General features: G+C 70.1%; 47 protein-coding genes and 4 pseudogenes (1 of these 51 running past the window's edge). 16 read left to right on the forward strand and 35 right to left on the reverse strand.

Translation table 11 applies throughout. The features are described 5' to 3' along the window. Positions 1 to 248 precede the first annotated feature (248 nt). The 8 genes and pseudogenes from BIV24_RS12950 to BIV24_RS12980 all read right to left on the reverse strand — a co-directional run. A pseudogene (locus BIV24_RS12950) lies at positions 249 to 602 on the reverse strand (3-oxoadipyl-CoA thiolase); the annotation flags it as partial. A gap of 53 nt (positions 603 to 655) precedes the next feature. Then, positions 656 to 1139 (reverse strand): annotated as a pseudogene (locus tag BIV24_RS12955) (N-acetyltransferase family protein). A gap of 54 nt (positions 1140 to 1193) precedes the next feature. Then, entirely contained in the window at positions 1194 to 1370 is a 177-nt protein-coding gene (locus tag BIV24_RS34370; RefSeq protein WP_177198705.1) for a hypothetical protein, read from the reverse strand. A gap of 590 nt (positions 1371 to 1960) precedes the next feature. Further along, positions 1961 to 2650: a nucleotidyltransferase domain-containing protein gene (locus tag BIV24_RS12960; protein ID WP_071366418.1), complete on the reverse strand. Its 690-nt coding sequence runs from the start codon at positions 2648 to 2650 to the stop codon at positions 1961 to 1963. Positions 2651 to 2972: 322 nt separating this feature from the next. Continuing rightward, the gene (locus tag BIV24_RS12965) at positions 2973 to 3206 is read right to left on the reverse strand and encodes a hypothetical protein (RefSeq protein WP_071366419.1); all 234 of its coding nucleotides are present in this window, start codon (positions 3204 to 3206) and stop codon (positions 2973 to 2975) included. A 101-nt stretch (positions 3207 to 3307) separates the two neighbouring features. Further along, the gene (locus tag BIV24_RS12970; RefSeq protein ID WP_071366420.1) at positions 3308 to 4798 is read right to left on the reverse strand and encodes an SDR family NAD(P)-dependent oxidoreductase; all 1491 of its coding nucleotides are present in this window, start codon (positions 4796 to 4798) and stop codon (positions 3308 to 3310) included. A 361-nt stretch (positions 4799 to 5159) separates the two neighbouring features. Beyond that, the gene (locus tag BIV24_RS12975; RefSeq protein ID WP_071366421.1) at positions 5160 to 6521 is read right to left on the reverse strand and encodes a wax ester/triacylglycerol synthase family O-acyltransferase; all 1362 of its coding nucleotides are present in this window, start codon (positions 6519 to 6521) and stop codon (positions 5160 to 5162) included. A gap of 145 nt (positions 6522 to 6666) precedes the next feature. Continuing rightward, complete coding sequence (locus BIV24_RS12980; RefSeq protein WP_071366422.1) at positions 6667 to 8994, reverse strand: GH92 family glycosyl hydrolase; 2328 nt, start codon at positions 8992 to 8994, stop codon at positions 6667 to 6669. Between the two features lie 447 nt (positions 8995 to 9441). Between BIV24_RS12980 and BIV24_RS12985 the strand changes: the two genes are divergently transcribed. Continuing rightward, entirely contained in the window at positions 9442 to 10569 is a 1128-nt protein-coding gene (locus BIV24_RS12985) for a DMT family transporter (protein ID WP_107459397.1), read from the forward strand. 57 nt (positions 10570 to 10626) lie between these two features. Here BIV24_RS12985 and BIV24_RS12990 read toward each other — a convergent pair whose 3' ends face one another. After that, the gene (locus BIV24_RS12990) at positions 10627 to 11790 is read right to left on the reverse strand and encodes a transglycosylase family protein (protein WP_071366423.1); all 1164 of its coding nucleotides are present in this window, start codon (positions 11788 to 11790) and stop codon (positions 10627 to 10629) included. 312 nt (positions 11791 to 12102) lie between these two features. Here BIV24_RS12990 and gndA point away from each other — a divergent pair, with 312 nt between their 5' ends. The 4 genes from gndA (at position 12103) to BIV24_RS13015 (ending at position 17020) form a co-directional block, all read left to right on the forward strand. Further along, positions 12103 to 13542: an NADP-dependent phosphogluconate dehydrogenase gene (gndA, locus tag BIV24_RS12995; protein WP_071366424.1), complete on the forward strand. Its 1440-nt coding sequence runs from the start codon at positions 12103 to 12105 to the stop codon at positions 13540 to 13542. A gap of 1031 nt (positions 13543 to 14573) precedes the next feature. Next, positions 14574 to 15803: an NAD(P)/FAD-dependent oxidoreductase gene (locus tag BIV24_RS13000; protein WP_071366425.1), complete on the forward strand. Its 1230-nt coding sequence runs from the start codon at positions 14574 to 14576 to the stop codon at positions 15801 to 15803. Positions 15804 to 16313: 510 nt separating this feature from the next. Beyond that, positions 16314 to 16625 carry a hypothetical protein gene (locus BIV24_RS13010; protein WP_071366489.1) on the forward strand — a complete coding sequence of 104 codons (312 nt, stop codon included), beginning with the start codon at positions 16314 to 16316 and terminating at the stop codon, positions 16623 to 16625. Beyond that, positions 16622 to 17020: a hypothetical protein gene (locus BIV24_RS13015; protein WP_071366427.1), complete on the forward strand. Its 399-nt coding sequence runs from the start codon at positions 16622 to 16624 to the stop codon at positions 17018 to 17020. The genes BIV24_RS13010 and BIV24_RS13015 overlap by 4 nt, the downstream gene beginning before the upstream one ends. Here the strand turns inward: BIV24_RS13015 and BIV24_RS35330 are convergent. The 3 genes and pseudogenes from BIV24_RS35330 to BIV24_RS13025 all read right to left on the reverse strand — a co-directional run. Next, a pseudogene (locus BIV24_RS35330) lies at positions 17007 to 17252 on the reverse strand (DNA/RNA helicase domain-containing protein); the annotation flags it as partial. The gene BIV24_RS13015 and the pseudogene BIV24_RS35330 sit on opposite strands and share 14 nt — an antisense overlap. Positions 17253 to 17434: 182 nt before the next feature. Beyond that, a complete protein-coding gene (locus tag BIV24_RS34375) occupies positions 17435 to 17773 on the reverse strand; it encodes a hypothetical protein (RefSeq protein ID WP_071366428.1) in 339 nt (112 codons plus the stop codon). A gap of 575 nt (positions 17774 to 18348) precedes the next feature. Continuing rightward, positions 18349 to 18615, reverse strand: a complete 267-nt coding sequence (locus tag BIV24_RS13025; RefSeq protein ID WP_245766790.1) for a hypothetical protein — start codon at positions 18613 to 18615, stop codon at positions 18349 to 18351. 344 nt (positions 18616 to 18959) lie between these two features. Here BIV24_RS13025 and BIV24_RS13030 point away from each other — a divergent pair, with 344 nt between their 5' ends. Both BIV24_RS13030 and BIV24_RS13035 read left to right on the forward strand, forming a co-directional pair. Then, a complete protein-coding gene (locus tag BIV24_RS13030; protein WP_071366429.1) occupies positions 18960 to 20039 on the forward strand; it encodes a hypothetical protein in 1080 nt (359 codons plus the stop codon). A 137-nt stretch (positions 20040 to 20176) separates the two neighbouring features. Further along, a complete protein-coding gene (locus BIV24_RS13035) occupies positions 20177 to 20560 on the forward strand; it encodes a peptidase inhibitor family I36 protein (protein ID WP_071366430.1) in 384 nt (127 codons plus the stop codon). Between the two features lie 72 nt (positions 20561 to 20632). Here BIV24_RS13035 and BIV24_RS13040 read toward each other — a convergent pair whose 3' ends face one another. Continuing rightward, on the reverse strand, positions 20633 to 21091 hold the full coding sequence (locus BIV24_RS13040) for a hypothetical protein (RefSeq protein WP_079168233.1): 459 nt from the start codon (positions 21089 to 21091) through the stop codon (positions 20633 to 20635). 1 nt (position 21092) lies between these two features. Next, entirely contained in the window at positions 21093 to 21398 is a 306-nt protein-coding gene (locus BIV24_RS36030) for an AMP-binding enzyme (RefSeq protein WP_079168239.1), read from the reverse strand. Between BIV24_RS36030 and BIV24_RS13050 the strand changes: the two genes are divergently transcribed. Then, the gene (locus BIV24_RS13050) at positions 21316 to 21858 is read left to right on the forward strand and encodes a helix-turn-helix domain-containing protein (RefSeq protein ID WP_071366432.1); all 543 of its coding nucleotides are present in this window, start codon (positions 21316 to 21318) and stop codon (positions 21856 to 21858) included. The two genes, BIV24_RS36030 and BIV24_RS13050, sit on opposite strands and share 83 nt — an antisense overlap. A gap of 28 nt (positions 21859 to 21886) precedes the next feature. Here the strand turns inward: BIV24_RS13050 and BIV24_RS13055 are convergent, their stop codons facing one another. Continuing rightward, positions 21887 to 22600, reverse strand: coding sequence for a gamma-glutamyl-gamma-aminobutyrate hydrolase family protein (locus BIV24_RS13055; RefSeq protein WP_071366433.1), 714 nt, complete (start codon positions 22598 to 22600; stop codon positions 21887 to 21889). Beyond that, entirely contained in the window at positions 22597 to 24087 is a 1491-nt protein-coding gene (locus BIV24_RS13060) for an aldehyde dehydrogenase (RefSeq protein WP_071366434.1), read from the reverse strand. The genes BIV24_RS13055 and BIV24_RS13060 overlap by 4 nt, the downstream gene beginning before the upstream one ends. A gap of 117 nt (positions 24088 to 24204) precedes the next feature. Here BIV24_RS13060 and BIV24_RS13065 point away from each other — a divergent pair, with 117 nt between their 5' ends. After that, the gene (locus BIV24_RS13065) at positions 24205 to 24915 is read left to right on the forward strand and encodes a type 1 glutamine amidotransferase (protein WP_071366435.1); all 711 of its coding nucleotides are present in this window, start codon (positions 24205 to 24207) and stop codon (positions 24913 to 24915) included. Between the two features lie 27 nt (positions 24916 to 24942). Here the strand turns inward: BIV24_RS13065 and BIV24_RS13070 are convergent, their stop codons facing one another. The 9 genes from BIV24_RS13070 to BIV24_RS13110 all read right to left on the reverse strand — a co-directional run bounded on the left by BIV24_RS13070 (position 24943) and on the right by BIV24_RS13110 (position 33447). Continuing rightward, the gene (locus BIV24_RS13070) at positions 24943 to 25212 is read right to left on the reverse strand and encodes a hypothetical protein (RefSeq protein ID WP_071366436.1); all 270 of its coding nucleotides are present in this window, start codon (positions 25210 to 25212) and stop codon (positions 24943 to 24945) included. A gap of 156 nt (positions 25213 to 25368) precedes the next feature. Further along, positions 25369 to 26826 (reverse strand): APC family permease, encoded by a 1458-nt coding sequence (locus BIV24_RS13075; protein WP_071366437.1) that lies wholly within the window; start codon positions 26824 to 26826, stop codon positions 25369 to 25371. A 249-nt stretch (positions 26827 to 27075) separates the two neighbouring features. Then, positions 27076 to 27690 (reverse strand): TetR/AcrR family transcriptional regulator, encoded by a 615-nt coding sequence (locus BIV24_RS13080; protein WP_071366438.1) that lies wholly within the window; start codon positions 27688 to 27690, stop codon positions 27076 to 27078. A gap of 273 nt (positions 27691 to 27963) precedes the next feature. Further along, on the reverse strand, positions 27964 to 28809 hold the full coding sequence (locus BIV24_RS13085; RefSeq protein ID WP_071366439.1) for a fumarylacetoacetate hydrolase family protein: 846 nt from the start codon (positions 28807 to 28809) through the stop codon (positions 27964 to 27966). A gap of 13 nt (positions 28810 to 28822) precedes the next feature. Next, the gene (locus tag BIV24_RS13090; protein ID WP_071366440.1) at positions 28823 to 29743 is read right to left on the reverse strand and encodes a 3,4-dihydroxyphenylacetate 2,3-dioxygenase; all 921 of its coding nucleotides are present in this window, start codon (positions 29741 to 29743) and stop codon (positions 28823 to 28825) included. After that, positions 29736 to 31199: an aldehyde dehydrogenase gene (locus BIV24_RS13095; protein ID WP_071366441.1), complete on the reverse strand. Its 1464-nt coding sequence runs from the start codon at positions 31197 to 31199 to the stop codon at positions 29736 to 29738. Before BIV24_RS13095 ends, BIV24_RS13090 begins: the two co-directional genes overlap by 8 nt. Before the next feature lie 31 nt (positions 31200 to 31230). Further along, complete coding sequence (locus BIV24_RS13100) at positions 31231 to 32037, reverse strand: acetoacetate decarboxylase family protein (protein ID WP_071366442.1); 807 nt, start codon at positions 32035 to 32037, stop codon at positions 31231 to 31233. Continuing rightward, a complete protein-coding gene (locus BIV24_RS13105; RefSeq protein ID WP_071366443.1) occupies positions 32034 to 33257 on the reverse strand; it encodes an NAD(P)/FAD-dependent oxidoreductase in 1224 nt (407 codons plus the stop codon). The genes BIV24_RS13100 and BIV24_RS13105 overlap by 4 nt, the downstream gene beginning before the upstream one ends. Position 33258: 1 nt before the next feature. Further along, complete coding sequence (locus tag BIV24_RS13110; RefSeq protein WP_071366444.1) at positions 33259 to 33447, reverse strand: ferredoxin; 189 nt, start codon at positions 33445 to 33447, stop codon at positions 33259 to 33261. A gap of 351 nt (positions 33448 to 33798) precedes the next feature. Between BIV24_RS13110 and BIV24_RS13115 the strand changes: the two genes are divergently transcribed. Together BIV24_RS13115 and BIV24_RS13120 are read left to right on the forward strand one after the other, a co-directional pair. Then, the gene (locus BIV24_RS13115; protein WP_071366445.1) at positions 33799 to 35163 is read left to right on the forward strand and encodes a glutamine synthetase family protein; all 1365 of its coding nucleotides are present in this window, start codon (positions 33799 to 33801) and stop codon (positions 35161 to 35163) included. A gap of 58 nt (positions 35164 to 35221) precedes the next feature. Then, positions 35222 to 36538: a cytochrome P450 gene (locus tag BIV24_RS13120; RefSeq protein WP_071366446.1), complete on the forward strand. Its 1317-nt coding sequence runs from the start codon at positions 35222 to 35224 to the stop codon at positions 36536 to 36538. A gap of 311 nt (positions 36539 to 36849) precedes the next feature. On the opposite strand, the gene BIV24_RS13125 is transcribed toward BIV24_RS13120, so the two are convergent. The 4 genes from BIV24_RS13125 to BIV24_RS13140 all read right to left on the reverse strand — a co-directional run bounded on the left by BIV24_RS13125 (position 36850) and on the right by BIV24_RS13140 (position 42169). Beyond that, on the reverse strand, positions 36850 to 37410 hold the full coding sequence (locus BIV24_RS13125) for a hypothetical protein (protein WP_107459401.1): 561 nt from the start codon (positions 37408 to 37410) through the stop codon (positions 36850 to 36852). 3 nt (positions 37411 to 37413) lie between these two features. After that, positions 37414 to 39033, reverse strand: a complete 1620-nt coding sequence (gene ctaD, locus BIV24_RS13130; protein ID WP_425442564.1) for an aa3-type cytochrome oxidase subunit I — start codon at positions 39031 to 39033, stop codon at positions 37414 to 37416. Between the two features lie 325 nt (positions 39034 to 39358). Beyond that, on the reverse strand, positions 39359 to 40027 hold the full coding sequence (locus tag BIV24_RS13135) for a vitamin K epoxide reductase family protein (protein WP_071366447.1): 669 nt from the start codon (positions 40025 to 40027) through the stop codon (positions 39359 to 39361). 249 nt (positions 40028 to 40276) lie between these two features. Further along, entirely contained in the window at positions 40277 to 42169 is a 1893-nt protein-coding gene (locus tag BIV24_RS13140) for an ABC transporter ATP-binding protein (protein ID WP_177198709.1), read from the reverse strand. A 134-nt stretch (positions 42170 to 42303) separates the two neighbouring features. Between BIV24_RS13140 and BIV24_RS31795 the strand changes: the two are divergent. The 3 genes and pseudogenes from BIV24_RS31795 to BIV24_RS13155 all read left to right on the forward strand — a co-directional run. Continuing rightward, a pseudogene (locus tag BIV24_RS31795) lies at positions 42304 to 42465 on the forward strand (crotonase/enoyl-CoA hydratase family protein); the annotation flags it as partial. A 211-nt stretch (positions 42466 to 42676) separates the two neighbouring features. Further along, positions 42677 to 44896 (forward strand): NADP-dependent isocitrate dehydrogenase, encoded by a 2220-nt coding sequence (locus BIV24_RS13150; protein WP_071366450.1) that lies wholly within the window; start codon positions 42677 to 42679, stop codon positions 44894 to 44896. A 229-nt stretch (positions 44897 to 45125) separates the two neighbouring features. Then, positions 45126 to 45662 (forward strand): NUDIX hydrolase family protein, encoded by a 537-nt coding sequence (locus BIV24_RS13155; protein ID WP_071366451.1) that lies wholly within the window; start codon positions 45126 to 45128, stop codon positions 45660 to 45662. A 27-nt stretch (positions 45663 to 45689) separates the two neighbouring features. On the opposite strand, the gene BIV24_RS13160 is transcribed toward BIV24_RS13155, so the two are convergent. The 5 genes from BIV24_RS13160 to BIV24_RS13180 all read right to left on the reverse strand — a co-directional run bounded on the left by BIV24_RS13160 (position 45690) and on the right by BIV24_RS13180 (position 51097). Next, positions 45690 to 46526 (reverse strand): DUF427 domain-containing protein, encoded by an 837-nt coding sequence (locus BIV24_RS13160; RefSeq protein ID WP_071366452.1) that lies wholly within the window; start codon positions 46524 to 46526, stop codon positions 45690 to 45692. Positions 46527 to 46614: 88 nt separating this feature from the next. Continuing rightward, complete coding sequence (locus tag BIV24_RS13165) at positions 46615 to 47055, reverse strand: 2-thiouracil desulfurase family protein (protein ID WP_071366453.1); 441 nt, start codon at positions 47053 to 47055, stop codon at positions 46615 to 46617. A 112-nt stretch (positions 47056 to 47167) separates the two neighbouring features. After that, positions 47168 to 47806 carry an SRPBCC family protein gene (locus BIV24_RS13170; protein ID WP_245766791.1) on the reverse strand — a complete coding sequence of 213 codons (639 nt, stop codon included), beginning with the start codon at positions 47804 to 47806 and terminating at the stop codon, positions 47168 to 47170. 97 nt (positions 47807 to 47903) lie between these two features. Continuing rightward, on the reverse strand, positions 47904 to 48953 hold the full coding sequence (locus BIV24_RS13175; protein WP_071366455.1) for a PLP-dependent cysteine synthase family protein: 1050 nt from the start codon (positions 48951 to 48953) through the stop codon (positions 47904 to 47906). A 485-nt stretch (positions 48954 to 49438) separates the two neighbouring features. Further along, positions 49439 to 51097 carry a TlrC/CarA/OleB/SrmB family ABC-F type ribosomal protection protein gene (locus tag BIV24_RS13180; protein WP_071366456.1) on the reverse strand — a complete coding sequence of 553 codons (1659 nt, stop codon included), beginning with the start codon at positions 51095 to 51097 and terminating at the stop codon, positions 49439 to 49441. A 1294-nt stretch (positions 51098 to 52391) separates the two neighbouring features. Between BIV24_RS13180 and BIV24_RS13185 the strand changes: the two genes are divergently transcribed. Together BIV24_RS13185 and BIV24_RS13190 are read left to right on the forward strand one after the other, a co-directional pair. Continuing rightward, on the forward strand, positions 52392 to 53681 hold the full coding sequence (locus BIV24_RS13185; protein WP_079168241.1) for a phosphatase PAP2 family protein: 1290 nt from the start codon (positions 52392 to 52394) through the stop codon (positions 53679 to 53681). Positions 53682 to 54297: 616 nt separating this feature from the next. Then, the gene (locus tag BIV24_RS13190; protein WP_071366458.1) at positions 54298 to 56610 is read left to right on the forward strand and encodes an FdhF/YdeP family oxidoreductase; all 2313 of its coding nucleotides are present in this window, start codon (positions 54298 to 54300) and stop codon (positions 56608 to 56610) included. 75 nt (positions 56611 to 56685) lie between these two features. Here BIV24_RS13190 and BIV24_RS13195 read toward each other — a convergent pair whose 3' ends face one another. After that, a protein-coding gene (locus BIV24_RS13195) for an FUSC family protein (RefSeq protein ID WP_245766792.1) crosses the window boundary here: on the reverse strand, positions 56686 to 57671 show its 3' portion. 703 nt of this gene lie beyond the right edge of the window; 986 of the gene's 1689 nt are visible here — the last part of the coding sequence; its start codon lies beyond the right edge, outside the window; it ends in the stop codon at positions 56686 to 56688.

Consider the following 57671-nt stretch of genomic DNA (forward strand, 5'->3'; position numbering starts at 1 on the left):
CGGTGCGTGCTCTCGGCGTGCCGGACGGAAGCCCTCGTACTGGACGTACTTGGGCTTTCGTCTGGCGCGGCGAGAGTGCGTGCCGGGCGTCGCGACGGGGCGAACGTTGCCTGCCACGGCACTAGGCCACGCATCTGGTGAGGTCGGAGCCGTCTCGCCAGGTGGCACACTCCGTAGGCCTCCGACAGGCCCGTGGGTCGACCGAATGTACCGGAATTCCCTTGTGTCGTATGCGTATTGACCTGGCCTCAGTGCCGCTCGACGAGCGCCGCGCTGCCCTGCCCGACGCCCACGCACATCGTCGCGAGCCCGCGGGCCGCGCCGGTGCGGCGCATGCGATGGAGCAGGGTCGTCAGGATGCGCGCTCCCGAGCAGCCGAGCGGATGGCCGAGGGCGATGGCACCGCCGGTCGGGTTGACCAGCTCCGGGTCGATGCCGAGACGGTCGACGCAGGCGAGGGCCTGTGCGGCGAACGCCTCGTTGAACTCGGCCTCCTGGATGTCGCCGATGGTCCAGCCGGTACGCGCCAGAGCCTTCTGAGTGGCGGGGACGGGGCCGATGCCCATCACGTCCGGGTGAACCCCGGCCGAGGCGCCGGCGACCGTCAGCGGTGGCGTGGGGACTCCCCCCTCCCCCGGTTCACCAACGGCCCCCCTCAGAGCGACCGGTACGTGGCATGCAGCCCGACCCTCCCGAACCGGGGGTGCTCGGACGCGTCCGGAACCGTGCCCAGGATCGCGAACCCCAGGGATGTCCTCAGCTTCACCGCAGGGTCGGTCTCGACGACCGCGTTGAAGGCCATGCCTCGGTAGCCGAGGGCCTTTGCGGCGGCCAGGGCATGCTCGGCCAGGGCTCGGCAGGCGCCGCGGCCCGCGTGGTCCGGGTCGACCATGAATCCGGCGTCGGCGATGCCCGCGGCGGGGCCACCGTAGTGCGGGGCGACATAGGCCGAGCCGACGACCGCCCCGGTGTCGTCCTCGGCGACGTACACGCGTTTGGCCGGCGCCATCCACAGCGCGCAGGCCGCCCGCTCGGTGGTGTCCGGGTCCCAGGCGTAGGTTTCGCCGGCGGCCGACGATCCGGTGCCAGAAGGGCCAGATCCGCGGCCAGTCGTCGGCCACGGCTTCCCTGATCAGCATGGACGCGAGTCCGACACGCCCATGCCGTCAGCGATCACGTCGGATCCCGCCGGTTCAGTCGACACTCGGCAGGATGTGAGGCTCGGCGAGGTCGTCCTCATAGCCGGCCAGCCGGATGGGGGCCGACCTGGCCCACACGTCCAGGCTGCCGAGCTGCTTCTCCGTCCGGCGGCCCCCGCGCTCCGCACGTTCCTTGGGGCGCTGATCGCGATTCGTCTTCTCCGGTGTCACCGCGCACTCCTTATGTGTCAGGTAACCCTCGGGACGTACCAGCCCAGTCTGCCGCTGTGCCTCGACGTCCGCTCAGGTCTGAGTCGTCAACAGGTCGGACGCGGTGGCGCCGGCAACTCTTACGAGAACAAGCCGTGGTGACTGGCATGTCCCGGGACGGACCGTGGGTGCGGGTGGCACCCCGAAGGCTGTCCGCCACAAACCAGATTAACCAAATGAGCGGAGGTCCGCTCGATGGGGCTGAAACAACCAGGCTTCTGCCTCGCGTCGCCTACACCCATTCATCCGTATTCTTAACCACTTTGACGGCCATCGTCTCGTGCGAAGTCACCCATTCGGCCCAACTGTCGAACCGTTCTCCGGGCCAGCGCCACGGGTGTGCGGATCGGCGCGCGCGGTGCTCAGTTCACGTCCCGTTGCAAGCTCGTCATGGCCTGCTTCCTGCGCGTGGCAGTACGGGCGTGCGCGCCACCGACGCGGGGACGACTCCGCTGGGGAGAGGCGGGCGCGGCGACGGTCCGGCACGACCGTGCCTCCGTCGCCGCCCCGGGCAGGTCAGGGAACCCGCTGCGGGGCACGCAGGGGCAGGCTCATTCCGGCGCGTAGTAGTGGGCACGGACGCCTCGCAGCCACGCCTCCACGGCGGTCTCGTCGAGCTCGTCCGGCAGTACACCGCGTGTCTCGTCGAAGGCGTTCTCGAAGGACTGGAGCAGCGGCCTGGCAACCGTGACGTCCGCGGCCACGCGTTCACCGAAGTCGTGGTATTCCTCCGGGTTCTCGACGCGGATCGTCAGCTTCCCGGTGGCGTACAACTCCAGCCCCTGGTGGCACAGCCGCTTCAGGTGACGTGCATGTTTGGCGATGCGCTTGCGGGTGTCCGCGGAGAAAGGTCCGTCTCCCCGGGCTTCGAGGCGCCTGAACTGCTGGGTGGCGTAGCCGAGATAGGCGTCGCGGACGCGTTCGGCGCACAGGAAGGACGTACGGATGGCTATCAGCTCGTCGCCGAGCGGGGTCCGCACCTCGTACAACTCGGCCGGAAGCCATACGAGTTCCATGACGGTCGGGTTGCCGCCGAGGGCGAGCCTGCACCACTTCGCGGCCTCGTGCAGCGTGTGGTCGGGGGCCGTGCTGACGTGGGACTCCTTGGGCCGGCGCAGGCCGTGCAGCTCCTCGGTGGGCGCGGCGAACATGCCGAGCCGGTCCACGTCGGAGCCCTCGTGGGCGAGCCCGTACGCGGTCGAGCCGACGATGCCGGAGAGCAGGACGTTGGTGACGGTCACAGTGGGCCGCCTTCCTCGGGTGAAGCGATGGGGTGAAACAGGCGCCGTGGAGCCCCATTGTCGTGTCGGACGGGGACGCGGTCACCGGGTTTTCCCGGCGGCCCGTCATGATCCCGTAGGGCGAAGAAGGGGCGAGCCGGGAGGCCTGTTCGCCGTACGGGCCCGAGGACACGCGTCGGTACGGACGTGAGCGCGACCAGGTCACCGGCGTCGGCAGGACAAGGGCCGGGGACGGCGTACGTCCCGGAGAGCTCGCTCTCCGGGACGTATGCCGTCCCCGGCCGGCTGCGGTCACACGCGCCCTGTCACCCGTAGCGATCGCTCACGGGAACAGTGCGATCCCGGCCATGATCACCACGATGATGCAGGCAATCAGCGCAACAGTGCCCCAGGTCCCACGGTGTCTCAGCGGGACCGCGGGGCCGCCGCCGCGTGGTCGGTCCTCCGGCAGTACGTGACCGGGCGGACGGTCGGCCTGGTAGAACTGATCGTCGCTCGGATAGACGTTGCGGGGATCCTCGGCTGCGCGTGGATCGATGTCATGTGGAATGGCCATGGGAACTCCTCCCGCGGTAATCACCAGGGACCGAGTTCCCGGCCGACGCCGGGCGACACGTCAGGGGCGTCGCGTCGCCGCCCTCCGGACCACTTCCGGACTCACCACTTCCCGGGCGCGTAGTCCTTCAGGAAGACGCCGTACAGGTCCTCGCCCTGCTCGCCGCGCACAATGGGATCGTATACCCGGGCCGCGCCGTCGACGAGGTCGAGCGGGGCGTGGAAGCCCGCGTCAGCGAGGCGCACCTTGTCCGGGTGCGGACGCTCGTCGGTGATCCAGCCCGTGTCGACGGCCGTCATCAGGATGCGGTCCTTCTCGAACATCTCGTCCGCACTGGTGCGCGTGAGCATGTTCAGGGCGGCCTTCGCCATGTTGGTGTGCGGATGGCCGGCGCCCTTGTACCCGCGGTTGAAGACGCCCTCCATCGCGGAGACGTTCACGATGTACGTGCGCCGGGCCGAGGAGGCGGCCATGGCGGTGCGCAGGCGGCTGATCAGGATGAAGGGCGCCGTGGAGTTGCACAGTTGGACCTCCAGCAACTCGATGGGCGTGACCTCTTCCACCGCCTGGACCCAGCTGTTGCTGTCGTGGAGGTCGGGGACGAGGCCCCCCGCGTCGATCGCCGTGCCCGCCGCGATGCGTTCCAGCGATGCCGAGCCCGAGACCAGTGCCAGGTCGGTGACGTCCTGGGCGGTGAGCGCGCCGCCCCCGGCGACCGGGAGCGCGGCCACGGCCCCGGAGCCGAACGTGCCGATCACCTCGGCGGACGGCAGCTCACCCGCCGGCAGCGGGGCGGACTCGGCGGTCACCAGCTCGCTGTAGGCCTGCGGGGAGCGGCGTACGGTCTGCGCCGCGTTGTTGATCAGGATGTCCAGCGGGCCCTCGGCGGCCACCGAGTCGGCCAGCGCCACCACCTGGGCCGGGTCGCGCAGGTCGATGCCGACGATCTTCAGCCGGTGGATCCACTCGTCGCTGTCGGGCTGGGCCTTGAAGCGGCGGATCGCGTCGTTGGGGAAGCGTGTGGTGATCGTGGTGTGGGCGCCGTCACGCAGCAGGCGCAGCGCGATGTACATGCCGATCTTGGCGCGGCCGCCGGTGAGCAGCGCCCGCTTGCCGGTGAGGTCGGCCCGGGCGTCGCGGCGGGCACGGTTCTCGACGGCGCACTTCGGGCAGAGCTGGTGGTAGAAGTAGTCGACCTCGGCGTAGCGGGTCTTGCAGACGTAGCAGGCGCGCGGGCGCTGGAGTATCCCTGCGACCCGGCCGGCCTCGGTGGTCGACGACGGCAGAATGCCCTCGGTCTCGTCGTCGATGCGCTGCGCGGAGCCGGTCGCCGTGGCCTCGGTGACCACCTTGTCGTGGGCGGTCTTGGCGGCGCGGCGCTCCGAGCGGCGGCGCTGCTTGACCACGCGGTAGATGTGCGAGGTGGCCCGGCGCACCTTGATCGCGTCGGGGTGGTCGACCTCCAGCCGGTCGAGCTCCTCGAGCACGCCGAGGCAGACGGCCAGGCGCTCCGGGTCGATACCGGGGCCGTACGACACCCCGTCCATGGCCTCCGGGCCGCCGCCCGCCAGACCGTCCTCAGTCACCGTCATCGCGCTGCCGTTCCTCGCTCACTTGCGCAGCGCTCGGACCGCGCTCGCTTTCGAACAGGGAATTTTACGGAGCGCCGGGCCGGGTCACCAAACCCGAGATGATCAAGGAAGCGCGGCGCCGGGCGACAGGAGGGCGGATGGCGGCTCGACCCTGCGCCGCCGGGCCGTCATACCTGCCCCGCGGGGCGCCACGCAGCGGCCGAAGCCGCCGTGCGCGGGGGCCCACCCGGGACCGCACACGACGGCTGTGCCGCGCGACCGCCGGTGGCAGGGCGCCGAGGCTCCGTATCACGCCCCGCGCCCCGCCCGCGCGACCGCGCACCCACGCAGACGGGATGTGCCTCGATGCGGTGGCCTCCGTTCACGCGCGGCAGGCCGCCAGCAGCGTCTCCACCTCCTCCGGCACCGCGCGCGCCAGCCGGCCGAGGTCCGGCACCGCCCGGCCGTCCGCGACCAGCCCGTAGTGGACCCGGCCGCGGTACGTCGAGATCGCTACCGCCAGGGACTGGCCGCGGGCCAGCGGAGCGAGCGGATAGACCTCGGTGAGCGGATTGCCGCCGAGCCGCAGACCGAGACTGGGCAGCGGCACGCTGGTGACCAGGATGTCGAACCAGAGCCGGGCGGCCTGGCTGACCAGCGGTCCGCCGAGCCGGTGCCCCAGCGCGGGCACGTGGTCGGCCAGCAGCGCGACGGCGCCCGCACCCCGGTTGGGCCCGGCGTCCTTGTTGCGGTCCATGGCCGTGCGCACCGTGCGCAGCCGCGTCAGCGGGTCCGGGTCGTCGACCGGGAGCCGTATCAGATAGCCGGAGAGCCGGTTGCCCTGTGGGTGGGCGGTGCGTGACCGGCGCCTGGAGACGGGGATCAGGGCGCGGGGCGCGACCCCCTCGCTGCCGTCGCCGCGTTCGTCCAGCCAGCGGCGCAGGGCGCCGGCGACGACCGCGATGAGGACGTCGTTGACGGTGCCGCCCGCCGACTTGCGTACCCGGTGCACCTCGTCGAGGTCGATGACGACGCCGGCGGTGCAGCGGGTGCCGCTGGGCTCGGAGGTGAAGGCGGACGAGGAGCGCATACCGAGGGTGGACAGGGCGACGGAGGCGCCGATGTCCAGGGCCCGGCCCACGTCCGCCAGGGTGCCGCGGAGCAGTCCCGGGAGTTTGCGGACATCGGGAAGGAGGCCACGGGTGGGTTCAGGGGGGCGCGGACGGGGCTCCGGCATGTCCATCGGGTCCATGATCGCGGCAGCGAGCGTCAGGGCGCGCAGTCCGTCGGCGAGCGCGTGATGGAACTTGAAGAGGACGGCGAACGAGGTGCCGGACTCCCCCGGCAGGACGTGCGTCTCCCACGGCGGCCGGCCGCGCTCCAGCGGGCGTTCCAGCAGCCGGCCCGCGACGGCATGGAAGTCGGCGGTGGGGGCGTGCAGCCGTACGTGGTCGAGCGGGTCGAAGTCGGGAACGGGTTCCCGGGCCGCGCCGCCCAGGGCGAGCGGGAGCCGTACGTCGGCGAGGTCGCGCGGAAGGCGTACGTCCGGCAGCCAGACGTCGCGGATCCGCATACGCAGCCCCGGTACCGCGGCGGCCCGGACCGCCAGCAGATCGGCGGCGTGGGCGCCCGCGGTCGGCGAGTGGCAGGGGAACACGCCGAGGGCACCGAGGTGCATCGGATGCCGGGCGGACTCGATGTTCCAGAATGCAAGGTCGAGTGGTGCGAGCAGGTCAGAAGTCAATGGCTTGCCTCGCGTCGACGGGGTGGGAAGCAAGAAGTCAACCTCCGACAGGCGATTACGGTCAAGTACGATCAGGCTACGTACAGTTAACGACAGGTGAAGTCTCGCCTCTCCGCAAGAGGCGGGACTCGTGAGGCGTGCGAGGTCACTTCAGTACCGGTGGCGCGGCATCCGGCGCCGTGCCCCACCCGGACGGCCGCGCGCCGACCGTGAACTCCAGCACACCCAGACGGCGTAGCGCGTCGGTCGTGACGTACGTGCGTGCGAGGGCCGATCCCCCCAGGCGCGCCCTCTGGATGTACCGGTTGTCGTCGGACGTCCCCGGCGCCGTGATGGTCAGCAGGCCGCGCGGGTAGTAGGCGCGGTCCAGGACCAGGTCGACCCGGTCGAAGACCGGTGTGGTCAGCCCCCAGGTGGGATAGCCGGGCTGTACCGGGAAGATGCCGATGGACGACAGCACGTTCCAGGCGGACATCGTGCCGAGGTCGTCGTTGCCCGTCATACCGGTGGGCCCGTCCGTGAAGAGGGTCAGCGCCGCATGCACCACGTCGGTCGTCTGCCACGGCCGGCCGGTCCACAGGTACGCGTACGGCGCGATCAGGTCGGGTTCGTTCTGCGGGTTGTACTTGTCCGCGTTGTAGTAGGCGTACGCCCTGTTCACCCACACCTCGCGCGCGGTCCTCTCGGGCTCCTTGAGCAGTCGGTCGTAGGCGAAGAAGGCGTCGAGCCGGTCGTTGGCGGCCTTCTCGCCGCCGATCAGGCCGATCATGCCGCGCAGGTCCTGCGGCACCAGCCACTGGTACTGCCAGGCCGTGCCCTCGTGGAAGCCGACGCTTCTGGCCGGGTCGGCCGGTCCGGCGAAGGCGCCGGAGGTGTCCCGGGCGCGGACGAAGCCGGTCGAGGGGTCGAGGACGTTGCGATAGCTCCGCGACCGGGCGGCATAGCGCGCCGCGTCCGCGCCGTGCCCCAGGTCCCGCGCCATCTGCGCGAGCATCGCGTCGGACAGCGCGTACTCCAGCGTCACCGAACCGCCGTGGTGGTAGTCGGAGTCGCCGGGCTTGGCGTACGGGCGGCCCTTGACGTAGGGCGCGAAGCCGTTCGCGATGTACTCGCGGTTGGACTCCCGGCCGGTGTACATGGTGTCGGCGGGCGGCACGCCGTCGGCGTTCTTCTTGAGCGCACGGTAGGTCCGCTCCTCGTACCCCTTGAGCAGCCCCTGCTGGTAGGCGTTGGTGAGGAACGGGGTGACCGGGTCGCCGCTCATGATGTTCGTCTCGACCGGACCGTAGCCCCACTTGGGCAGCCAGCCGCCCTGCTCGTCGATCTTGAGCAGGGAGATCGCCATGTCGCGCGACTCGCGCGGTGCGAGAAGGGACAGGAGCTGACACTGGGTGCGGTAGGTGTCCCACAGCGACCAGTTCTGATAGTACGTGAACCCCTGGGCGCGGTGGATCTTCTGGTCCCAGCCCTTGTAACGGCCGTCGGCGTCGCCGGCGATGTTCGGTGCGAGGAAGGACCGGTACAGGGACGAGTAGAAGGTGGTGCGCAGGGTGTCACTGCCGCCTTGGACCTTGACGCCCTCCAGACGCCTCTCCCAGGCGCGGCGGGCTGCCTCCCGGACCTGCGAGAACGAACGTCCTTTCGTGGCACCGAGGTTGACGTCCGCGCCGTGCGCGTCGACGTAGGACAGCGCGGTGGTCGCCTCGACCGTTCGGTTCTTCGTGGTGTCGAACGTGACGTAGGCGCCGTTGCGCCCGGGGCCGGACGACTTTCGCGCTCCTCGGGTGACCGAGTCCTGGTACCACGTCCCGTGGGCGGTGAACGGCCGGTTGAAGCGGGTGACCGTGTAGACCGTGTAGGGCCGGGTGGAGCGGCAGAAGCCGCTGCCCGTGATCTCGGTGCGCACGGTGCGGTCGTCGAGGATCTCGACCTTGGAGGAGACGTTCTTGTGCAGTGACTGGCCCGCGTTCAGCAGCACGTTCGCCTTGCCGGTGGCCGGGAATGTGTAGCGCTGCACGCCGGCCCGCTCGGTCGCGGTCAGTTCGGCCTCGATGCCGGTGTCGAGCCCGACCTTGTAGGAGCCGGGGCTCGCTTGTTCGCGTGCGTGGCTGAACGTGGCCGCGTACTTGGCGTAGTCGGTCTCGGTGACGTCACCGGTGGTCGGCAGCACGGGCAGGTCCCCTCCGATGGCGCAGCCGGCGCCGGAGAGATGGACCAGGGAGAAACCGCGGATCTTGTGCCGGGTGTAGTCATAGCCGGTTTTGTGCCCGGTGTCCGGCGAGAACTGCACCATGCCGAAGGGCACGGCGGCGCCCGGAAAGGTGTTGCCTTCGTCCTGGGTGCCGATGAAGGGGTTGACCAGGTCGGTCAACCTGCCGTCGGACGGCTGGGCATGGGCGGCCGGCAGCGGGAAGAGCGCCGAGGCGGTCACCGCGCCCGCTGCGGCGAGGCGCAGGCACCGGGTCCATCTCATCTCGGAAGACCTCCGGAAGATCGACATCGTTGCCCTTATGGTGCTGGCGGAATGTCAGTTTTGGCGGCAACCGAAGGAGTTGCCCGGTTACGCGTCGCGGATCGGCGCTCGGTGCGCGGCTCCTGGGCGCGCCGCGTGCCACTCGAGAACACCGCGGTCGTAGGCGAGGAGCCCGATGGGGGCGGCCGGATCCGCCTTCAGGGGCCGGGCGAAGCCGAGTTGGCGGGTACGGCCGCCCTGGTGCCGCCGGGCACCATCAGAAAGAGAGACCCGTGGTCACCCGTCCCGGGGAGGACGGTCATACCGCGGTACTCCATCGGCAGTATGACCCAATGCGTGCTCAGGTACGACGACGGGAAGAACGGCGCACGGCATCGTATTACCCATGAAAGCCGACCGTCCGCCCTGCCGGGCCCGCCGCTCCGGCCCCACGCAGAGGAGCCGCTCATGAGCGCCCTCGCGTTGTCCGTGCTCCTGTCGCTCGTCTCCGCCGTCGCGTACGCGGGCGGGGCGATCATGCAGGAGCAGGTGGCCGTCGCCTCGCCGGGCCGGCGCTACGCGCCGCTGCACCGGCCGGGCTGGTGGGCCGCCGTCATGTTGAACGGTCTCGGCGCGCTGCTGCACGTGGTGGCGCTCGCCTACGGTCCTTTGAGCCTGGTCCAGCCGCTGGGCGCGCTCACCATCGTGTTCGCGCTGCCGATGGCGTCCCTGTTCGTGGGCCGCAGGGCCGGGGCGAACGCCTGGCGGGGTGCCGTCATGGCGACGGTGGGTCTGGCAGGCCTGCTCTCCCTGGTCATCGCCTCCGACGCCCGGTCACTGAGCAACGCCCAGCGCGTGATGGTGGCCCTGGTCACTGTCGGTGGCATCGTGGCGCTGATGATCGCGGCCCGCGCGGCGCACCGTCATCCGGCGGTGCGCAGTGTGCTGCTGGCGGTCGCGTCCGGTGTCGCGTTCGGTATGTCGTCGGTGTTCACGAAGACGGTCGCGGTGGACTGGACGAGCGGAGTCTCCCCCGACGACCTGCCGAGCCTGGCGGTGATAGGTGTCTTCGCGATGGCCGGCATGCTGCTGTCGCAGGCTTCCTACCGCGGCGCGGGCCTCGCGGCGCCGCTTGCCACACTGACGGTCGTGAACCCGGTGGTGGCGGCCGCGGTGGGCATCACGTCGTTCGGGGAGACCTTCCGCTACGGCACCACGGGCACCGCGCTCGCCCTGGGCTGCGGAGTCGTCGCCGGGGGCGGTCTGATCCTGCTGACCACGGAGCGGATGGGCCGCGAACCGCGTGCGGTGACGGCCGCCGGGGCCGTCACCGAGCCGGCCGGGGAGCCCATCACGGCAACCGTCATCGAGCCGGAGCCCGTCGGGGACGTCTTGGCCTCGGTACCCGTCCAGGCCAGTGCCCCGACCCAGGAGAACCTGCTCGTACCGGCGCCGTTCCAGGGGGGCGGGCACGAGGACGGGGACAGGGAGCCGGCCCGCCTCGGCGAGCCGATCTGCCTGTACGGCCCCTTCTGCGGTGGCCTGTTCGTGCCGACGCACCTGCTGGACCGGCATCAGGCTCACGCCAAGTCCTGACCGGGCCACGGCCGTAGCCCGTCCTCCTGGCGGCGGCCACCGCCCGCCCCGTGCGCGTCAGACGCCGACGCCGCGCGCCCGGAGATAGGCGATCGGATCGATGTCGCTGCCGAACCCGGGCCCCGTGCGCACTTCGAAGTGCAGGTGCGGGCCCGTGCTGTTGCCCGTGGAGCCGGAGCGGCCGATGCGCTGACCGGCCCCCACGCTCTGCCCGTCCTTCACGGAGATCGCCGACAGATGGGCGTACTGCGTGTAGTGACCGTCGGCGTGCCGGATGACCACCTGATAGCCGAAGGAGCCGCCCCAGCCGGCGCTGACGACGTGCCCAGCCGCCACCGTCTTCACGGAAGTGCCGGTGGGTACGGGGAAGTCGACACCGGTGTGGTAGCCCTTCGACCAGGAGGAACCCGCGGCGCGATAGGGCGTGCCCAGCGCGGCGTGCACCGGAGCGACCAGGGAGTGGGTGGTGGCCGGGCTCGAAGTTCTCTTCTGCGTGGACGACTTGCGGGGCGGCGTGGACGACTTCCGGGGCGGCGTCGACTTCGACGGCTCCTTGTGCCTCGTGGCCTTGGTATGCAGGTCCAGTCGCTGGCCCGGCAGGATCCTGTCCGGGTCGTCCCCGACCGTCTCGCGGTTGGCGGCGTACAGCCGTTTCCAACCGCCCCGGACATGGTGCGAGTCGGCGATGTCGGAGAGTGTGTCACCGCGCACGACCGTGTACATCTCGGTGGTGCCCGCCTGCGACTGCGGTGTGGTCTGCGGTTTCACATCGCGTACGGAGCGCTTGGCGTCCTGCGTGGACAGGCCCGGGTCGGCCGCGGTGGGGGTCCCCCCGCTCGAGTGAGGCAGGGTGAGGCCCGCGCGGACCGAACAGGAGGGCCAGGCACCGGGGCCCTGTCCCCTGAGGACCTTCTCGGCCACGGCGATCTGCTGGTCTCTGGTGGCCAGATCCGCGCGGTGGGCGTACGCCGTTCCGCCGTAGGCCTCCCAGGTGGACTGGGTGAACTGCAGTCCTCCGTAGTAGCCGTTGCCCGTGTTGATGCTCCAGTTGTGGCTCGACTCGCACGCGGCGACCTTGTTCCAGGTGTCCGCATCGGCCGCGTGCGCCACACCGGCGCCGATGAGCGGGATCGCCACACCGGCGCTGCCCGCCGTGACGGTGAGCGAGGCACGGTTGATCCTTGTCGGCTGATACCGGCGGTGCCGACCGCGTACGGCCATGGGGACCCCCTCGACATGTGTCAGGAGGGGCAAAAGTAAGCGCTGCAAACAGGCCATGACAAGACGGCAATCGGCCTCTCCATGGCCTCAACAAGACGTGGTTCCCGTCTTGTTGACGCCATCCGCGCGGCGGGGACGGACAAGGTCCATCCGTGTCGTCCTCACCGGGAGATCCGGACATGCGAGGGGCGTACCGGCACGTCAGGATGGTCACCGGTCCATACTGACCCGCACGACCGGAACCACTCATCGAGGACGTCTTCAGGACCGAACCGGCATCGCCGATTCCATGATCTCTAGGAGCCAACCGTTATGAGCACGTCAGCCCAGATCGGCGTCTCGGGACTCGCGGTCATGGGCCGCAACCTCGCGCGCAACTTCGCGCGCAACGGCTACACGGTCGCCCTGCACAACCGGACCGTGTACCGGACGCACGACCTCGTGAAGGAATTCGGACACGAGGGCGACTTCGTGCCGACCGAGACCGTCGAGGAGTTCGTGGCCGCGCTGGAGCGGCCCCGACGCCTGATGATCATGGTGAAGGCAGGCGCGCCGACCGATGCCGTGATCCAGGAGTTCGCCCCGCTCCTGGAGCCCGGCGACATGATCATCGACGGCGGCAACGCGCACTTCGCGGACACCCGCCGCCGGGAGAAGGAGCTGCGCGAGCGGGGCATCCACTTCGTGGGCACCGGCGTCTCCGGCGGCGAGGAGGGCGCGCTGCACGGGCCGAGCATCATGCCGGGCGGCTCGACGGAGTCGTACGCCTCCCTCGGTCCGATGCTGGAGAAGATCTCCGCGAAGGCGAAGGACGGCGCACCGTGCGTGACCCACGTCGGACCGGACGGTGCCGGCCACTTCGTGAAGATGGTCCACAACGGCATCGAGTACGCCGACATGCAACTGATCGGCGAGGCCTACCAGTTGCTGCGTGATGTCGCAGGCCGCTCCCCCGCGCAGATCGCGGAGATCTTCCGCGCCTGGAACACCGGTCGCCTGGACTCGTATCTGATCGAGATCACGGCGGAGGTGCTCTCCCACGTGGACGCGGCGACCGGCAAGCCGTTCGTGGACGTGGTCCTCGACCAGGCGGAGCAGAAGGGCACCGGCCGCTGGACCGTGCAGATCGCGCTCGCCCTGGGTGTGCCGGTGCCGGGCATCGCGGAGGCGGTGTTCGCCCGCTCGCTGTCCGGGCACACGGCGCTGCGCAAGGCCTCGCGCGGCCTCGCCGGGCCGAAGGCGGCACCGCTGGGCGAGGCGGAGGCGGCAGCGTTCGCGGACCGTGTGGAGCAGGCACTGTACGCCTCGAAGATCGTGTCCTACACCCAGGGCTTCCATGAGATCGCGGCGGGCAGCGAGGAGTACGACTGGAACATCGACCTCGGCAAGGTGGCCTCCATCTGGCGCGGCGGCTGCATCATCCGGGCGGCCTTCCTGGACCGTATCCGCGCCGCCTACGACGCCCGGGCGGACCTGCCGAGCCTGCTGTCGGACAAGACGTTCGCGCAGGAGATCGCGGACGCGCAGGACGACTGGCGCGAGGTCCTCGTCGCCGCGACCCGCCAGGGCGTCCCCACGCCGGGTTTCGCCGCGGCGCTCGCCTACTACGACGCCCTGCGCGCCGAGCGGCTGCCCGCCGCGCTCACCCAGGGGCAGCGGGACTTCTTCGGGGCGCACACGTATCGGCGGACCGACCGCGAGGGCTCGTTCCACACACTGTGGGGCGAGGACCGGTCGGAGGTCGAGGCCTAGCCAGGGCCTTTACGCACATTCCCGTCGTCGCCCGAAGGGCGGCCCCGCGGCGTCTGGTGCGCGCTCTGGGGCCCCCTGCTCGAAGCAGCTTGAGGGAATGCCGGGCGGAAGTCCTCGTACTGGACGTACTTGGGCTTTCGCCCGGTGCGGCGAGTGGGGCTCACCCCTGCTCGAAAAGTTTGGGGGAGCGTGCCAGGCGTCGCGGGGCAGACGGGAATGTGACGACAGGCCCTGGCCGCGGGCATGACGGTGGCCCGGCGCACCGGGCCACCTCCGTTGTTCACCAACCACCCTTACTTCAGCGGCGGCCCCGGTTCGGGCTCGGGAACGGGGTCCGGGCCCGGTGGCTGAGGGATCGGCGACGGGGACGGCTCGGGGGTGGGGCTCGGTTCCGGACCGGGTACGGGCTCCGGGACGGGCTGTGGACTGTCGGGACCGGGGCCGGGGAGGGGGCCGGGCCCCGGCGGCTCGGGGGGCATGGGCCCCGGTTCGGGTGGCACGGGTCCGGGTGCGGGGCCCGGTTCGGGGGTCGGCTCCGGTCCCGGGGTCGGTCCCGGCCCGGGGGGCGGTCCCGGCTGTGCGGGATCGGGGAACGGCTGCGTCATCGTGTCCTCCAGCCAGTCATTGCATCGGCCCTGGACTACGAGCATGGTATGCACGTCGACGGGCCGACTGGCGCCCGTTCAGGGATGGTCGCTCAGATGGGGCTGATGGCGAACATGGCGCAGGCCCGGGTGCGCAGCAGCGCCTGCCCCGCAGCCTGACCCGGACGGCTGAACCGATCCGGCCAAGTCGGATGTTTTACCCCGTAGGCAAATACCCCGCCAGGTGTTTGACCGCCTTCCGGGCACCTCCGTACACTCACCGGCAATAAACCCCCCGGGGTATTCAAGGAGGTGCCGAGTCGACTTGCGGAGCCGCCTCCAGGCGCGCGCCACGGCCTCGGTCGGCAGGCGGGGACGCGGCCCCCACGGCCTCGACGCCGACGATCCACCTCACGGACGCAGGGTCAGACGGAAAGGATCTCCATCATGGTCGCCAGCCCTTCACCCCACAACCAGGCGATCGCCGGCCGACACCGCGTCGCCGTGATCGGCGGCGGCAGCGCCGGCATCAGCGTCGCGGCCCGCCTGCGCCGTGCCGGCGTCACCGACATCACCCTCGTCGAACCGTCCGACACGCACTGGTACCAGCCCCTGTGGACCCTGGTCGGCGGCGGTCAGGCCTCCTTGCGCAGCACCCGCCGTTCCGAGGCGTCCGTCATCCCCGACGGAGTGCGCTGGATACGCCGGCACGCCCTCGCCGTCGACCCCGACGCCCGCACCGTCACACTGTCCGGCGGCGACGAACTCGCCTATGAGCACCTCGTGATGGCCCCCGGGCTGCAACTGGACTGGGATGCCGTGCCCGGGCTCGCCAAGGCGGTGGGACATGACCGGGTGAGCAGCAACTACGCACCGGAGTACGCCCCGCGCACCTGGGACCTGATCAAGCGGATGCGCTCCGGCACGGCCGTGTTCACGCACCCGGCCACGCCTCTCAAGTGCGGCGGCGCACCGCAGAAGATCGCGTACCTGGCCGCCGACTACTGGCGCAAGCAGAAGGTCCTCGACCGGATCCGCATCATTCTGGTCCTTCCCGACCCGACCCTGTTCAAGGTGCCCGAGTGGGCCCGCACCTTGGAGCAGGTGACCGCCCGGTACGGCATCGAGGTGCGGCTGCGGTCGGAGATGACCGCCGTGGACGGCGACCGCCGCGAGGTCGTTCTCACCGACCACGCGAACGGCACGGAGGAGACCGTTCACTACGACCTCCTGCACGCCGTCCCGCCGCAGAGCGCGCCCGACTGGGTCAAGGACAGCCCGCTCGCCGACCCGGCGAATCCCCTGGGGTTCGTCGCCGCGGACAAGCACACGCTGCAGCACCCGCAGTACCCGAACGTGTTCGCGCTCGGCGACGTGGCGAACCTGCCGACCTCCAAGACCGGTGCGGCCGTGCGCAAGCAGGCCCCGGTCGTAGCCGCCAACCTGCTGGACGCGATGAAGGGCAAGACCCCGACGCGCCGGTACGACGGCTACACCTCGTGCCCGCTGGTGACCGCGCGCGACCGGATGCTGCTCGCCGAGTTCGACTACGACCTGAAGCCCTCGCCCACCTTTCCGCTGATCAACACCTTCAAGGAGCGGCGCGACATGTGGGTGTTCAAGCGGTACGTACTGCCACCGGTGTACTGGCACGGCATGCTCACCGGCCGCCTGTGACCGACCGGCCCGGGTTTACCCTGCCCGGGCCTGTCCTCTCCACGCAAACACGTCAGCGTTCGTCGTCCTTCGGACGTCACTGACACACCGGTCTCTCACAGCCCGGGATCCGAGGCGACGCTGACTGTTCGGGGGGCACGGTTCCGGCCCGGGTTCGGAGACCAGCAGCGGATGGTCGGGGCCCGTGCCGGGGAGGGGGCGGGTCCTGGCGGCGAGGGCCCTGGTGCGGGCGGTGCGAATGGGGCTCCGGGCGCGGGGCCCGGTTAGTGTGTCAGCTCCGGTCCCGAGGTCGATCCCCGCCCTGCAAACCAGGGAAATCTGCGCATCGCAGCCCGCCCTTCCCTTGGAGCGCATATGCCTGCTCGGCGAGGCTATGCGCGACCTCCACACGGCTGTCAACCTCTGCGCGCGCAACCACACCCTCACCTGCGCCCTCGCTGCTCACTCGATGGCGTGAAGCCGTCCCCGCTTGAGGTCGCCCCCCTCCGGAACCTCGGTATGGTCGACGGTATGGCAACGAAGAAGTACACCGTGACGCTCCCCGAAGAGCTGGCTGAGGCCATCCGCGCCGAGGTGGGACCCGGCGGTTTCAGTCGCTATGTCACCCATGCCATAGAGCGCCAGCGGGAGCAGGACCGGCTCGGGGAAGCAATCGCATGGTGGGAGAAGGAGTATGGCGAGGTCACCGAGGCCGAGTTGGCCGAGGCGGAGGCCGAGCACCGGGAAATCGAGCGTAGGCATGCCGACCTGGCCCGCGCCCAGCGCGTAGCTGCCGGTGAGCCGGTTGAGTCGGCGCCCGAGCAGCGGGGAGCAGCAGCGTGACGGCGGACGCCGCCTACCTTCTGGACTGCGAGGGCCTGTCGCGCTGGGTGCGCGGCGAGCGGCGCATGGGCGTCCGGATCAAGGAGGCCCATCGACTCGGCATCCGCGTCATGACCACGTCCATGACACTGATCGAGGCATACGACATGCGCACGTACATCCCTGCCTGGCACTGGGCACTGTGCCGTGTCCGCGTCGAGCCGGTGACCGAGGAGATCGCCAAGGAGGCCATCGGCCTCCTCATGGAGGCCGGCCTCCATGGTCACAAGTACGCCATCGACGCGGCTCTTGCCGCCGTCGCCCTGCGGCAGCCGGGGCCGGTCACCGTCTTCACCTCCGACGAGGACGACCTGCGCAAGCTCTGCGGAGACCGCGTGGTGGTCATGAACCTGTGAGAGCTCGCGCACACATCCGACGCCGGTGATCTTGGAAAGAGCTTCCTTGCCTGGCCATCCGCCCCGCCGTCAGACCTCGGCGGGCTCCCGCTTCACGGCCCCCCACCAATTCGCGGAGCTTCTCACGCGTCTCCGCATCCGTCGAGTGCACGATCGTGCCGACCATGCCCCGGGTCAGCAGGACCTTGTAGGTGTTGCGGATCAGGCGGTCCACGTCGACGTCCGGGGTGCTCGCGGTACTCGGCGCGCTGCTGCGTCTCGCGGGCGTACTGGGGGGCAAGGCTGGGAGTACAGGCGCCGGGCCTCGCGGTCGTCCGGCGTCCAGGAGGTGGGGCAGCGGCCAGGGGTGTTCGCGGCGCCGGGGTGCTGGGCTGCCAGTTCGCTGATCAGGGCTGTCGTCGGATTGCCGCCCTCCTATCGTGAAGGTGGCAGGGGTGGCCATGATTCGGGCGGCAGCGGTGGCGGGGGCGAAGGGGGCGGGGGCGGCGGCGGCTCGCACGCCGGCAGCACCGGGCCGCCCGCGCGCAGGCGTGCGATGGTCAGCTCGGCCCGGCGGCGTGCGAGCGGCGCGTCGTCGCGTTCGAAGCAATAACGGATGCGGGTACGGCCGATGACCTCAGTGGACAGCAGCCGGTAGCCGAGCGCGTGGGCGATCCCCTCGACGTTGCGCGTAAAGAGGTTCTCCAAGGTGCCGAGCAGCAGCTCGATCCGGCCCCGGCCGTCGAAGAGGGCTACGATCTCCTCACTCTTCACTTGCCCCACACTCCCCGGAAAGACCGTCAGCCCCGCAGAGAGTACAGGCGGTGCCGGCGGTACACGAGCGAGGATGGAAGGGAGGAGCCGAGCGATGGCACGGATGCTCGTCAAGGGTGACGACGTGGTCGTGCGCCTGTCGTGGTGGGAGAAGGCGGTCGCGCGCCGCGGCAGCGTGCGTCTGCCGTCGGCGGCGGTGTGCCGGGTGACCGTGGAACCCGACTGGTGGCGTGCGCTGCGTGGAGTCCGCCTGCGGGGCGTGTGGATTCCCGGCGCCCTCTGCGTCGGCACGCGTGTCCATCAAGGCGGGAAGGACTTCGTGGCCGTGCGGCCCGGCGGACCCGTGGTGTGCGTCGAACTCCGGCCTCCCGCGCCGTTCCGCCTTCTCGCCGTCTCCGTCCGATCCGGACCACAGGCCGAGGCCACGGCAGAGGGTCTCCGCCGAACCGCACCGAAGATCGACACCTCCACGCCGTGGCGGCAGCCGCTTCCCGTACCCGGGGAGGAGGGGGAGGAGCCGGGGCGTGGGGGGAGGCCGGCCAGGTGGCGCGTGACCCTGGGTTCTGGCCCACGCATCACCGTGCGCAGCCGACGTCCAGTACTTCGATCACGTCCCCGTGAATGATGTACACGAGCCAGCACCACTCACCGAACGCCGCAGCCAGATCCGGGACCTGCGCCTCCGGATCGCTGGCCACAGCGTCGATGAGCTTGATGATCTCCTCGTGCACCTCGTCCGGGACGTCGAACAGCACGTCGGCAGCGCGTTGGATCAGTTCGACTTTCACTTCGCCCCCCGGTGACGGAAGGAGCAGCGACGGCGGGGCGGAGCTGCTGTGCACTGCATACTCCGCGCAAGCTATGGATGACTAGGACCAGAATCCCCCCGAACGCGATGAATCCACCACTCGATCAGCACCACTCGGCACTGGTCGATCTCGCGGGAGCACTATCGGGGCGCCTCACCCGGACGGCCCCTTCGAGTGAGTGCGCCTCGCAGGAAGGCGCGCCCGCTGGTCGGGGCGGCCAACGGGTCGTGGGGGCTCAGGGGCAACCGGCTCGCCGGGCGATCTTGGGCAACCTTCCGCAGGATGGGTTCCGGCTGCCCTGCCACGGCGATGGACGGCGGGCAGCCCTTCTTCGTGCGCGGCTGCTAGGCCGCACCCGCTACCACCAGGAGCAGCTCATGGCAGCGATGACGGATGTGCTGATACCGGCACTGGAGGACGCCCGCGAGGCCCACGCCGCGGTCGTCGACCGGTTCCGGGCGGATGCGACCATCACACCGCCCGGCATCCAGAGGCAAAGACTGGAACGCCAGGTCGCCGAGGCTCAGAACCACCTCGAGCGCATCGAGGACCGCGTGCGCGAGATACGTCCGGCCCGCGGGCTGCTCTCTACCGCGGCGCGATGGACGCGACTCGTGACCCGCGGCGCCGTGCGGACGGCCGTACTGCCCCTGCAGGTGGGAGTACGGGTCGTGACGGAGACGGCCCGCGGTCGGCAGCCGGCCGATGAGCGCCGTCTGCTGAAGAACACCGAAGACGCCTACGCCGCCGCGGCCCGCGCCCTGGCCACCTGCCAGGCGGGGAAGAACATCGCCGAACAGTTCCACGACCAGGAGACCGCGGACCTGCTGGTCGTGCTGCGTCGCCAGGACGAGCAGATTCTGGAGACCCTCGAGGAGAATCTCGCCCAACGGGCCAGGGCCGTGGCGGCAGCCTCCGACGGCCGCCGCCCCTCACCGCGCGCAGCCGCCGACGTGCGCAGACTGCTGAACGCGGTCATACGCAGGATGCGCGCTGCGGGCCTCCGGCTGCGGATCGCCTTCCGCAGAAGCACCAGGCGGGCGAGACACAAGGCCGGCAGCACCCTGCGAGAGGTACCCGCCGTCACCCACTTGGCAGAGAAGGTCCACGGCGCGGTCGCCCGCGACAACGACCTGCCCATCCCCGGCTTCAGCCAGCTCGGCATCACGGAGATCCAGCAGCGCCTGCGCGGCGTGTCTCAGACGGAACTGACGGTGATCGAGGGCTACGAACGCGCACACGCGGGCAGGCCCGGGGTGCTGCAGGCCATTGAGCACCTCCGCGAAGCCGAGCCCTGGGCCGGTTACGACACGATGGGTCCGGAGCGGGTCAAGACACACCTGCGCAACGTCTCCGACCGCGTGGTCCGGCAAGTACTGGAGTACGAGCGCCACCACCGTCAACGCGACACGGTGATCAACGCGGCAGAGAGTGCGCTGCGCCCCGTTTCCCCTTAAAGGGCGGTTTACCGGCATTGTCCTTGATTCCGGTGGTGCTGCTGTGGCCTCCTCGTGAGCAGTTGACCCCGCTGACCCTCCCCGCCCCGGGCGGCGCGACCGCCCTGGACCACCGGGGAGGAGAAGGAGCCCATGGAATGCGTCGTATCCGCTCGTTCGCCCTTGCCTCTGTCGCACTGGTCGCTGCCCTCGGGGCCGTACCCGCTGCGGCCGCGACCCCCACGACCACGGCCCACCGGACCGATTTCGACAACTGTGCCCCGGGACACTTCTGCATCTACAGCGCCTACAAGGGCAAGGGGACCCGCTGCCAGTGGCAGCAACCCAGCAAGGCGAACACCGCCGACGACTGCTCCTTCATCCGAAGGGGGCAGAAGGTCCTCTCCGTGTGGAACGGAACGGGGCACCGGGTGCAGTACTACACCCAGACCAACTACCACAACCGCGTCGGCTCCACCCGGGCCGGCGCGGGAGGCAACCTGATGGGCAGCTACCAGATCCGCTCCTTCAAGCCTCAGTAACACCTGCCGCGCCAGTCTGTGCCGCAGGCAGAGGCACACCCGCGGCACGGACTGGCCGACGCAGGGCATCGCTCAGCTCCCCGGCACGTGATCCAGGTCCATGTCGGTGGCGGTGACCCACTCCGGCTCGGCCACCAGCAGGCTGAGCTGCTGTCGGCCGAGGTCCACGTCGACGGCATGACGAAAGCCGGCGGCGGCCACCGCGGCGCGGGTTTCCCGGTCGTCCTCCGCGACGGCGTAGACGATCCTCCGGCAGTGCGGATCCGCCGTCCTGACCGCGTCCACGAGGGTCCCGAGCAGCTCCGCCAGGGTGTCCTGCGGGCATCCGCCGTCGATCCGCACCTCCAGGTCATGGGCACCGGCCGGATACGCGTCCCGGAGCCGCCCGGCCGCGCAGCGCTCCACGCGGACACCGACGTCGATGTCCTGCGCGTACAGGCGCAGGCGGCCCGTGAAGCGCGTCCACGACTCCACCGTGATCTTCCGTGCGCCCGGGATGTCGAGTACGGGCAGGGAGGGCACCGCGATCACCTCAGTCCTCCCCGTCCGCCAGGCTTCGGATGGAGACCTTGTCCAGCTTCCCGGAGGTGTTCCTCGGGACAGCGGGGACGAGCTTGAGGCGTCGCGGCAGCTTGTACCGGGCCAGTTGCCCGGCCGCGTAGGCACGGACGCCCTCCAGGGTGATGGCCGCGGGATCCTCCACGGTCAGCACCGCGGCCACGGTCTCGCCCCACTGCTCGTCGGGAACGGGGGCGATGTCCCTGGGCGAACTCGCCCGCCGGTCCGGTCTGTCGAAGCAGACGCTGTCCAAGATCGAGCAGGGCTTGGGCAACCCCACCGTGGAAACCCTGGCGCTGCTCGGGGCCGCACTGGACGTACCCACCCGCCGCCTGCTGACCGAGTGGGGCACCCCGGTCTACGTCCAACGGCACGACGAGGGCGAATGGTCCGACCGGGGGCACTGGACCGAGCGTCCGCTGGACGAGACCTACGGCTCCGGCTACGTCCGGACCCTGGTGCTCCGCCTGGAGCGCGGCACCGGGACCCCCGAAACGATCGCTCCGCACGCCCCGGGCACCCTGCACCACCTCTACCTGATCACCGGGAAGCTGCGCACCGGCCCGGTCAACGAACCGGTGGACCTGTCGGCCGGTGACTTCGTGCGCTTCCCGGGCGATGTCCCCCACCGCCATGTCTGCCTCAGCGACCGGGTCGTGGCCCACATGGTCACCACCCTTCCGCAGCTGCGCCGCTTCGGGCCCACGATCACCAAGGAGATCGCCACACCGTCGAGTTGAGGCGGTCACGGGGAAGGGGACGGCCGGGTCAGCTTCGGATTCTGTCGCGAGCGGCCCGTACGAGCGCGTCGAACAGACCCTGCTGAGCGGGGTCTTCGTGGGCGGTGTCCTCAGGGTGCCACTGGACGGCGGTGAACCACCCGGCCGCGCCGGGGAGTTCGAGCCCTTCCACGGTGTCGTCCGCGGCGTGCGCGGTGACCGCGAGCCCGCCCCCGGTTCGGTCGACGCGCTGGTGGTGGAAGCAGGACGCCTCCGCCTTCCCGGTGCCGGTGGCCTGTTCGAGCAGGGTCCCGCGCCGGATCGCGACCGGGTGCACGATGTGGCGGTGCGCGCGCTCCGGGCCGCCCATGTCCTGCTCCAGGCTGCCGCCGAGGGCGACGTTGACGATCTGCAGACCACGGCAGATGGCGAGCAGGGGCAGGCCCGAGGCGATCGCCGTGCGGGCGACTTCGAGGTCGAAGGCGTCCTGGAGGTCGTCGACGTCGTAGACGCTGTCGTGGGTGTCGGTGACGCCGTAGCGGCGCGGGGCGATGTCCCCGCCTCCGGGGAGCAGGACGCCGTCGAAACGGGCGAGCCGGGCGGCGACGTCCTCGGCGGCCGGGTCGGCCGGATGAATGGTGGCAGGTTCGCCGCCGGCCCGCCACACCGCCTCGATGAGCGCGCGGGCGTTCACCTCGGCGGCGTACCGCAGGGCGGAGGTGGTGGCGGAGAAACGGGCGGGGACGGCGATGAGCGGTCTCACAGCTGGATCCAGGTGGTCTTGAGCTCGGTGTACTTCTCGATGGCGTGGGCGGACTTGTCACGGCCGTTGCCGGACTGCTTCATGCCCCCGAAGGGAACGGTCAGATCGCCCTCCTCGTAGCAGTTCACCCAGACCGTGCCGGCCTTCAGGGCACGCGAGACCTGGTGGGCGGTGGTCAGGTCGGAGGTCCACACCGCGGCGGCGAGCCCGTACTCGGTGGCGTTGGCGAGTGCGACGGCCTCGTCCACGTCGTCGAAGGTGAGCACGGACAGGACGGGCCCGAAGATCTCCTCCCGGGCCAGCCGCATGCCCGGGTCCACCCGGTCGAAGACGGTGGGTTGCAGAAAGCTGCCACCGGACTCGGTGCGGGTGCGCCCGCCTCCGACACGCAGCCGGGCGCCCTCGTCCAGGCCCCCCGTGATGTGCTCCAGGACCCGGCCGAGGTGGCTCTCGCCGACCAGGGCACCCATCTCGGTGGCCGGGTCGAGCGGGTCACCGACGCGCAGCTCGCGCGCCCTCGCCACGACAGCCTCGGTGACCTGTTCGGCGATCGACGTGTGCACCAACAGTCGGGAGGGGGCGGTGCACATCTCGCCCTGGTTGAAGAAGATGCCCCAGGCGGCCGTGGCCGCGGCCCGCTCCAGATCGGGGGCGTCCGGAAGGATGATGTTCGGCGACTTGCCACCCAGCTCCAGCCAGACGCGCTTGAGGTTGGAGTCGGCGGCGTACCGCAGGAAATGGCGGCCGACGGCCGTGGAGCCCGTGAAAGCCAGCACGTCGACGTCCGGATGGAGGCCGATGGCGCGGCCGGCCACCGGTCCGTCACCGCACACGACGTTGAGCGCGCCCGGCGGCAGTCCGGCCTCGGTGGCGATCCGGGCCAGCAGCAGCGCGGACAGCGGGGAGTTCTCGGAGGGCTTGAGCACCACCGTACAGCCGGCCGCCAGCGCCGGGGCCACCTTCCAGCTCGCCAGCGTCAGCGGGAAGTTCCAGGGAACGACCGCGCCGACGACCCCTGCGGGCTCCCGGGTGATCAACGCCAGCGCGTCCGGTGCGGTGTGCGGGGACTCGTCGGTGAGTTTGTCGGCCAGCTGCCCGTACCAGCGGAAGGTGGTGATGGCGGCGCGCAGTTCGATCCCGTACGCGTCACTGATGGGCTTGCCCATCTCCAGGCTGACGGTCAACGCCAGCTCCTCGCGCCGTTCTTCGAGCAGGTCGGCGATCCGCAGCAGAACCCGGCCGCGCTCGGCGGGCGAAAGGCGCGGCCACGGTCCAAAGTCGAAGGCCCGCCGAGCGGCGGCGACGGCCGTGTCCACCTCGGCGGGGCCCGCGTCGGCGACCTGTGCCAGCACCTGGCCGTCGCGGGGCGAGACGACCGGGAAGCCCGCTCCCCCTCCGGGGTGGTCGGCGCCGTCGATGTGATGGGCGCCGGGCAGGTCAAGGGACTTGGCGCGGCGCAGCCACTCCTCATGGGATACGTCCAGCATGCGAGGCCTCCAGCGGAAACATTTGAAGTCAAACGATATGATCGGGCGGCGGACCGCCACAAGGGCTGAACAGGATCGATCCGGCAGGTCACCGGATCAGGGAAAGGAGCTGCCGACGTGCGCGCACTCGTCATCCGGCACGAACATGTCACGGAGCCAGGACTGGTCGGCGCCCGGCTCGTCGAGCGCGGATACGACCTCACCACCCTCACGGTGGTGCCGCAGGACCGGCACCACGCACCGAACGTCTCCTACGACTTCCCCGACGCCGACGGCTGGGACCTGATCGTGTCGCTCGGCGCCCCCTGGTCGGTGTACGACGAGGAGGTCATCGGCGGCTGGATCGGCGGCGAACTCGCCCTGCTGCGCCGGGCCCACCTCCTCGGCGTGCCGGTGCTCGGCGTCTGCTTCGGCGCCCAGGCGCTGGCCACCGCACTCGGCGGATCCGTCGAGTCCGCTCCCCGTCCCGAGATCGGCTGGACGGAGGTCGACACCGACGATCCCGGCCTGGTGCCGCCGGGCCCCTGGCTGCAGTGGCACTACGACCGCTTCCTTCCGCCGGCGGATGCCAAGGAGGTGGCCCGCAACTCCGTGTGCACGCAGGCCTTCCAGGTGGGACGCTCCCTCGGGGTGCAGTTCCATCCGGAGATCACCATGGCGATGATCCGCGGCTGGCTCGAACTGGGCGGCAAGGAGCAGTGCCTGCGGCACGGCCTGGATCCGGACGAGCTGCTCGCGCAGAGCCGCACCATGGAACCGGCAGCACGCGAGAGGGCCGGCCGCCTGGTCGACGGCTTCCTCGACCGGGTGGCGAACACCCCCCGCTGACACGCGACGAGGCCCCGGCGATTCGCATCACCGGGCCTTCGGCTTGACCCCGCCCGCGATCACATCCGGGCGTGCGAGGCGCGTCCGGCCTGCCAGACAGGCCGCCTGCGCGATGGGCAGCACCAGCAGCAGAAACGCTGCGGTGAACGCCGGGAGCCGACCGGACGGAGCCGCCGCGACCGCGCTGAACAGTGCCGCGGCCAGCGCCAGGACCAGCGTCTGGCCGAGGTTCTGCGCAGTCTGCATCGCGCCGCTTGCATACCCTTGCTGCCCGGACGGAGCGTGGGCGAGAGACATTGACTTGCTCCTCGGGCTGAAGCTCGAGGATTCTGGTCTTCTCTTCCGTTGGTGACGAGCCTGTGCCGTGACACTCGGTCGTGCAGGCGCCCCTGCACCCAGGAGGACGTCCGGTGCGGTCCGGCCCCGAGGCCGGACCGCACCGGACCGCATGTGTCAGTTCCGCTCCCCGGCCCTGCCGCGGGTCAGCCGGGCGGCGGCGACCCCGAGGGCCAGGATCACCGGCACGGTGAGCTGGAGCCACAGGGCGGTGGTCTTGTCGCCGCCGATGAGCGTGGTGAAGTTCTGGACGATCAGCACGATGGCACCGGCGATGCCGAGTGCGCCCAGGGCGGGGGCGACGAGCGTGTTCCAGGGCCGGGTGTCGGCGCGCGAACGACGGAAGAAGGCGATCACCGAGACGGAGGTCAGGAAGTAGAGGAGCATCATCGCCAGCACCGCCACCCCGCTGAACCAGGAGAAGAGCGTCAGCACCGGGTCCTTGCCCAGCAGCGCGAAGGGCGCGACCAGCAGCAGTGCGATCACGGTCTGCACGTTGCCGGCCACCCAGGGCGAGTGACGCCGGTTGATCGCGGTCAGTCTGTGCGGCAGCAGGCCTTCCCGTCCGAGGGAGAACAGGTAGCGGTTGGCGGAGTTGTGGAATGCCAGGACACCGGCGAAGAGCGAGGTGGCCAGCAGCACCGGCAGCACATCGCCGGTCCAGGCGCCGAACCGGTCGGCGATGGGCCCGAAGACGAAGGTCGTGGCATCGCCGGACTCCAGCGCCGCGCCCGCGTCGGCCGTGGCCTTGGACGCTCCGTGCGCGGAGATCAGCATCCAGGAGGTGAAGGCGAAGAAGCCGGTGACCACCGCGACCGACAGATAGGTGGCCCGGGGGACGGTCTTACGGGGTTCGCGGGCCTCCTCGCCGTAGATGGCGGTGGCCTCGAACCCGAACATCGACGCCACGGCGAACATCAGGGCCACCCCAGGAGCGCCCTGGAGCACGGCGGACGGCGAGAAGCTGTCGGTGAAACCGAGCCCCTCGGGCCCCCCGCCCTTGAAGAAGGTCACGAGGGCGAAGGCGAACAGGATGCTGAACTCCGCCAGCACGAAGACCGTCAGGACCTTGGCGCCCATCTCGATCCCCGCGGCACCGAGGACCTGGACGACGGCCATGGTGACCAGGACCCAGACCCACCACGCCACATGCACACCGGCGTAGTGCTCGACCAGTCCGCTCACCGTCGCGCCGTACAGCCCGTACATGGCCGCCTGGATGGCGCAGTAGGCGAAGAGCGCGACGGCCGCGCTTCCGGAGCCGGTCAGGCGGCCCAGTCCCTTGCCGATGTAGGTGTAGAAGGCGCCGGCGTCCACGACGTGCCGGCCCATGGCGACGAAGCCCACGGAGAACAGCAGGACGATGGCGCCGGAGACGACGTACGCGGCGGGGGTGCCGGCTCCGTTGCCGATCCCGACGGCGAGGGGTACGGCCCCGGCCATGCCGGTCAGCGGCGCCTGTGCGGAAAGAACGAAGAAGAGGATGCCCAGGACGCCGAGGGAATTGGGCTTGAGCCTGCCTGACGTGGAGGAATCGTGCGCGATGGGCGGGGAGGCCGCCGTCTGAGTGTCCACTCGAATCACCTGCCGGGAGCGGGATAGCAAAAGTTCGTTTAAGGCCAAACGAGTTGCCTCATGGTGGGCTGGAACTATCCGCTTGGCAAGAGGTTGAGCCGAGATTCCCGGCATGCGGTCGTGCCGGTCCGTCTCGCCGCAGGGCGCGGGCCGGTGCGAGGCCGCCACGCATCCCGGGAAGATCCCGTGACGTATGCGAAAGGCCCCGGAATGCGCCGCACCAGGGCCTTTCGTGTCCTGCTCAGCAGGTCATGCGCCGCCGTCGCCGTCGGCGTGCAGGAGTTTGAGCAGGCGGCGCAGTTCGTCCAGCGCGTTGTCGGTGACCCCGGGTTCGCCGAGGACGAGCTGGTGCAGGACGAGGCCGTCCAGCGCGGCGAAGACCAGCCGCGCCAGCGCCCGGTCGGCGCCGGCCGGCAGCATCCGGGACAACTCGCGCCGGGTGGCGTCGAAGTACTCGTCGTACAGGGCACGGATCTGCGGCAGCAGTTCGGGCCTGCGACGCGCTTCGAGCAGCAGCTCGTACTGGAACGCCTGGGTGCCCGGATCCGCCGTGACCATGTCGGACAGCCCGGTGGAGAAGTCCGCGACCTCTCCGGTGCCGGGTTCGAGCGCGCTGATGCTCAGGGAGGTGCGGATCGTATGGGCGAGGGCCTCTTCGATCAGCGCGTCGCGCGAGCCGAAGTGGTGCACAACGAGCCCATGGGTGACCCCGGCCTCCTCCGCGACGGCCCGATAGGTGAGCTTGCGCAGTCCGCCGCGACCCACGACCCGCACGGCGGCGTTCAGCAGGGCTTCGCGTCCCTGCCCGTAGTGCACACGCTTGCGCGGTTGTCGGCTCCTGGGAGCGTCCGCGGAATCGGTCATGTCTTCGACCCTATCCGCCCTGTGCAGGGCACAGCGTCGCGCCCGCGACGGAACGCACGTGTCCCGCAGGCACACCGCGCACCCCGCACCGGCCGACCCGACGCGTCACCGCTCAACCGGCGGTCCCGCACCTTGGCGACCCGCCTACCCGACACCCGCAACGCACCACACCCCCACCCCGCAGCCGGACACACATACTCCGCCAGCACGCGCCGCTCGGCGCGCCTCGCGTGCCGCACCGGGCGGCCCCGGTGCGGCACCTCGGTATGGGGGTCAGCGCTTGGGCGGCCGGATCCCGCGGAACTCCCAGTCGCCGCCGAGGGCGGTGGACAGGACCTCCTCGGACTCCGTGGGCTGCGCGCCCACATCGGTGCGCACGGGGGTCGGCCCGGTGACGATGTGGTTGGTGAGCCGGCCCAGGCCCTCGACCTCCACCTCGACGACGTCGCCCGGCTGGACCGGACGCGAGTTGGCCGGGGTGCCGGACAGCAGGACGTCTCCGGGGTAGAGGGTGATGGTGCGGGCGATGTCGGCGACGAGGTAGTGCATGTCCCACTTCATTTCGTCGGTCGAACCGTCCTGCACCACCTCGCCGTTGACGTACGTCCGCAGCCGCTTGCCGTGGAAGTCCCAGTCGGTGACCAGGCCGGGGCCGAGCGGGCAGAGGGTGTCCGAGCCCTTGACGCGCAGCATGGACCCGGCGTCGGTGTCACGGAAGTCGTGCAGGCCGTAGTCGTTGGCGACGGTGTAGCCCGCGATGTACTCCCCCGCCTCGGCCGGGGAGATGTTCCGCGCGGTCTTGCCGATGACGATGGCGACCTCGCCCTCGTAGTTGAGCCACTTGCAGCCCTCGGGGCGGACGATCGCGCCCTCGTGGGAGTTCAGTGCCGAGGTCGGCTTGTGGAAGTAGGTGGGCGTGTCGGGGAGCCCGATCTGGAACTCCTCGACGCGGCTGCGGTGGTTGAGGTGGACGGCGATCACCTTGGACGGGACGACCGGGGGCAGGTGGTGGGCGTCCTCGGTCTTGACGCGGCGGCCGTCCGCGGCGACCAGTTCGTCACCTTCGACGGTGACCTGGACGGCGGCGCCGTCCAGGAGGATGCGGCGGTACTCGGGCATGCGGGGCTCCTAGTTACGGCTGTGCGGCGACGGGCGTCGAAGGATCGGTGGCGGTCCAGCCGGCGGCGGGGCGGTCGAACCAGAGGTGGACCTGGCCGGTGCCCACGGAGTTCTCGTACTCGCCGTACTGGCGGGCCCTGGCGACGCACGACTGCTCGCCGAGGGCGCCGGCCATCATCAGGTAGTGGAAGAACTTCGCCTCGGGCTTGTACTTCCAGAACTCGTCCATCGTGTCGAGGACCTTGTCGTGGCGGCCCTCCTTGAACCAGGCGATGCGCTCCTCGTCCGCCGCGCGCGCCTGCGGGGTGAAGATGTGCGCCGGATCGCTGGCCTCGTGGTCGCGCAGCTCGCGCAGCGGCCAGAAGGTGTGCGAGAGGGCGCCGGAGGCGATCAGCAGCACCCGGCGGCCGGGGGTGGCGGCGATGCCGTCCGCCAGGGCCCGGCCGAGGCGCAGATGGTCCTCCATGTCGCCGGTCTGGCAGACGCCGATGGTCACCCACCTCTTGTCCGGCAGGCCCTCACCGAGGAACTTCCAGAGGTTGAGCGTGGCGTAGTAGACCGGCAGGTAGGCGTCGTCGATTCCGGTGATCCAGGTGCCGTGCCGGTCGGCGAACGAGGCGATGTTGTGGGCGAGTTCTGGGTCGCCGGGGAAGTCGTACGGCATACGGCACATACCGCGCGGCAGTTCCTCGGAGGTGAACAGGCCCGCCCGCCGGTCCTGCGCGGTGACGACGAACTCGACGGTGGTCGCCCAGTGCGAGTCCAGGACGACGACGGTGTCGTAGTCGTCGCTCTCGAAGACGTCCTTGCGGAGCTGCTCCAGGCCGGTGACGAGGGTGATCTCCTTGCCCTCGTTCAGCTCCAGGCGGTCGGCCTTCGGCAGCACGATGGTGGGGACATGGGCGAGCAGGCCCGCCCCGACGATCTCACCCATGGTCCTTCCATCCCTTCGGGGCGGTCACGGTGTTCTTCAGGTCGCAGTAGAAGTCGAAGCTCCAGGTGCCGCCTTCGCGGCCGACACCGGAATGGCGGGAGCCGCCGAAGGGTGCCTGCAGGTCGCGTACGAAGAAGCAGTTGACCCACACGGTGCCCGCGACGAGCTGTGCGGTGACGCGATCGGCGCGCTCGCGGTCGCCGGTGGCGACGGTCGCGGCGAGGCCGAAGCGGGTGTCGTTGGCGAGGCGGACGGCTTCCTCCTCGTCACTGAAGGTCTGCAGGGTCAGGACCGGGCCGAAGACCTCCTCCTGGACGATCTCGGAGTCCTGAGCGACGTCGGTGAGGAGGGTCGGCGCGTAGTACAGGCCGTCCTTACGGTGACCGCCGATGACCGCGCGGGCGCCCGCCGCGACGGCCCGCTGGACGAAGCCGTCGATCTTCTCCAGTTGCCGCGCGTGGATGTTGGGGCCGATGTCGGTGGCCTCGTCGCGCGGGTCGCCCTGGTCGAGCCGTGCGGCCTTCTCGACGAAGCGGCGCGTGAACTCGTCGGCGACCGACTCCTCGACGAGGATGCGGGTGGCCGCGAGGCAGACCTGGCCGGCGTTGTCATACTGCTCCACCGCGAGGTCGGTGGCGAGGTCCAGGTCGGCGTCCGCGAAGACCAGCAGCGGTGACTTGCCACCGAGTTCGAGGCTGAGCGGGGTGAGGTTGGCGGCGGCCGACTCCGCGATCCGCTTGGCCGTGGGCACGGAGCCGGTGAAGCTGATCCGCCGCACGTCCGGGTGGGAGACGAGAGCGCTGCCCACCTCGGCACCGTAACCCTGGACGACATTGAGGACGCCGGCCGGAAGACCGGCCTCGGCGGCGATGTCGGCGAGCAGCGAAGCGGTCAGCGGCGACCACTCGGCGGGCTTGAGGATCACCGTGTTCCCGGCGGCCAGCGCCGGGGCCACCTTCCAGGTGGCCAGCATCAGCGGCGCGTTCCACGGGGTGATCAGCACACAGGGGCCCGCCGGGTCCCAACTGACGTGGTTGGTGTGACCGCGCGTCTCGAAGTCGTCGTGGTCCAGGCGCAGCAGCCAGTCGGCGAAGAAACGGAAGTTGTGGGCGACCCGCGGCATGACGCCCCGGCGGTGGGAGCGCAGCAGGGCACCGTTGTCGGTGGTCTCGACGATCGCGAGGTCTTCGAGACGCTTCTCGACGCCGTCGGCGACGGCGTGCAGGATACGGGCGCGTTCGGTCCAGGTCGTGGCGGCCCAGCCGGGGAAGGCGGCCTTCGCGGCGGCCACGGCGGCCGCGGCCTCCGTGGCGGTGCCGCGGGAGATCTCGCCGATGGCGCTTTGGTCGATCGGTGAGACATCGGTGAACGTCTCGGCGGAGGCGACGCGCTCGCCGCCGATCCAGTGCCGGGTGTCGACGGCGGTACCGGCGACGGTGATGGTGTGGTCGGTCATGTCCGGTCTCCAAGTCCTCTCAGTGCGGGCGTCACTCGGCGCCGGACGTGCCGGACTCCAGCAGCCGCCCGCCGTCCCACACGACGCCGACCTGGCGGTAGTAGGCGGCGATCGGCTCGTGGATCTCCAGGCGGGCCAGCTCCTCGGTGGGTGCCTCGAACAGCTCCAGCTCCGCCTCGCCGCGCCAGGCCTGTCCGGCCTCGAAGGAGGCGGCGCCGGACTCGACCAGCTCGTCGAGGGCGAGCCCCTTGCCCTTCTCGATCGACGGCAGCCAGCGGTGGTGCGCCATGGGGTGGCCGTTGACGAATCCGTTCGTCTCGGACGGCTCGCGCAGGGTGACCACGGCCTGGGCCAGGCGCCGGTCCGCGGCGGCGAGGGTGGCGCCGAAGCGGGCGCCGGCCTCGATGCTCGGCGCGGGACCGTAGGGGTGCGGACGCGTCTGGTGGATCGAGCCGAGCTTCTTCGGGTAGCCCTGGTGCAGCCCGCGGGCGATCGCGAAGTCCTTGTCGACCCAGATGTAGACGCAACGCGAGTACGTCTGCCCGCGGTAGGAGCAGCGGACGACGGCGAAGGCCTCCTTGTACTGGGCGCGCACCGGGTCCAGCAGTTCCTCCCCCGACGCCGAACAGGACTGCCAGTCGGCCCAGATCAGCGCGACCGCGCCGGGGTCCTCGTCGGCCAGTTCCAGTGGCTCGGGCAGCAGTTCGCGTACCCGGGCGGGGTCGGTGCGGTACTCGACGGTCAGCAGGTCGCCGGAGTAGCGCCAGGGGGGTGAGGGGATCAGCGACGAGGAGCCGGTCGCCGTCTTGGGAGGGAAGTAACCGCGGACGCTGGTCATGTCGGGATTCCTTGGGCGGTGAGGGCGGGCTGCTTGAGGAGTTCGGAGCGGTAGCGGGCGGCGGCACCCACCGCGGCCTGGCCGCCGAGGGCGACGACACCGACCAGGCTGCCGTCGCGGTGGTATCCGACGAGGACGTCCGCGCCCGGATCGCCGTCCAGGACCCGCACGTCGCCCTTGCCGAGCCCGGGTGCCCCGAAGGACTGCAGCCGGAACTCGTGCTGGTCGCTCCAGAAGGTGGGCAGCGGCGCGAAGGGCGCCAAGCCGGCGTCGACGCCCGTGAGATGGGCGACGAGGGCCTTCGCGGCGTGCCGGGCTGTGTCGGTGGGGATCGACCAGTGCTCGACCCTGCGTGCCACGCCGTCGTAGCGGGCGTTGGGGAAGCGGGCGACATCACCGACCGCCACCACGTACGGGAGACCGCCGACCCGCAGCTGCTCGTCGGTGAGCACACCGTCGGACAGATCGAGGCCGTTGCCGTCGAGCCACTCGGTGTTGGCGACCGAGCCCACGGACTCCACGACCACGTCGGCCGCGAGGACCGTGCCGTCGTCGAGCACGACCCCGGTGACGCGGTCCTCGCCCTCGAAACCGGCGACGCCTGCGCCGAGCGCGAAGCGCACCCCGCGTTCCTCGTGCCGCCGCAGCAGCGCGGTGGCGAGCAGCTCACCGAGCGGCCCCACCATGGGCAGGGGCAGGGGGTCGACGACGGTGACCTCGGCGGCGCCGAGCGCGACCGCGGTGGCGGCGACCTCACAGCCGATGAATCCGGCGCCCACCACGACCACGCGCACGCCCGGCCGGGTCAGCTCGTCCCGCAGGCCCTGTGCGTCGGCGATCGTACGGACCGTGTGCCGGCCGGCGAGCGGGCCGGGGCAGCGCAGTCGGCGGGGCCGCATTCCGGTGGCGACGACCAGGCCGTCGAACGGCAGCTCGGTGCCGTCCTCCAGCACGACGACACGGTCCGCCAGGCGGGCGGACGTGACGCCCGTGCCCAGGCGCCAGTCGACATCGGCGACGGACGCCTTCGGTGTGAAGGCCAGCGACGCGAAGGGCGCCTTGCCCGCCAGGACCTCCTTCGAGAGCGGGGGCCTGTTGTACGGCATGTGCGGCTCGGCCCCGACCACGGTGACGGCGCCGGTCCAGCCCGCGGCGCGCAGCTGCTCGGCGGCCCGCAGGCCTCCCATGGAGGCACCGGCGACGACGATGCGGGCGCCCATGTCAGTCCTCGATCCGGATGGCCTGGAGCGGGCAGACGTCGGCGGCTTCTTCGACCTCGGCGCGCAGTGCGTCGTCCGGGTCGGGGACGTACGCCAGGCGACCGTCGTCGTCCATGCGGAAGACATCGGGAGCCGCGAAGACGCACTGGCCGTGGTCCTGGCACTTGTTCATGTCGACGACGACCTTCATGGCCGGTCCTCCTGAGGGGTGAGGGCGTCGGAGCGAGGCGCTGGGGGTGGGGTGAGAGGGGCCCGATCACGGTCGGACCGGGCCCCTCGTGCCAAAGGGGTGCGGGAAGCCACACCCCCAACTCGTTTGGCGTCAAACAACATAGGAATCGCACCGGACGCTGGTCAAGAGCTGTCCAGATGGATAAATTTTTTCGACCACCCCCTTGCGGGCCAGGAATCCCACTTCTTATCGTTCGGGCTCAAATGACTGCCCGGGCGACTCCCTCTTCAACCCCCGGGCTCCCGTCCTTCCGCCCTCGGAGCCCCCAGGGTCCGAGGGCGCCCCACCATCCCGCCCAAGGAGACATCGGTGAGCGCCCAGGACACCCCAGACATCCGCCGGCACATGGAGCGGCTCGCCGCCGAGGGCATCGACGTGGTCCGGGTGATCTACCCCGACCTCATCGGCACCGACCGCGCCCGCGACGTCCTGCTGGACCATCTCCCGTCGGCCTGCGCGCACGGTCTGGCCTTCTGCAAGGCCGTGTACCACACCAGCCCCCAGGGCGACGTGGTCCCCGTCGCCGGAGGACTCGACGCAGGACTGCCCGACATCACCGTACGGCCGGACCTGGACACGCTCGTGTCGCTGCCGTGGGAGCCGGGCGTCGCCTGTTGTCTCGGCGAGGTCACCGACGCGGCGACCGGCAAGCCCGCCGCCGAGTCGCCCCGCGACCTGCTGCGTTCCGTGCTGGCCCGGTGCGCCGAGCAGGGACTGCGCCCTGTCGTCGGCCCCGAGCTGGAGTACTTCCTGCTGGAGCCCGCCCCCGGCACGGCCACCGGTTGGCGCCGCGCCCCGGAGGCCACCGGTGCCGTCTACACCGCCGGACTGCGCGCCGACCCCGGCAACCATCTGCTGCGCACCCTGCGACACCTGCGTGACCTCGACCTCGGCGTCATCACCGGGAACCACGAGTTCGACGGCGGCCAGTACGAGATCAACCTGACCCATTCCGACGCCCTGGACGCCGCCGACCGCGCCTTCCGCTTCAAGGCCGCGGTCAAGGAACTGGCCCGTCGCGAAGGCAACCTGGCCACCTTCATGGCCAAGCCGTTCGGCGACGCGGGCGGCTCGGGCTTCCATCTCCACCTGTCCTGCGAGACCGCCGACGCGGCGGACTCCCGCAACGCCTTCGACGACCCCGCCGGGGCGTACGGCCTGTCCGCCACCGCGCGTCACGCCGTGGCGGGCATCCTCGCCCATGCCCCCGCGCTCGCGGCGCTGGCCAATCCGACCGTCAACTCCTACAAGCGCTTCGGGCCCGACACCCTCGCGCCCTGGCTGATCGACTGGGGGCTGGACAACCGCAGCGCCATGGTCCGCATCCCGCCGGAGCGCGGTTCGGGTGCCCGTATCGAACTCCGCCTCGGCGACGCCGGAGCCAACCCCTATCTGCTGATCGCCGGGACCATCGCCGCCGCGCTGCTCGGCGTCCAGGCGGGCCAGGAGCCACCGGCCCCGCTGGAGGGCTACGGCTACGACACCGCCCGCGCGTCCCTGCTGCCCATGAACCTGCCCGCCGCGCTCGACGCCCTGGAGGCGGACACCGCGCTGACCAAGGTCCTCGGCAAGGACTTCACCGCCTCCTTCCTCACCTACAAGCGCGACGAGGTCGAGCGCTTCGAAAGGCACGTCACCGACTGGGAGTTCACCGAGTACGCCTACCACCTTTGAAGCCCCCGGAGTTCTCGGCCCTCCGCACCTTCACCCCTCGCCCAGGAGACCCATCGCCATGACCCACCCCGTCGTCCCCGCCACCCCCACCACCAGCGCCGAGCTGCGCGCCGCCCTCGACGAGCCGCTCCCCCTCGACCAGGTCGACCTCGCCGACCTCGACAACTTCGCCGACGGCATCAAGCCCTGGCGCATGTTCCACACCCTGCGCCACGAGGACCCGGTGCACTGGCAGCCCGAGGAGGCACCCAACTCCGGCTTCTGGGCCGTCACCCGCCATGCCGACATCGCCCGCGTCGACCGCGACGCGGAGACGTTCACCTCCTCGAAGTTCGTCAACCTCGAAGAGGTCGACGACGACCAGATCAAGAAGCGCGCCTCCATCCTGGAGATGGACGGCGTCCGTCACCGCGCGCTGCGCAGCGTGATCCAGCGGCAGTTCGGCGCGAGCGTCATCAACAGCTACGGCGACTTCTTGCGCGGTCTGACCGCCAAGACGCTCGACGCGGCCCTGGCCAAGGGCACCTTCGACTTCGTCAAGGAGGTGTCCGCCGACTTCCCCATCAACGTCCTGGCCCGCCTCCTCGACGTGCCGCCGGAGGACAACCAGCAGCTCATCGACTGGGGCAACCGGATCATCGGCAACACCGACCCGGACTACGCGGACGTACTGCTGCACACCGAGGAGAGCGAGAAGTACCGCGACCTGCCCTTCCGCTCCCCCGCCTCGCTCGAGGTCTTCGAGTACGGCCGCGAACTCGCCCGGCAGCGCCGCGGAGGCAACGGCACCGACCTCGTGTCCCGGCTCGTCAACGAGACCCCCCGCGACGGCGTCCCGCTCTCGGCGCGGGACTTCGACAACTACTTCCTGCTGCTGGTGGTCGCCGGCAACGAGACCACCCGCCACACCATCTCCCACTCCATGCTGGCGCTCCTCCAGCACCCGGAGCAGCTGGCCCGCCTCAAGGACGACCCCTCGCTCATCCCGGCCGCGGTGGAGGAGTTCCTGCGCTGGTCCTCGCCCGTCTACCACTTCCGGCGCACGGCCACCCGTGACGTCGAGCTCGGCGGCAAGCATGTCAAGGAAGGCGACAAGGTCGTGATGTGGTTCGCCTCCGGCAACCGCGACGAGAAGGTCTTCGGCAACCCGTACGACTTCGACGTCACCCGGCAGGACAACGACCATGTCACCTTCGGCAAGGGCAGCCCCCACCTGTGCCTGGGCAACCTGCTGGCCCGCACCGAGATCCGCATCATGTTCGAGGAACTGATCCCGCGCATCGCGGACATCCGCCTCGCCGGCGACATCCCCCGCGTCCGCTCCAACTTCGTCAACGGCATCAAGAAGCTGCCGGTCGAGGTCACCCTGGCCTGACGAACGTCCCGGCAGCCGAAGACCCCGGCTCCCCCGTTTCTACGGGGGAGCCGGGATCCGGTGCCTGCCTGTCGGGGCACTAGCGCCGCGGCAGGCAACGTTCGCCCCGTCGCGACGCCCGTCACGCTCCCCCAAGCTCTTCGAGCAGGGGGTACCCCCTGCTCGCCGCACCGACCGAAAGCCCAAGTACGTCCAGTACGAGGGCTTCCGGCCGGCACGCCGGTGGGGGCACCGCCCGCGCGAGCGAAGCCGAGCGTGGGGGAACGCACCGAACGCCGCTCCTTAACGGGCAAACGTTGCCTGCCACGGCACTAGCGCGAGGGTCGCGCGTGGCCCGCCGTGGCGCGGCGGGCCGCGTGCGTGAAGGCGATCGCGGCGGTGAGGAACATGCCCACCACCGCGGCCGGAACGGCGACGGCCAGCACCCAGTGCAGGCCGTCGTCAGGGCCGGCGGCCAGCGCCACGACCGCGGTGAACGCGGCCGCGGCCAGCCCGCAGGCGACCAGGGCGACGAAGACGAGCCGTGAGGGGCCATCACCCTCCCGGAGCGCACCGTCGCGCAACTCCGCCCAGTGGCGGGCCGTCTCCTGCATCTCACGCCTGCGCTGCACCGCAGCGCGGCCCCAGACGCCGGCCGTGACGGCGGCGCCCGCCACGGCGACGCCGCAGGGGATCCACCACGCCCGGACCACGAGCAGAAGTGCAGCGACGGCCCCGATCGTGATCCAGCCGCTCAGACAGGCCGCCGCACCGGTGCGACGGGAGACGGGGCGGTCAGCCCCGGCACGCAGGTCGGCCAGCGCCGGCAGGTACCAGACGCAGCCGGCGGCGGTCACCATCGCAGCCCCCAGGGCGAGCACGGTCCGGGACACGGTTCAGCTCGCCTTCTGGAGCGCGGCGACCTCGGGGTGGTGCAGGTCGAACGCGGGGGACTCCGACCGGATCTGCGGCAGCGACAGGAAGTTGTGCCGGGGCGGCGGGCAGGAGGTGGCCCACTCCAGCGAGCGGCCGTAGCCCCACGGGTCGTCGACGCCGACCGGCTTGCCGTACCTGGCCGTCTTCCAGACGTTGTAGAAGAAGGGCAGCAGCGACAGACCGAGCAGGAACGACCCTATGGTGGAGAGCATGTTGAGGGTGGTGAAGCCGTCGGTGGCCAGGTAGTCCGCGTACCGGCGGGGCATGCCCTCGACGCCCAGCCAGTGCTGCACCAGGAACGTGAGGTGGAAGCCGGCCGTGAGCGTCCAGAACGTGATCTTCCCGAGCCGTTCGTCGAGCATCTTGCCGGTGAACTTCGGCCACCAGAAGTGGAACCCCGCGAACATCGCGTACACGACGGTACCGAAGAGCGTGTAGTGGAAGTGCGCGACGACGAAGTACGTGTCGGAGACGTGGAAGTCGATCGGCGGCGAGGCCAGCATCACACCGGTCAGGCCACCGAAGACGAAGGTGACCAGGAAGCCCATGGTCCATAGCATCGGTGTCTCGAAGGACAGACTGCCCTTCCACATCGTGCCGATCCAGTTGAAGAACTTCACACCGGTCGGCACCGCGATCAGGAAGGTCATGAAGGAGAAGAACGGCAGCAGCACGCCGCCCGTGACGTACATGTGGTGCGCCCACACCGTCACCGACAGACCAGCGATCGCGATCGTCGCGCCGACCAGGCCCATGTAGCCGAACATCGGCTTGCGGCTGAAGACCGGGATCACTTCCGAGACGATGCCGAAGAACGGCAGCGCCAGGATGTACACCTCGGGGTGGCCGAAGAACCAGAAGAGGTGCTGCCACAGCAGCGCTCCGCCGTTGGCCGCGTCGAAGATGTGGCCGCCGAACCGGCGGTCGGTCTCGAGTGCGAACAGCGCCGCGGCCAGAACCGGGAACGTCATGAGGACCAGCAGGGAGGTCAGCAGCACGTTCCACACGAAGATGGGCATGCGGAACATCGTCATGCCCGGAGCGCGCATGCAGACGATCGTGGTGATGAAGTTGACCGCACCGAAGATCGAGCCGAAGCCGGAGAACGCCACACCCATGATCCACAGGTCGGCGCCGAGCCCAGGCGAATGGACGGAGTCCGACAGGGGGGCGTAGAGGAACCAGCCGAAGTCGGCGGCCCCGTCCGGCGTCAGGAACCCGAAGGCCGCGATCAGCGAACCGAACAGGAAGAGCCAGTAGGCCAGCATGTTCAGCCGGGGGAAGGCGACGTCGGGGGCGCCGATCTGCAGCGGCATGATCCAGTTCGCGAAGCCGGTGAACAGCGGCATCGCAAACATCAGCAGCATGATCGAACCGTGCATCGTGAATGCCTGGTTGAACTGCTCGGTCGACATCATCTGCATGCCGGGCCGGGCCAGTTCGGCACGCATCAGCAGGGCGAGCACACCACCGATGATGAAGAAGATGAGCGCGGTGACCAGGTACATCGTGCCGATCTTCTTGTGGTCCGTGGTCGTCAACCACTCCACCCACGAAGGCCGCCGCGAAACATGCTCCATCTGTCCGGACGTCTCGTCCGCCACGGAGATCTCCGTCCGCGTCCGCGCGGTCTCCACTTGTTGTATCTGTGCCTCGTCCACCGGACGGCATCCTCCCTGGGCGTGTTCGTCGACGGACCGGGAAGCGGCATGGGTGCGGAAGACGACCACGGCCCTTCCCGGCCGCGCATCATGATCAGCGCTGGGGTACCTGGTCCGGATAGGGCCGAAGGGCCCCTGCAGGGCCCCGCCCACGGGGCCCAACGTCCCTACCTCGTCCACACACAGGGACGGACCGGACATACGCGAGCACCGGTGTCCGTGTCCGGCGGGTGCGCGGGCGAGGTCAGAGCAGCGTCTGCCAGTAGGACCAGAAGCGTGTGCCGATCAGCATCACGATGGTCAGACACCAGGTGACCGGAACCACCCAGTGGAACTCCAGCATCCCGGCGACCAGGGCACGCGGGGCCCGGATGATCCCGTGCCGGAGGTTGTGCACGGTGGTGTAGCAGAAGAGGACGATGGTGGCCGCCCAGGCCAGGCAGCACCACAGGCACAGCGCGCCGATCTCGTACAGCGCCTGGGTCATCAGCCACATGCAGAACGCCACACCGAGCAGCCCGCCCGCGTTGAGCCCGAGCCAGAACCAGCGCCGGTAGCGGGCCCCCGCCAGCAGCCCCACGCCGGCCGCGACCACGACCGGGTACGCGAGCAGCCCGAGCAACGGGTTGGGGAAGCCGAACACCGACGCCTGATCGCTGCGCATCACGTTCGAGCACGACACCACCGGGCTCAGATTGCACGCCGGGATGAAGTCCGGGTTCACCAGCAGCTCGACCTTGTCGATGGTGATCACGAAGGAGGAGAGGATCCCGAGCGCCCCGGTGACGATCAGCAGCCAGGCGAAGGCACGGGAGGCACCGCTCGCGCCGTCCGGCGTGATCTCCCCTCGTCCTCCGTCCTCCCGGGCCCTGGTGGTGAGGTGGTGCAGGGTGGCAGTGCTGCTGCTGGTCATCAGGGGTGTTCCGCCTCGCTCGCGCTCGGTGCGGGCTTTCCGGCCCGCGAGGGTCGATGGGTGGCTGTGCCCGTGCGGTCGGCGGCCGCCGTCAGGTCCCCGCAGGCACCCCCCTTGTACGGCGCCGTCTCCTCTGCCCGCGCACTGCACAGGTCCCGCCGTGCCGCCCGGAAGCGGGACAACGGGACCGAGGGACCAGTGAAGTCAGTGCGTCGTGCGGGCAACAAGGGCCGAACGGCCCTGGCGCCCCTACACGACGGCCTCCGGTTCGACCTCCCGGGGCGCGCCCGCCTTCTCGAACTGCGTGCGGTACAGCTGCGCGTACCGTCCGCCCTCCGACAGGAGTTCCTGGTGTGTGCCCCGCTCCACGATCCGGCCGGACTCGACGACGAGGATCACGTCGGCGGCGCGCACGGTGGACAGCCGGTGGGCGATGACCACGGCGGTGCGGCCCTCCAGCGCCTCCGTCAGGGCCTCTTGGACCGCGGCCTCCGAGGTGTTGTCCAGATGGGCGGTGGCCTCGTCGAGGATGACGACGCGCTGACGGGCCAGCAGCAGCCGGGCGATCGTCATGCGCTGGCGTTCGCCGCCGGACAGACGGTAGCCGCGCTCACCGACGACGGTGTCGAGACCGTCGGGCAGGGACCGTACGAGGTCGTCGAGACGGGACCGGCGCAGCGCGTCCCACAGGTCGTCCTCGGTCGCGCTCGCGCGGGCCAGCAGCAGATTGGCCCGGACGGTGTCATGGAACAGATGGCCGTCCTGCGTGACCATGCCGAGGGTCTCGCGCAGCGACTCGGCACTCAGGTCGCGGACGTCGACGTCAGCGACGCGGACGGCACCCTCGTCGACGTCGTACAGGCGCGGGAGCAGTCCGGCGATGGTGGACTTGCCGGCGCCGGAGGAGCCCACGAGCGCGACCGTCTGCCCGGGTTCGGCGCGGAAGGAGATGCCGCGCAGGACCTGGGCGCCGCCGCGGGTGTCCAGGGTCGCCACCTCCTCCAGGGAGGCGAGGGAGACCTTGTCGGCGGTCGGGTAGGCGAAGCGGACGTTGTCGAACTCGACCGCCACCGGACCGTCGGGGACCCGTCGCGGATCCGTCTTCTCCTCGATCAGCGGCTTGAGGTCCAGTACTTCGAAAACGCGCTCGAAGCTGACGAGAGCACTCATGACCTCGACCCGTGCGCCCGCGAGGGAGGTGAGCGGTGCGTAGAGCCGGGTGAGCAGCAGGGCCAGCGAGACGACGGCGCCCGGCTCGAGGGTGCCGCTGAGGGCGAACCAGCCGCCGAGGCCGTAGACCAGGGCGAGCGCGAGGGCGGAGACCAGCGTGAGCGCGGTGATGAACGCGGACTGCGCCATCGCCGTCCGCACCCCGATGTCCCGCACCCGCCGGGCCCGCGCCGCGAATTCGGCGGACTCGTCGTCCGGCCGCCCGAACAGCTTCACCAGCGTGGCACCGGGCGCGGAGAAGCGCTCCGTCATCCGGTTGCCCATCGCGGCGTTGAGGTCGGCGGCCTCCCGCTGCAGCCGCGCCATCCGGCCGCCCATCCGCCGCGCCGGGACGACGAAGACCGGCAGCAGCACCAGGGCGAGCAAGGTGATCTGCCAGGACAGGGTGAGCATCACGGCGAGCGTGAGCAGCAGCGTGACCACGTTGCCGACGACGCCCGACAGGGTGTTGCTGAAGGCGCGCTGGGCGCCGATGACGTCGTTGTTGAGTCGACTGACGAGCGCACCTGTACGCGTACGGGTGAAGAACGCGACCGGCATGCGCTGCACATGATCGAACACAGCCGTCCGCAGATCGAGGATGAGTCCTTCCCCGAGCGTGGCCGACAGCCGGCGGCTGAGGAGCCCCAGCGCCGCCTCGGCGAGCGCGATGAGGGCGATGAGCAACGACAGCCGTACGACCGTGCCTCGGTCGCCGTGCGACACGATCGCGTCGACGACGCGGCCCGCGAGCACGGGGGTCGCGACGGCGAGCAGCGCGGTCACCACGCTCAGCACGACGAACTGTGCGATACGGCGGCGGTGCGGGCGCGCGAACGCGGCGATGCGGCGCAGCGTGGCGCGGGCGAAGGGGCGGCGCTCCTGCCGTGCGGTCATGACGCTGTGCAGCTGATGCCAGGCGGTGGTTTCCATGCTCATGAGAGAAACGCTAGAACCCCAAGCATTGTTGAGGTCAATGCTCGGCGTACGAAGTCCGGAATCTCCCCCGTACTCAGGAGTAGCCTCAGCCGGGCCAGCCTTCTCCGCCGCGTGAAAGGGACAGCCCGATGCCGGTCCGGATCGAACGTCAGGGGCACGTCACCACCGTGATCCTCTCCCGCCCCGAGGCCCGCAACGCGGTGGACGGGCCGACCGCCACCGCGCTCGCCGACGCCTTCCGGGAGTTCGAGGCGGACGAGTCCGCGCAGGTGGCGGTGCTGCGGGGCGAGCTCCGGTACGGCATGGACGTCCTGGCCGAGGGCTTGGCGGGCGCCGCCCGCTTCGCGGCGGGGGCCGGGCGGCACGGGTCGTTCACGGGGCTGTGACCGCGCTCCGGAGGACGGGCGGCTCGCGGTATGCGCGCGTACCCCTGTCGAGCCGGAGGCGATCACGAGATATCTTGATGTCGAGCAATGTTGCAGACGTGGAGCGGAGCACCCGGTGACTGACTCGACCATCATTTACACGCACACTGACGAGGCCCCCGCCCTGGCGACGTATTCGTTCCTGCCGGTGGTCCGGGCGTACGCCTCGCAGGCGGGTGTCGCTGTGGAGACCCGCGACATCTCGCTGGCCGGGCGCATCATCGCCGTGTTCCCGGAGTACCTGCAGGAGGGCCAGCGCATCCCGGACGCCCTCGCCGAGCTGGGCGAGCTGGCCAAGACGCCCGCGGCCAACATCATCAAGCTGCCGAACATCTCGGCGTCCATCCCCCAGCTGAAGGCCGCGATCGCCGAGCTGCAGGGCCAGGGCTACGCGCTGCCCGACTACCCGGACGACCCGAAGACCGACGAAGAGCGCGAGATCCGCGCCCGCTACGACAAGATCAAGGGCTCCGCCGTGAACCCGGTCCTGCGTGAGGGCAACTCCGACCGCCGCGCCCCCGCCTCGGTCAAGAACTACGCCAAGACCCACCCGCACCGCATGGGCGCCTGGACCTCCGAGTCCAAGACCAACGTGGCGACGATGGGCGCGGACGACTTCTGCTCCACCGAGAAGTCCGCGGTGATCTCCGAGGCCGGTGCGCTGCGCATCGAGCTGAAGGGCGACGACGGCTCCACCACCGTGCTGCGCGAGTCGGTGCCGGTCCTCGAGGGCGAGGTCGTCGACGCCTCCGTGATGCGCGTCGCCGCCCTGCGCGAGTTCCTGACCGCCCAGGTCGCGCGCGCCAAGGAGGAGGGTGTCCTCTTCTCCGTGCACCTGAAGGCCACGATGATGAAGGTCTCCGACCCGATCATCTTCGGTCACGTGGTGCGCGCCTTCTTCCCGAAGACGTTCGCGAAGTACGGCGAGACGTTCGCCGCGGCCGGTCTGACCCCGAACGACGGTCTGGGCGGCATCTTCAAGGGCCTGGAGGGCCTGCCGGAGGGCGCCGAGATCAAGGCCTCCTTCGAGGCGGAACTGGCCGAGGGCCCGGAGCTGGCCATGGTCGACTCCGACAAGGGCATCACCAACCTGCACGTGCCTTCCGACGTGATCGTCGACGCCTCCATGCCGGCCATGATCCGCACCTCCGGTCACATGTGGGGCCCGGACGGCCAGGAGCACGACACCCTCGCGGTCCTGCCGGACAGCAGCTACTCGGGCGTGTACCAGGCCGTGATCGAGGACTGCCGCGCCCACGGCGCCTACGACCCGTCCACCATGGGTTCCGTCCCGAACGTCGGCCTCATGGCGCAGAAGGCCGAGGAGTACGGCAGCCACGACAAGACGTTCGAGATCCCGACCACGGGCACGGTCCGCCTGGTCGACCAGGCCGGCAACGTCGTCCTGGAGCAGACGGTCTCCGCGGGCGACATCTTCCGCGCTTGCCAGACCAAGGACGCCCCGATCAAGGACTGGGTGAAGCTCGCCGTCACCCGCGCCCGCGCCACCGGCGCCCCCGCGGTGTTCTGGCTGGACGAGACCCGTGCCCACGACGCCAACCTGATCGCCAAGGTCAAGCAGTACCTGCCGGAGCACGACACCGAGGGCCTGGACATCCGCGTCCTGTCCCCCGTCGAGGCGACCAAGCTGTCCGTGGAGCGCATCCGCCGCGGCGAGAACACCATCTCCGTCACCGGCAACGTGCTCCGTGACTACCTGACCGACCTGTTCCCGATCCTGGAGCTGGGCACCAGCGCCAAGATGCTGTCGGTCGTCCCGCTGATGGCGGGCGGCGGCCTGTTCGAGACGGGCGCCGGCGGCTCCGCGCCGAAGCACGTCCAGCAGCTCGTCAAGGAGAACTACCTGCGCTGGGACTCGCTGGGCGAGTTCTTCGCGCTGGTGCCGTCCCTCGAGCAGTTCGCGAAGACCGCCGGCAACGCCCGCGCCCAGGTCCTCGCCGACACCCTCGACCGCGCCACGGCGACGTTCCTGAACGAGGACAAGTCCCCGACCCGTCGCCTCGGCGGGATCGACAACCGCGGCAGCCACTTCTACCTGTCCCTGTACTGGGCGCAGGAGCTGGCCCGGCAGACCGCCGACGCCGACCTGGCCAAGGCGTTCGCGCCGCTCGCCGAGACGCTCGCCGCCAACGAGCAGAAGATCGTCGACGAGCTGATCGCCGTTCAGGGCAAGCCGGCCGAGATCGGCGGCTACTACCAGCCCGACCCGGCCAAGGCCGCCGCGGTCATGCGTCCGTCGGCGACCTGGAACGAGGCGCTGGCCTCGCTGGCCTGACGGACGCCCGCGGGAAACCCGCATCCGTGCGCACAGCCGCCCCGGCCGGATCCGATCCGGCCGGGGCGGTCCGCTCTGCGGGGCGCGCCCGCGACGACTGACCGCCGCAACGAAGCCGGCCACTCCCCGAGGCACCCTGTCGCGGGGCCGGTCACCCGCTTCGGTGTGAGATCCGTCTGACCTGGAGCAACACGCCCACGGCACGAGCCGTTGACCGTACGATCGGCAAATGCCTGACACGACCGAAACCACGCCCGGCTGGTTGGCTCCCGACGAACTCGAGCTGGCGCGTGCCCGCATGCCGATCCTGTACGTGGAAGCCGTGCCCGTGCGCGTCGACGACAGCGGCGAAGTCACCAGCATCGGCCTGCTGCTGCGGATCGGCCCCGACGGGACCGTCAGCCGTGCTCTCGTCTCCGGGCGGGTCCTGCACCACGAACGGGTCCGGGACGCGCTTCTGCGCCATCTGGAGAAGGACCTCGGCCCGGTGGCGCTCCCTCGCGTCCCGCCCTCTCTGCAGCCGTTCACCGTTGCCGAGTACTTCCCGACGCAGGGGATCACTCCGTTCCACGACCCCCGCCAGCACGCGGTGTCGCTCGCCTACATCGTTCCCGTGTCCGGCGACTGCCGCCCCCGCCAGGATGCGCTCGACCTCGAGTGGTTCAGCCCGCAGGAGGCCTCCTCGGCCCTGGTGCAGAACGAGATGCCGGGTGGTCACGGCGTCCTGCTCAAGCAGGCCCTGGCCCATGTCGGCTGCCTGTCCTGACCGACGCGCCCGGCCCGGTGCCCCGCCTCAGGGGTGCCGGGCCGGCGGGCGTGCCGCCAGGGTGCTGCTGAACGGGGTCACCGGCCGCTCCACGCGCTCCCCGTCCACCGTGATGTCGACGGCCTCGTTGTAGAAGGCGACGAGTCCCTTGACGGCGGCGACCGCGGGCAGCGGGTCCGGGTAGCTCCAGGCCACGTTCGGCGGAACACCGGCGCCGCTTCGGTACGACCAGTACCGGGCCGTTCCCTTGTACGGGCAGCCAGTGGCGTGGTCCGTGGAGGCGAAGAGGTCCAGCCGGACGTCCTCGCGCGGGATGTAGTACCGCACCGGGAGTCCCGTCTCGAACAGCAGGACGGGGCGGCGGGTGTCCGCGACCGCCGTGCCCCCGATCTCGACCCGCACATGGCGGCTGCTCGGCAGGGCGTCCACCCGCTTGTGCGGGTCCCGGGGGTGGACGAAGATCTCTTCTTCCTCCTCGTACCAGTGATCCAGCCCCCGGCCGCTGCGCCGGAACCACTCGAAGGCGATGTGGCCGGCCAGGTCGTCGGCGGGGTACGTCCACGCCGCGTTCTCCAGCAACTCGCCGTCGATGTCGAGGTCGTAGAAGACCGTCGATCCGGTGTGCGTGCCCGTCGGCGCGTTCTTCGCCGGGCGGAGCAGGTCCGCGCGGACGTCCTCGCGCGGAAAGGCGTAGAGCGGCACGGGCAGCCCCGGCTCCCAGACGAGGACGGGGCGCCGGCTGTCGACGACGGTGACATCGCCCGTGCGGCCGCGCACCCACCGCTCGCTGGGCTCCCAGAGAAGACCCTCGGGGGTGGTCCGGACACATCGCGCGCCGGGGAGGTTGAGGGGAAACACCGTCATGGCTCGCTCTCCTTCACGGTCCCGGATGTGGGTGGTCCCCCAGTAGACACCGCCCGGCCGAGCAGTCGGTGCGGGGGAACGCCGTGCCTCAGACCGTGTCCACCTGGATGCCGTTGCGTCGCAGCAGTGCCGCCGCCACACCGTCCCCGGGGCGCAGGGTGCCGCTGAACGTACCGTCATAGATCTGTCCGCAGCCGCACGACGGGCTGCGGGCCATCAACAGCGCCCTGCGGGCCCCGGCGGCAGAAGCGGCGGCCAGCACCTGGTGGGCGCCGTCGACGAACTGTGCGGTGCAGTCCGCGCCCGTCGCGTCGACCACCCTGGCACGGCCGTGCAGGACGTCCTCACCGTCCCCACCGACGATCTCGGCCGGTACGCGCGGGGTGGGCAGGCCGCCTGCCACCTCGGGGCAGAACACGACCGCACCTCCCTCGGCGGCCAGGGATCGCGCCTGCTCGGACTCCACCGCACGCCCGTTGTACCGACAGGGCACACCCGTCAGACACGCACTGACCACCACCGGTTCCATGGGACCACCCTACCGATGGTCGCGCCGGCCGCTGCCGCGCGGCCTTGCTGATCAACGGTGGCCGACAAAGGAGGTTCGAAGCCGTGCGCCGGGGCTCTTCGCCCGGCCTCGGCTACGCTTCCGCCTCGGCCTTCACGCCCGCCAGCGTCGCCTCGATGCCGGTGCGCAGCAGCGCCAGCCGGCCATCGATGATCTGCTCCTCCTTCTCCGGGTACTTCTCGACGAAGTCGTGAAGCGGGCCACGGGCGGGTCCGATCCGCATGCCGTGCCGCAGGCGGGTGCCGGACCCTTCCGCGACCGGTTCCAGCAGGTACGTCCAGATGGCCAGCGCCTCGCCGCTCGTCCGGTCGCCGTAGACCACCTCCCACCGGAAGGAGCACTGTTCCACCATCTCCACGATGCGGCTGACGGTGCGCCACTCCCCCAGGACGTCATTGCGGTTGCGGCCGGAGAAACGCGCGCCGACCGCCGGGCCGTCGGCCCCGTCCAGCCACTCCACCTCCTGCAGCTCCGGGCTGTGCCGAACCGAGGTGGAAATGTCCGACACCAGCTCCCAAACCCGCTTCGGCTCAGCGGAAATCTCGATCTCACACTCCACGTGGGGACCGTCGGCAAGACGCATCGCTTCAACCTCCAAGACAGGACTGGTTCGTGCGGCAAACCTATCGGACGCATTGAGCATCGCCGCGAGGACATCGTGCTTGTACGACCTGACCGCGTGCGCCCCGAACCACCAACGGACCGCTATCACGGCCTCGGCTCCTCGCCATCCTCCGCGACCTCGCCACCGGTTCACCGGAAGACTCCGGCCTCCCCGCGAAACCGGCCGCAGTCTGCGTCGCCCCGCCTCATCCGGCCGGGGTGACGCCCCAGGTCCCCGTGGCAGTGAAGCGCTCAAGGTCGGACAGCGGGCCGTGCAGCTGCCACCCCTTGGCCTCGATCCAGGCGTCGTCGTAGTACGTGTCCCGGTAGGTCTCCCCGCCATCCCCGACGACCATCACCACCGCCCCGCGCTCGCCCTCCCGGCGCATCCGGTCCAGGACGTGGAACGCACCCCACAGACAGCTCCCGGAGGAGGGGCCGGCCATCAGCCCGGTGATGGCGCGCAGATGGCGCATCGCCGCCACACTGGCGACGTCCGGCACCGGGATCACCAGGTCGACCACCGACGCATCGAAGGCGGGTTCGACGCAGGGTCGTCCGATCCCCTCGATCCGGGAGGGCATGCCGGTGGTGTAGCCGGGGAAGTCGGCGGCCCAGCCGGGGAAGTACGCCGAGTTCTCCGGGTCGACCACGGCGATCCGGGTCCCGGCGCCGCGCATGCGCAGATACCTGCCGATGGCGGCCGAGGTGACCCCGCTGCCGACGCCGGCCACGATCCACGCAGGCGCCGGCTCCCCCCTCTTCTCCAGGTCGCTCAGGATCCCGGCGCCGAGGCTGTCCGGCCCGCTCCAGTCGACTGCGTCCCCCACCCGCTGGAGGTGATCGAAGTAGTGGCCGCTGGACGCCTCCGCGAGAAACCGGGCCTTCTGGTAGACGGCGAGCGGCGGGTCGAAGGGGTGGCAGCGGCCGCCCTGCTCCTCGATCCGGCGCCGCTTGTCCGGACCGGTCTTGCCCGGCACGACGGCGGTGTACGAAAGCCCGAGGAGCCGTGCGAAGTGGGCCTGTGCCACAGCCATGTTGCCGCTGGCGGCCTCGAACAGCGGGGTGCCGGGGCCGATCTCGCCACAGCGCAAGGCGTCGAGGAAGAGGTCACGGGCGGGCCCGTGCTTCAGACTGCCCGTAGGCCGCCGGGACTCGTCCTTCAGATACAGCGCCGCGCCCGGCGGCCCTGCGAGCGGGAAAACCCGCAGGGGCGTGGGCGGTTCGGCGGCCCGGTCGGCCAGCAGCAGGTCCATCGCCCGGTTCACCCAAGCGCGGGCCCTGTCGTCACCGGTTCCCGGTACCACTCGATGCGTCTCCGTTCCGTTGACGTCCTCTCCTGCCCGAGGGCAGGAGATTCCGGTCCGCACCGCTACGCGGTGCCACCTCGGGTTCCTGCTTCACCGGCCCTTGCCGCTCTCCGGGGAGATCGGTCTTACAGGGGCCTCCGCAGGCGTCACTTTCCGCCCGTCCGGCGGTAGATCCGACAACTCCGTCATCGGATGACGCAATCGTAGCCATGCCGCTGCGGCCCTCCGGGCCACAAGGGACCGGATGCCCTTCACCTCCACCCTGAAGGGCGGAGCACTGGGCAAGTGTTCGGTAGCGCTTGGCCGCAGGTACGGCCTTCCAACGTTGGCCGGAGTCCGCACCCTGCCCCCTTGTCCAATCTACGACTTACTCGCGCGTACGCGAAGGGGGTGCTGCCATGGGCGGCACCCCCTTCACTCATGTTGGCCGGTCACCGTCCGGCGGCGACGACCCCCTCGCGCAGTTCCAGGCGCGATCCCGAGAACTCGGCCCGCATGCGGCGGTCGTGCGTCACGAGAACGAGCGCGCCCTCGTAGCCGGCCAATGCCTCCTCCAACTCCTCCACGAGGGCGGGAGAGAGGTGGTTGGTGGGCTCGTCGAGCAGCAGCAGATCCACCGGTTCGCTCACCAGCCGGGCCAGCTCGATGCGCCGCCGTTGCCCGTAGGAGAGTTCGCCGATCCGTAGACGCAGGGCGTCGGGCTCGAACAGTCCGAGGGACAGCAGCCGGTCGGCGTGTTCGCCGCGGTCGCCGGAGCGACCTTGGGCGAAGGCCTGAAGCACGGTGCTGCCGGGCGGCCAGGGGGTTTCCTCCTGTCGCAGGTGCCCGACGCGTCCGGGGACGCGCACGGTGCCCGCGTCCGGCTGGAGTTCGCCGGCGAGGACGCGCAGCAGGGTGGATTTGCCGGCGCCGTTGGGGCCGGTGACCAGTAGCCGTTCACAGGGCGCGATCCGCAGCTCGGGCAGCCGCAGGCGTCCGTCGACTACGACGTCGTCGAGCGCAACGGCTGGTTCGGCCGAGGCACCTTCACCTGCCGTGGTGATCCGCGCGGTGAACTTCAGCGGGTCCGGCGGCGGGGTGACGGGGTTGGCGGTGAGGCGTTCGACGCGTTCCTTGGCATTGCGGATGCGGCTCATGGCGCCGTGTACGCGTCCGCGGGCACGGAAGGCGGCGTAGCCGAAGATGGCCTTCTCCATCTTGCGGGGAATGCCGTCGAGTCGAGCGGCGTGGGAGCGGGCCAGGCGGCGACTGCGCTCGAGTTCCTCGCGCCATTCGTCGTACTGGAGTTGGCGTCGGCGGCGTTCGGCAGCCTTGGCGGCGAGGTAGCCGGTATAGCCGTTGCCGTGCCGGGCGACGCGTCCGGTGTCGATCTCGAGGACGGTGGTGGTGAGGCGTTCGAGGAAGACACGGTCGTGGGTGACGGCGACGACGGTGCCGCGGTGGGCGCGAAGGTGTTCTTCGAGCCAGCCGACGGCCTGGTCGTCGAGGTCGTTGGTGGGTTCGTCGAGAAGGAGGAGTTCGGGCTGGGAGGCGAGCGTGGCGGCGAGTGCGAGCCGGGACCGTTCGCCGCCGGAGAGGGTGCCGAGGCACCGCTGCCGGTCGAGCGAGGGCAGGCCGAGTCCGTGAAGCGCGGCGTCGACGCGGGCGTCGGCGCCGTATCCGTCGCGGGCCTCGTACTGTTCGGTCAGCCGCGCGTACTCGGCGAGGCCGGCCTTGAGGTCGGCGCTGGAGGTGACCTGCCCGAGGGCGGCCTCGGTGCGGCGCATGGCCGCCTCGAGGGCGCGCAGTTCGGCGAGGGCGAGGTCGACGGCGTCCTGGACGGTGGCCTCGGGGGGCAGTGCAAGGGTCTGAGCGAGGTAGCCGACGCCGCCGGGGGCGACGACGGTCACTTCGCCGGTGTCGGGCTGCTCCTCGCCGGCGAGCAGGCGCAGCAGGGTGGACTTGCCTGCCCCGTTGTCGCCGACGACGCCGGCTTTCTCGCCGGGGGCGAGGGAGAAGGTGCACTGGTCGAACACGGTGCGCTCGTCGTAGCGCTTGGTGACACCGTGCAGAGAGAGCTGGGAAGTGGGAGAGGAAAAGGGCGCAGTCATGCGAAACCCCCTGTTCTCGGCCGTGCCGATCGGAACGGAATCGAGTACACAGAGACGCCACGACGGCGGAGCCGAGCTCTACGCGGTCGGGCGGGGGGTGATCACAGAGTTCCCATGGAGGTCACCATAGAAGAGAGTCGGCACGATCGGCAACGGTCACCGACAGTTTGGTTACGGCATGGCATGGGCCCCAGGCCGCCCTCTCGCCGCCCATATCGATATGGCAACCCCGCACGACACCCTGCGGGCGGTACCGGTCATCACCGTGCCAGCGAGGCGATTCGAGCTACAGGTGGCGCAGCGAGCGCCCGAGACGGCAACGACGTAACGACCTGGGGAGCAATAGGGAGCGGCGTCGCGGCGTCCGGCACGGCAGCTCACGGCGGTGCCGGACGCCGCCCCTTCACCCACTCCCTATTGCTCCCCAGGTCGTAAGAGAGCTGTGCGCCTTTCGGCATGCGTCGGAAGTGCGAGTCCTGTCCATAGGCGGAATCCGCAGCGGCCGAGGATCAACACACCGTTCATCCGGCAGAGTTGCTCAGCCACGTACGTCCACAGGTCGTCGCGCAGGCCGTCGGCACCCCACCGGCCGCAGGAAAGCAGGTGCTGCAGGCCGTACGGGGTGGCGACCGGCGTACTCGGCGGGATACCGGCTGCCCTTACGGCCTACCGGGCCGAGCAGCCCGCGGGCACAGTCCCGCAACTGCCGCCGGGCCTCCATGCGGGAAAAGCGCCGACCGATCCGCAGGAAGACTTCGAGTTCCAGGTCCCAGGCGTTCGTCGGTACGTCGTGGATCACGGCAACGAACTGCTCGTCGCACCGTCATTGCGTGCGGCGCGGGCGCCCGTTGGTGGGTCGACCGGCCCAAGACCCTCCCGCGCATGGCAATCCCCCGCTACACTCCCCACCGCCGGGCCGCTGACCAGCAGAAATACAGGAGTCCGACTGGAGCACCAGAACCACTGGGCAATCCGTGTCACCCTCGACGCCAGCCAAGTGTCGGGAGTTTCATGGTCGTTCCCGAGACGCTGGACCATCGAGCCAGGATCGACCGACCTTCGCACCACCCATGACCAGCGAACTCACTCGAACCGTTCCGATAGCATGATCGAACTCACGACGAGCGCCCTCATCGCCCGTCCTTCACCGGAAAAACCATGCTGTCCGGCACGAAGAGTGACCTATTCACATGACGTCTAACAAATTGGCCAGACATTGATACCTATAGCGTCGCGGGCGTTTTCGCGAATAAAAAGCAGAACTACGTTCGCCGCGTGGCGTCAATCACGGGCGATACTGTGGACGGCGGCGAGTGTGGTCGCCCTCGGCTTCCTCATCGCGCTGGAGATCGCCGCGCGTGGCTACGGTCTACGGGGGCCGATCGCCAACCAGGTGCGCGAGGTGATATTCGCCCCCAAATCGGGTTTCCTGCTGTACGGCAGTATGGCGCTGATGATGGTGGTGCTCACCTGGCGGCAACGGCTCATCGCGGCTGGTGCCGCGATCGGCATCGACATCGTCTTCGTGCTCGTGCGGTGGGCGGCCGACATCAAGGTGACCGAAGGCCACCTCTTCGGCAACGGCGCGTTGTGGGTGATTCTGGGCTGTGGGGTCATCGCCGTCACGCGCCGCACGGGCCAGGAACGTGTCCTGTGGTTGAAGGGCGTCGGGCTGGGCCTGCTACTGGTGGCCGGCCGCAAGACCGGCGACACCTGGCTACTCATCACATCGAAGACACGTCCGGCAGTACTCGACCAGTACGTGGCAACCGCCGATCACGCGCTGGGCAACCCGTCGTGGCTGGTCGGCCGGATGGTCAGGGCCACCGGCCCGATCGGCGAGCATTTCCTTGACTTCGTCTACGGCCAACTTGCGGTGGCCGCGGTCGTCTTTACGCTGTACCAGCTACGTAACGTTGCGGTCGAGGGTCGCTTTCCGGGCCATCATCTGGTGCGCACTTTTCTGGTCATCGGTCTCCTCGGGCCGGGTATCTACATGATCTTCCCGGTGGTCGGACCGATCTTCGCCTACGGCGCAGACGGAGGGCACTGGGCGATGGCCGACATGTGGCCGGGCACGCCGCCACCGATCAATACCCCGCACCACATGCCGTTCGACGAGATCACCCCACGCAACTGCATGCCCAGCCTGCACACGGCTTGGGCTACCGCGATATTCATTCATTCCCGCAAGGGCCCACGGGTTCTGCGAGTCGCAGGCACGGTCTGGCTGATTGCCACGCTCGCCGCGACGCTGGGATTCGGCTATCACTACGGTGCGGATCTCGTAGCCGGCGTGGTGTTCACCCTCACGATCGAGGCAGCGATGCGCTCGCTCGAACGCGGCTGGGACCGGTCAGCAATCCAATTGGTCACCTACGGTGCAGCGGTCTTCACTGTGCTCTTGCTGTCATATCGCTATCTGTCGGTGGAGATGGCTGAGTATCCGTGGGTGTTCGGGCCACTTCTCGTTCTGGCGCTTGCCTCGGTGGTCTACAGCTACGTACGGACCACCAAACTGTGGGAACCGAAGGCCGCACCAGCGCGACAACCACGCCCGCAACCGCAACCCGAACTGGCTTGAGCCATGTTGCATCGCGAAAGGGCATGCGCATGGTGTACACGCCTCAGTGGTTGACGACCAGTTGAATCCCGGTTACTACGAGCCCGGGTACGCCCTCGACAGCGACGCAGGCGGTCCGGGGCGCCTTCGGGCTGGAGATCAGGGACCGACTTCGGGAAACTCGACCCGCCGGCGTTCGCGATGGGCACCTGGTGGGACCGGGTCCGGCTCTCGCCCCTCGATCCTGCGTGGCGGTCTGCCGTCTCGGTCGGCGGACCGCCACGCTGCATGCGAAGGTCCGCTGAGCAAAGGCGACTTGGCAAGGTCGCCTGCGCAACGGAGCATTGTCGCGTCTGGACGCGGCCTGCCCGGCATCCCCGCAAGGCCAACGCCGTCCTCGGCTCCGCACCAGTGCGACCTCACCGGTCACCGGACTGCGGCGGCCCTCCGAGCCCTCGACGGACGGACCTCGCAGCGACCTGATCACCGCGTCCGATCCCCCGCGGAAACGGGTGTTCGAACCGGCTGAAGCGGGTGCCACGTGCGTCGGGTGGCGTGCAGTGATCAGCTGACATAGCTTACCGAAAAGCACCCTTTCATTCAGTCATGCCCGAATGTTCGAATGGGGTTGAGGGCCATGAGCACCGACCGCGACGGACAGGAACCACTGGAGCCCGAGGTCGGGCCGACCCCGAAGGAGTCTCCGGAGTTCCGCCCCTACCACCATCCCGCCGCAGGCTGGGGCGCGGCCAAGAGCGTGACCCACCTCCTGTTGCGTGAGCGGACGCTGGTGGACGGGCCTCGGGCCATCATGCGGATGAATCACGAGAACACCGGCTTCGACTGCCCGGGATGCGCGTGGCCCGATGACACCAAGGGCCTGAGACTGGACATCTGCGAGAACGGGATCAAGCACGTCACCTGGGAGATGACACCCAAGCGTGTCGGACGTGCGTTCTTCGCCGCCCATTCGGTGTCCGAGCTGTCCAGCTGGAGCAACTTCTCGCTGGAGGACCAGGGCCGGTTGACCGAGCCGATGGTGTACGACCCCGACACGGACCACTACGTCCCCATCAAGTGGAAGGATGCGTTCGAGCTGTTCGGCCGTGTTGTGCTCGGGCTGGACCACCCGAATCAAGCCTCGTTCTACACCTCGGGGCGGCTCGGCAACGAGGCCACGTTCCTCTACCAGTTGATGGCTCGTGAGCTGGGCACGAACAACCTGCCCGACTGCTCCAACATGTGCCACGAGGCCAGTGGCCGTGGTCTGCAAGCGTCTTTGGGTACCGGCAAGGGTACCGCCGACCTCAAGGACTGGGAGGCCGCGGACGCGCTGTTCATCATGGGGGTCAACGCCGCCTCCAACGCGCCCCGGATGCTCACCGCCCTGGCCGAGGCCTACCATCGCGGCGCCCAGATCGTGCACATCAATCCGTTGGTCGAGGCGGCCGCCACCCGCACCATCGTCCCGCACGACTTCCTGGACATGGCGCTCTTCAAGACGACCCGGACCAGCACTCTGAACCTGCAACCGCGCATCGGCGGCGACATGGCGCTCATCCGCGGTATGGCCAAAGCGGTCCTGGAGCAGTCCAAGACCGATCCCAAGACGCTGGACCAGGAGTTCATCGCCCGCCACACCACGGGCTTCGACGAGTACCGGGCACTGTGCGAGAACACCTCCTGGGACGAACTCGAGCTCCAGTCCGGGGTCAGCCGGGCCGACATCGTCAAGGCCGCGCGCGTGTACTGCGACGCCGACCGCAGCATCTTCAGCTGGTGCCTGGGCGTCTCCCAGCACGAGCACGGTGTCGACACCGTCCGCGAGATCGTCAACCTGCTTCTGCTGCGCGGCAACGTGGGACGCGAAGGAGCGGGACCCTCCCCCGTGCGCGGCCACAGCAACGTCCAGGGAAACCGCACCTGCGGCATCGACCACCGGCCCACCGAGGATTTCCTGAACCGTCTCGCCGAGGTCTGCAAGATCGACCCGCCCTGTGAGCACGGCCTGGACACCGTGGGCACCATCCAGGCGATGCATCGCGGCGATGTGAAGGTGTTCGTCGGCATGGGTGGCAACTTCGCCCTCGCCGCACCCGACACCCCATACACCCATGCGGCGTTGCGCAAGTGCGAACTCACCGTCCAGGTGAGCACCAAGCTGAACCGCAGCCATCTCGTCCACGGACGCCAGGCCCTCATCCTGCCGTGTCTCGGCCGTACCGAGAAGGACCATCAGCGCAAGGGCGTCCAGAGCACGTCCGTCGAGGATTCGATGAGCATGGTCCATCTGTCCATCGGCATGAAGCGTCCCGCCTCCCCGCATCTGCTGTCCGAGCCGGCCATCGTCGCGGGCATGGCCCGCGCCGCCCTGCCCGCCAGCCGCACACCGTGGGAGTGGTACATCGAGGACTACGACCGCATCCGCGACACCATGGCTCAAGTCCTCGACGGCTTCGAGGACTTCAACCGCCGCGTGCGCCTGCCGCTCGGCTTCCGCATCAAGCAGCCCGCCCGCGAACTGGTCTTCCTCACTCCGTCCGGGAGCGCCGAGTTCTCCACGGCCCCACTGCCCGACGTCGTTCCCGCCGCGGGCACCCTGGTGCTGGGCACCATGCGCTCACATGACCAGTGGAACACCACCGTCTACTCCGACAACGACCGCTACCGCGGCGTCAAGAACCTGCGCACACTCGTCTTCATGAACACGGACGACATGCGCGAGCGCGGCATCGCCGAGTTCGACCGGGTGAACATCACCGCGACCGCCCGGGACGGCAGCATCCGCTCCCTCAAGGACTACCTCGCGATCCCGTACGAGATCCCGCGTGGCTGCGCGGCGGGCTACATGCCGGAGATGAACGTCCTGGTCGCGATCGGCGACTACAGCACCCAGAGCGACCAGCCGATCATGAAGCACATCAACGTCACGATCAACGCCGTGACCTGAGCGACGGACCCACCCGGCCGGAGCCGCTCCGGCCGGTGTGACCAACCGGTTCTCCCCGCTCGCCCGGTGGCGGTGTCATCGGCCCCGGGCGAGCCGGTCCAGCAGGTGGTAGGCACGCTGCTCCGCGGCGGCGAGCTCGGTGGGGTCGATCTCCGCCGGCCACAGCTCGCCGGCTGCGGCGTCGTCGGCCTCGCGCAGCTCCACCACCGCCGCGGCCAGTCGCGTCCGGACGACCGGGAAAGACCGCTCCAGGCCGTCGGTCAGCGCCCGCTCCGCGCGCTCGGCGGCCTGCACGCAAACGGCCATGGCTCGCTCCGCCCGGACCGCGGCACGGTCATGGACCACCAGGAGCGCGCAGCCCAGCCCCACGACGATCCCCAGCACGCTGCCCACCCCCCGCTCCAGGACAAGCGCCCGCGCTGGTTCCGGGGCGGCCAGTTCGGTCAGCAGCAGCGCCAGCGGCGTGAGGAAGATGATGCCGAGACCGTAGTTGCGGGCCACGACGTACTCCAGCAGGAACTCCAGAAGAACGATCACGAGAACGAGCGTCGCGGGACCCGGGTCCGCGGCCAGCACACCGAGGGCGAGCGCCAGCCCGGCAGCCGTCCCCAGAGTGCGCTGGACGGCACGTTGCGCTGTCACGCGGACATTGACCGAGTGCAGAACCGCCGCGGCGGAGATCGCCGCCCAGTAGCCGTGCCCGAGGCTCAGGACCACCGCCAGAGCACCCGCCAGGCCGGTGCCCAGGACCATCCGCAGGGCTGGCACCAGCAGGACAGAGGTATGACCGGGACGCCGCCCCACCAGCAGTTCGGCGGCGCGGCAGGCGGCTGGATCGGCCCTCTCAGGACCGGCCTTGGCCGAGCCCCGGACAGTGCCGGTCGGCACGGCCGCGGACGGGAACAACAGCTCGGGCAGAAGGGCGGGAACCGGGCGGCGCAAGTCCACGAGAAGCCGGACCTGTCGACGCAGGTGCCGTGCCACCTCGGCGGGGTCGTCCGGCGGTCGGCAATCGGTGTCGATCAGCAGCGACCAGGAGAGGTCGGTCAGGCGCACGCAGA

The organism is Streptomyces colonosanans, from assembly GCF_001866645.1.
Lineage (GTDB): Bacteria > Actinomycetota > Actinomycetes > Streptomycetales > Streptomycetaceae > Streptomyces > Streptomyces colonosanans.

Bases quoted from the DNA above. Each gene is read 5' to 3' on its own strand.
- BIV24_RS12965 (WP_071366419.1), bottom strand. From the start codon at position 3,206: ATGGCCATTCCACATGACATCGATCCACGCGCAGCCGAGGATCCCCGC.
- BIV24_RS12970 (WP_071366420.1), bottom strand. From the start codon at position 4,798: ATGACGGTGACTGAGGACGGTCTGGCGGGCGGCGGCCCGGAGGCCATG.
- BIV24_RS12980 (WP_071366422.1), bottom strand. From the start codon at position 8,994: ATGAGATGGACCCGGTGCCTGCGCCTCGCCGCAGCGGGCGCGGTGACC.
- BIV24_RS12985 (WP_107459397.1), top strand. From the start codon at position 9,442: ATGAGCGCCCTCGCGTTGTCCGTGCTCCTGTCGCTCGTCTCCGCCGTC.
- BIV24_RS12990 (WP_071366423.1), bottom strand. From the start codon at position 11,790: ATGGCCGTACGCGGTCGGCACCGCCGGTATCAGCCGACAAGGATCAAC.
- gndA (WP_071366424.1), top strand. From the start codon at position 12,103: ATGAGCACGTCAGCCCAGATCGGCGTCTCGGGACTCGCGGTCATGGGC.
- BIV24_RS13000 (WP_071366425.1), top strand. From the start codon at position 14,574: ATGGTCGCCAGCCCTTCACCCCACAACCAGGCGATCGCCGGCCGACAC.
- BIV24_RS13010 (WP_071366489.1), top strand. From the start codon at position 16,314: ATGGCAACGAAGAAGTACACCGTGACGCTCCCCGAAGAGCTGGCTGAG.
- BIV24_RS13030 (WP_071366429.1), top strand. From the start codon at position 18,960: ATGGCAGCGATGACGGATGTGCTGATACCGGCACTGGAGGACGCCCGC.
- BIV24_RS13035 (WP_071366430.1), top strand. From the start codon at position 20,177: ATGCGTCGTATCCGCTCGTTCGCCCTTGCCTCTGTCGCACTGGTCGCT.
- BIV24_RS13050 (WP_071366432.1), top strand. From the start codon at position 21,316: ATGTCCCTGGGCGAACTCGCCCGCCGGTCCGGTCTGTCGAAGCAGACG.
- BIV24_RS13060 (WP_071366434.1), bottom strand. From the start codon at position 24,087: ATGCTGGACGTATCCCATGAGGAGTGGCTGCGCCGCGCCAAGTCCCTT.
- BIV24_RS13070 (WP_071366436.1), bottom strand. From the start codon at position 25,212: ATGTCTCTCGCCCACGCTCCGTCCGGGCAGCAAGGGTATGCAAGCGGC.
- BIV24_RS13080 (WP_071366438.1), bottom strand. From the start codon at position 27,690: ATGACCGATTCCGCGGACGCTCCCAGGAGCCGACAACCGCGCAAGCGT.
- BIV24_RS13085 (WP_071366439.1), bottom strand. From the start codon at position 28,809: ATGCCCGAGTACCGCCGCATCCTCCTGGACGGCGCCGCCGTCCAGGTC.
- BIV24_RS13090 (WP_071366440.1), bottom strand. From the start codon at position 29,743: ATGGGTGAGATCGTCGGGGCGGGCCTGCTCGCCCATGTCCCCACCATC.
- BIV24_RS13095 (WP_071366441.1), bottom strand. From the start codon at position 31,199: ATGACCGACCACACCATCACCGTCGCCGGTACCGCCGTCGACACCCGG.
- BIV24_RS13100 (WP_071366442.1), bottom strand. From the start codon at position 32,037: ATGACCAGCGTCCGCGGTTACTTCCCTCCCAAGACGGCGACCGGCTCC.
- BIV24_RS13105 (WP_071366443.1), bottom strand. From the start codon at position 33,257: ATGGGCGCCCGCATCGTCGTCGCCGGTGCCTCCATGGGAGGCCTGCGG.
- BIV24_RS13110 (WP_071366444.1), bottom strand. From the start codon at position 33,447: ATGAAGGTCGTCGTCGACATGAACAAGTGCCAGGACCACGGCCAGTGC.
- BIV24_RS13120 (WP_071366446.1), top strand. From the start codon at position 35,222: ATGACCCACCCCGTCGTCCCCGCCACCCCCACCACCAGCGCCGAGCTG.
- ctaD (WP_425442564.1), bottom strand. From the start codon at position 39,033: ATGGAGCATGTTTCGCGGCGGCCTTCGTGGGTGGAGTGGTTGACGACC.
- BIV24_RS13135 (WP_071366447.1), bottom strand. From the start codon at position 40,027: ATGACCAGCAGCAGCACTGCCACCCTGCACCACCTCACCACCAGGGCC.
- BIV24_RS13140 (WP_177198709.1), bottom strand. From the start codon at position 42,169: ATGGAAACCACCGCCTGGCATCAGCTGCACAGCGTCATGACCGCACGG.
- BIV24_RS13155 (WP_071366451.1), top strand. From the start codon at position 45,126: ATGCCTGACACGACCGAAACCACGCCCGGCTGGTTGGCTCCCGACGAA.
- BIV24_RS13160 (WP_071366452.1), bottom strand. From the start codon at position 46,526: ATGACGGTGTTTCCCCTCAACCTCCCCGGCGCGCGATGTGTCCGGACC.
- BIV24_RS13165 (WP_071366453.1), bottom strand. From the start codon at position 47,055: ATGGAACCGGTGGTGGTCAGTGCGTGTCTGACGGGTGTGCCCTGTCGG.
- BIV24_RS13175 (WP_071366455.1), bottom strand. From the start codon at position 48,953: ATGGACCTGCTGCTGGCCGACCGGGCCGCCGAACCGCCCACGCCCCTG.
- BIV24_RS13180 (WP_071366456.1), bottom strand. From the start codon at position 51,097: ATGACTGCGCCCTTTTCCTCTCCCACTTCCCAGCTCTCTCTGCACGGT.
- BIV24_RS13190 (WP_071366458.1), top strand. From the start codon at position 54,298: ATGAGCACCGACCGCGACGGACAGGAACCACTGGAGCCCGAGGTCGGG.